This window comes from Glycomyces tritici (genome assembly GCF_030403505.1).
In genome coordinates this window covers 1-57,671 of record NZ_JAUEMJ010000014.1, presented here as the reverse complement: position 1 = coordinate 57,671, position 57,671 = coordinate 1, and the positions used below count along the sequence as shown (strand labels likewise).

Here is a 57,671-nt window from a genome sequence, read left to right as displayed (position 1 = left end):
ATGAGCATCGCGTGGGTCATGCGCATGCGCGACTGCAGCGGTTCGGGCGGCGCCTCCGAGAGCGCGGCGAAGGTCTCGTCGGACCAGCCGACGAAGCCCTCGGGGGGCTTCTTCTTCGCCATCTTCTTGCGCTTCTTGGGATCGAGGCCGAACTTCTGCATGGCCTTCTCGTTCTCGATCACGTGCTCGGGGGCTTCGCAGACGACGAAGCCCTCGGTGTCGAACCCGGCGCGGCCGGCGCGTCCGGCGATCTGGTGGAACTCGCGGGCGCGCAGGCGGCGGGTGCGGCGGCCGTCGTACTTGGTGAGGCCGGTGAACAGGACGGTGCGGATCGGGACGTTGATGCCGACGCCGAGCGTGTCCGTGCCGCAGATGACCTTCAAGAGGCCCTGCTGGGCGAGGCGCTCCACCAGGCGCCGGTACTTCGGGAGCATGCCGGCGTGGTGCACGCCGATGCCGGAGCGCACGAGCCGCGCGAGGGTCTGCCCGAACTTGGTGGTGAACCGGAACCCGCCCAGGGCCGCCCCGATGGCGGCCTTCGCGTCCTTGTCCACCAGGTGGAGGCTGGAGAGCGCCTGCGCGGTGTCCAGGGCCGAGGCCTGCGTGAAGTGCACGATGTACGCCGGGGCCCGGTTGTTGTCGACGAGGTTCTCGACGGTCTCGTGCAGCGGGGTCTTGCGGTACTCGTAGTGCAGCGGCACGGGCCGGGTCGCGGAGGCGATGAGCGCGGTCTCGCGGCCGGTGCGCCGGGTCAGGTCGGTCTGGAAGAACTCGGTGTCGCCGAGCGTGGCGGACATGAGCGTGAACTGGGCGCGGTGGAGCTCCAGGAGCGGGACCTGCCAGGCCCAGCCGCGGTCGGGCTCGGCGTAGAAGTGGAACTCGTCGGCCACGACCGAGTCGCAGTCCAGGGCGGCGCCCTCGCGCAGGGCGAGGTTCGCGAGGATCTCGGCGGTGCAGCAGATCAGCGGCGCGTCCGGGTTCACGGCGGCGTCGCCGGTGAGCATGCCGACGTTCTCGTGTCCGAACTGCTCGCACAGCTCGAAGAACTTCTCGCTCACCAGCGCCTTGATCGGCGCGGTGTAGAAGGAGGTGCGCTGGTTCGCGAGCGCGTTGAAGTGCGCTGCGGCGGCGATGAGGGACTTGCCGGACCCGGTGGGTGTGGCGATGACGGCGTTCTGGCCGGTGCAGATGGCCAGGAGGGCCTCTTCCTGGTGCTCGTAGAGGACGATCCCGGTGTCTTCGGCCCATTGCGCGAAGGCCGTGTAGACGTCGTCGGGTTCGGGCGTGTTCGAGGACGGCAGGTAGTCGATGAGGCTCACGGGGTTCTATGGTGCCCGCTCGCCTTGCCGGCCGGCGAGCCGGGTCGCTTAGTGGTCGTAGGTCACCAGGACGGGGGCGTGGTCGGACCAGCGCTGGTCGTGGGCGGCGGCGCGGTCGACCCAGGCTTTGGTGGCCTTGGCGGCGAGGGGGGTGGTGGCGACGTGGAGGTCGATGCGCCAGCCGGCGTCGTTGTCGAAGGCGCGGCCGCGGTAGGACCACCAGGAGTAGGGGCCTTCGACGCCGGGGTGGAGGGCGCGGACGACGTCGACGAAGGTGCCGGTGGCGTAGAGGTCGGTGAGCCAGGCGCGTTCGTTGGGGAGGAAGCCGGCGGTCTTCTTGTTGGATTTCCAGTTCTTGAGGTCGGCTTCGGCGTGGGCGATGTTCCAGTCGCCGCAGACGAGGAGTTCGCGGCCGGTGGCTTGGGCTTTCTTGGCGGCTTCGGTGAGGTATTCGGCGAAGGCGGTCATGAAGCGTTCTTTTTCGACCTGGCGAGGGGTGTCGGTTTCGCCGGAGGGGAGGTAGAGGCTGGCGACGGTGAGGCCGGGGAGGTCGACTTCGGCGTAGCGGCCGTGGTCGTCGAAGTCGGCGCCGAAGCCGATGCGGGCGGCTTCTGGGGGGGTGCGGGTGAGGACGGCGACGCCGGCGCGGCCTTTGGCGACGGTGGAGGGGGCGACGTGCCAGTGCCAGCCGGCGGCTTCGAGGACGTCGGTGGGGATCTGGTCGTGGGCGGCGCGGACTTCTTGGAGGAGCACCACGTCCGCTTGGGTCTGCTGGAGCCAGGGGATGATGCCCTTCTTGGCTGCGGCTCGGATTCCGTTGACGTTGGCGGTGGCGATGGTGCGCATCGGGCCAGCCTAACGCGGGCGGGGGTGGTCGTCCGGTCGCGGCGCGGCGGGGTGTGGCGAAGGTCGGGCGGCCATGGAGCCGGTGGTGGCGTGGGGACCCCATAGACTGCTGGCATGACTTGGGAGGCTGGCGTGCGGGTGCGCGGGGGCGGTGCGTGGGTGCGGGGTTTCGCGGCCGTGCTGGCGGTGGTCTGCGCGGTGCTGGCGGTGCCTCCGGTGGGTGCGGCGGCGGCTGAGGATGACGGGGCCGCGGGGATCATCGTGCTGGGTGTGCCGGGGTTGGCGTGGACTGATATCGATGCGTCGGTGACGCCGAACATGTGGGCGATGGCGGGTTCGGGTGCGTCGGCGTCGATGAGTGTGCGCACGATCGGGTCGTGGACGTGTCCTGAGGCGGGTTGGTTGAGCCTGGGTGCGGGTGAGCGTGCGGGTGGTGCGGCGCCGCGTGATGCGCAGTGTGCGGCGCAGTCGCGGTTGCCGGCGCCGGTGGAGGACGGCGAGGGGTGGTCGGTCGAGGGCTGGGATGCGCTCGTGGAGGCGAACGAGTCGTTCAATTACGGGGCGCGGTTGGGTTCGCTGGCGGATGCGGTGGCGTTGATGGCCGCTGAGCAGGAGGCGGCTGCGGCGGAGGCCGAGGCGGCGGGTGAGCCGGTGGTGGCGCCGGATCCGGGGGCGTGTGTGGCGGGCATCGGTGACGGTGCGGCGCTGGCGGCGGCGGATACGGCGGGTCGGATCTCGTTCTGGGGTCCTGATCTGGAGTCGCTGGGTGCGGCGATGGCGGTGTGCGATGTGGTGGTCGTGGATCCGGGTGTGGTGGTGGGTGATGCGGCGGATGCGGCGCCGGATGCGGGCACGGACTATGACCAGTTGGGTCAGGACGATGTCGGGGTGGGTTCGGATGAGCCGTCCGGTGCGTTGGACGAGGGTGTGATCGAGCCTGAGGCGGCGTCGGTGCGTGAGCGGGCGGCGGCGGAGGCCGATGCGGCGGTGGGTGCGGTGCAGGCGGCGTTGCCGGGGGATTGGCGGCTGCTGGTGGCGGGGGTGTCGGATGCGTCGGCGCCGTCGGCGCTGCATCCGGTGCTGTATGCGGGTGCGGGTGTGGAGCCTGGTGAGTTGACGTCGGCGACGACGGGTCGTGACGGGTATGTGCAGTTGGTGGATGTGACGGCGACGGCGTTGGGGGCGATCGGGGCGGAGGTGCCGGCGGCGGTGGCGGGGGCGCCGATTCAGGTGCTGCCCGATGCGGGTCATTCGAGTGCGTCGGCGGTGGCGCGGGGTATCGACGAGACGGCGGCGTCGCAGTCGGTGATCGCGGTGAGTTTCGTGTTCTATTCGGTGTTGTCGGGTCTCGGGGTGGTCGGTGTGGCGGCTGCGGTGTGGCTGTTGTGCGGTCCGGACCGGTTCCGGGGGTTGGCGCGGACGGTGTGCCTGGCGGTGGCGGCGATGCCGGTGGCCGGGGTTGCGGCGGGGATTCCGCACTGGTGGCGGGCGGAGCGGCCGACGCTGGTGTTCTGGGCGATCATCGTCGCGTGTGTGGTGGTGCTGACGGTGGCGGCGTCGCTGCCGTGGACGCGGCGGGGGGCGCGTCCGGTGTTGGTGATCGCCGGTGCTGCGGCGCTGTTGATCGCGGTCGACCAGGTGTCGGGTGCGACGTGGCCGCTGCATACGCCGATGGGGTACACGGCGCAGGCGGGGGCGCGGTTCACGGGCTTGGGGAATTACGCGTTCAGTGTGTTCGCGGCCGCGGTGATCCTGCTGGTCGCGTTCTTGCCGTGGCGGGGGCGGGCTCGCGTGTGGGGTCCGGTCGCGATCGGGGTGTGCGCGGTCGTCATCGTCGGCGCGCCGACCCTGGGGCGCGATATGGGCGGGACGCTGACGCTGGTGGCCGCGGGCATGCTGTGCTGCTGGAAGCTGTGGGGGCGCAAGCTCACCGTCAAGGCCGTGATCCTCGCCGGGGGTCTGGCGTTCGCGGTGTTCGCGATCGGCGGGTTCCTGGACTATCTGCGGCCGCAGGAGGATCAGACGCACTTGGGCCGGTTCGTGGGGTCGGTGCTGGACGGGACTGCTGCGAACATCCTCATCCGCAAGGGCGATGCGGCCATCGGGACGATCGGGCGGCCGCTGACGTGGATCTCGCTCGCGGCGCTCGTCGGCGCGATCGTGATCTGGCGCCGGAGGGCGCCGATCCGGACGAACGAGGTGGGTGCCGCCGTGATCGGTTTGACCGCGGTCGCCGTCGTCGGTGCGGTTGTCAACGACTCGGGGATCGCCGTCACCGGGTTCACCACCGCCATCGGGTTCGGGCTCCTGGCGGTGGCAGTCGGGCCCCGTACCGACCGTGCGCAACCGGCCACACCGGACGCTGTCGTAGCGGCTCCGACCAGCGGAAACTGACGCGCGCACCCCGGGTCCGCCCAGTGCGGGCCCGGCGGCGGGTAGGGTGAGGCCCATGCGCGTGGCCACGTGGAACATCAACTCGCTCAAAGCCCGCCTCGAGCGTCTCGTCGGTTGGCTCGAGACGGCCGAGCCGGACGTGGTCTGCCTGCAGGAGCTCAAGTGCGCCGACGCGGATGTGCCGATCGAGGCGATCAGCGAGGCCGGGTACGAGACCGCGTCGTGGGGCCTGGGCCGGTGGAACGGTGTCGCGATCCTCTCGCGGGTCGGCATCGCGGACGTGCGGCGCGGCATCGCCGATCAGCCGGTGTTCGGCGACGAGACCGAGCCGCGGGCGATCACCGCCACGTGCGGGCCCGTGCGCGTCCAGTCCCTGTACATCCCCAACGGCCGTGATGTGGCCGACCCGCACTTCCCGTACAAGCTCGCGTTCCTCAAGGCCCTCGCCGCCGACGTCAAAGCCGACGCCGCCGGTGATCTCCCGTTCGCCGCCCTGGGCGACTTCAACATCTGCCCGACCGATGACGACGTGTGGGACGTCGACGCGTGGCCGGGCACGACCCATGTCACGAAGGACGAGCGCGACGCGCTCGCCGCCGTGCGGGCCGCCGGTCTCGTCGACGTCTACCCGCGGGCGCTCAAGCACGCGCAGCCGTTCACGTTCTGGGACTACCGCAACCTCGACTTCCCGAAGAACCGCGGTCTGCGGATCGACCTGGCGCTGGCCAACCCCGCTTTCAAGGCGGCGGTGAGCGACGCGTACGTCGACCGCAACGAACGCAAAGGCAAAGGCGCCTCCGACCACGCCCCTCTCGTGGTCGACCTCGACCTGTAAACCCGGTGGCCGCCCCGCCAGGGCGGCGACCCGACCCTCTGGAAGTAGACCTCCACCCGTGCGCAGCAAGCAGATCCTCCCCGTAGTGCTCCTCGCCGCCTTCGTGGCGTTCTTCCCGGTGCCGGCCTCGGCCGATCCCGACGAGGAGACCCTTGAATCGGACTTGGCCGCGGCCATCGACAAGGTCGCCGACGCCGAGGACGCGGTCGACGCCGCCAATGCGCGCGCTGCCGAGCTGGAAGTGAAGATCACCGAGACGCAGGCGCTGTTCGACGAGCTCACGGTCGACCTCAACGAGTACGCGGTCTACCTGCACACCGAGGGCGAGTTGGAGACCACGAACGCGATCCTCTCCTCTGAGAACAGCAGCGACCTGGTCGACGCCATGACCTACACCGGTTTCCTCGGCAGTGAGCGGGCTGCGCTCATGAACGAGGCCGGGCAGCTGCTGGACGAGTTGGAGGCCCAGCGGGGCGCGCACGCCGACGAGGTCAAGACCGCCGAGGACGCGTTGAAGGACGCGGAGAAGGCCGCCGATGAGCTCGAGGAGCAGTTGGAGGAGTTGCGGGCTGAAGAGGCCGCCGGTCCGGGTTCGGACGGCGGCGCCCCGGCCGCGGAGGGCTACGGCGGTGACGGCGGCGGCTGCACCGAGGACGATCCGACCACCGACGGCTGCCTGACGCCGCGCACGCTCCACATGTACAACGAGACCAAGGAGGCCGGGTTCGACCACTACGTCTCCTGCTACCGGTCGGGCGGCAGCGGCGAGCACCCGCTGGGCCGGGCCTGCGACTGGGCCGCCGACGAGTCGGGGTTCCAGAACGAGGACGCCTCCGGTTCGGACAAGGAGTACGGGGACCGGCTCGCCGCCTGGTACGTCAACAACGCCGACAGCCTCGGCGTCGAGTACGTGATCTGGTACCACGAGTTCTGGTCCTCCTCCTCGGGCTGGCGCTCCTACACCGGGGGCAACGGCGACCCCGCCTCCGACCACACCAACCACGTCCACGTCTCCATGCGTTAGAAGGCGGCACCGATGACCAGCAGCATTCGCGACCAGTACCGCACCGCCGCCCGCACCGCCCTCGGCCTCGCCGAGGACGGCGCGGTCGCCAAGGCCTGGGCGGAGCCCTCGGCGCTCGCGGGCTTCACCGTCGGCGGCCTCGCGGCCCATCTCGTCCAGCAGATCACCTCGGTCACCGCCGGCCTGGCCGCCGACCACGCCGGGAAGGAGCGCGTGGGCCTGTTCGAGCATTACGGCCGCGCGGCCTGGCTCGCCGCCGACCTCGACAACGACTACAACACCGGGATCCGCGACGGCGGCGAGCGGGCCGCCGAAGCCGGACCGGCCGCCGTCACCGCGGAGGCCCGGGCCGCCCTGGAGGCGCTGGAGACGGCCCTGGCGGCCATGGACGGCACCGAGACCAGCGGCAACACGCGCTGGCCGTACGCGATGAGTCTGGACGACTTCCTGCGTACCCGCATCATGGAGCTCGTCGTCCACGGGGACGACCTGGCCTACTCCGTCGGTGTCGACACGCCCGTGTTCGACGAGGACGTGTTCGACACGGCCGCGTGGATGCTCGCGCGCCTGTCGGTGAAGCGCCACGGGCAGGCGAGCCTGGTGCGCGCCCTCGCCCGCGCCGAGCGCGCCCCGGAGTCCGTCAGCGGCCTGTGACACCGGGCCCAGGCCGTGGCCGGCGCCCCGGCCGTGTGCTACGGTTCGCCCCATGTCTACGGCAGTTCGTTGGTATCGGCGCTTTACGCCGGCTCCGGGTGGAGCCAGGCGGCGCACGCGCTGACCGTCGAACACACCCGGAGCCAGCAAGGCAGCGACACGAGTCGCTGCCTTTCGTCGTCAGGCGGGCCGGCACCGGGGAGACCTTGAGTGGACAGGACCCGCCTCGCCACAGAGATGGGATACCGCACCCGATGACCGCCGACCGCTCACCGCAGACCAACGACCTGCGCGTCACCGCCTTCCAGCCGCTCGTCGCACCCGCCGCCCTCCGCGCGGAGCTGCCGCTGGGCGACGCGCGCGCCGCCCTCGTCGAACGCACCCGCGCCGAAGTGAAGGACGTCCTCGACGGCACCGACGACCGCCTCCTCGTCGTCGTCGGCCCCTGCTCCGTGCACGACGCGGCCGCCGCGAAGGACTACGCGCAGCGCCTCGCCGCCGCCGCGGCCCCGCTGGGCGACGCGCTCATGGTCGTCATGCGCGTGTACTTCGAGAAGCCCCGCACCACCGTCGGCTGGAAGGGCCTCATCAACGACCCGCACCTGGACGGCACGCACGACGTCGAGCTCGGTCTGCGCCTGGCCCGGCAGGTGCTCCTGGACGTGCTGGACACGGGCCTTCCGGTGGGCTGCGAGTTCCTGGAGCCCACGAGCCCGCAGCACATCGCCGACGCCGTCTCCTGGGGTGCGATCGGCGCGCGCACCACCGAGTCGCAGGTGCACCGCCAGCTCGCCTCGGGCCTGTCGATGCCGGTGGGGTTCAAGAACACCACTGACGGCGACCTGGCCTCGGCGGTCGACGGGTGCCGGGCCGCGGCCGGCGACCACGTGTTCTTCGGCGTCGACGAGGACGGGCGCGCCTCCATCGTCTCCACCTCCGGCAACCCCGACTGCCACATCATCCTGCGCGGGGGCCGCACCGGCCCGAACTTCGGGCCCGAGGACGTGCGGGACGCGCTCGCGCTCCTGTCCAAGCACGGCATGCCGCAGCGCCTCGTGGTGGACGCGAGCCACGCCAACTCCGGGAAGGACCACGTCCGCCAGGCCGAGGTCGTGCGCGAGGTCGCCGCGCGCATCGGCGCGGGGGAGCAGGGCATCGCGGGGCTGATGATCGAGAGCTTCATCGAGCCCGGCCGCCAGGAGCCGGCCCCGCTGGAGACCCTGGTCTACGGCAAGTCGGTGACCGACGCGTGCGTCGGCTGGGACGAGACCGAGGCGCTCCTGGGCGAGCTGGCCGCGGCCGTCCGCGCCTCCCGCGCCTGACCGTACCGAAAAAGGGGGCCCGCAGCATCGGCTGCGGGCCCCCTTTCGCATTGTGCGCCTAGGCGATGCGGATGGTGTTCCAGCTCATCGCGGGCAGCTCCACATAGGCCACGCCGTCCTTGACGGTGATGTCGCCGTTGGCGACCGGGGCCACGCGGGTCTGGTCCTGCAGCGTGTTCTTGGCGTCCGGGTCGTCGTCGGTGAGCGTCGAGCACGTCACGTCCGACAGGCCCCCGAGCGAACCCAGGTCGATCTCCAGCGTCAGCGGCGTCTGGAGCTCGCGGTTGACGGCGAACACGGTGTAGGTGCCGTCCTCGTTCGCCACGGCCACCGAGTGGAGGGCGTCGACCTCGCCGTACGCCTTCGTGTCGAACTTGGGGGAGTCGGCGTTGACGCGCAGGACCTTCCCGCGCCCGAACTCGGAGGCCTCCGCGAACGGGAAGAACGTGGTCTGGCGCCACGCGGGCCCGTCGGGCTCGGTCATGATCGGGGCGATCACGTTCACCAGCTGCGCCAGGCAGGCGGCGGTGACGCGGTCGCAGCGGCGCAGCAGCGTGATCATCAGCGAGCCGAACACGACCGCGTCCATCGCCGAGTACACGTCCTCGAGCTGGCGCGGGGCGACCGACCACGGCTCCTCCCGCTCACCGGTGGGCGCGGTCTGGTACCAGACGTTCCACTCGTCGAAGGAGATGTTGATCTTCTTGTCGCTCTTGAGCTTCGCGCCCACGGCGTCCGCGGTGGCGGTGACGCCGTCGATGAACAGCTCCATGTCCTGCGCCGAGGCCATGAACGACTTGAAGTCGCCGTCGCGGGGCTGGTAGTAGGCGTGCGCGGAGATGTAGTCGACCGACTCGTAGGAGAGGGTGAGGACCTCGGCCTCCCAGGCGCCGAACTCGGGCATGCCGCGGGAGGAGGACCCGCACGCGACGAGGTCGAGCCCGGGGTCGATGTAGCGCATGGAGCGGGCGACCTGGTCGGCGGTGCGGCCGTACTCGCGGGCGGTCTTCTGGCCGATCTGCCAGGGGCCGTCCATCTCGTTGCCCAGGCACCACAGCTTGATGCCGTAGGGCTCCTCGTCGCCGTGGGAGCGGCGCAGGTCCGACCAGTAGGTGCCGCCGGGGTGGTTGGCGTACTCCAGGAGGTCGAGGGCCTCCTGGAGGCCGCGGGTGCCGAGGTTGACGGCCATGTTCGGCTCGACGCCGGTGGTGCGGCAGAACTTCATGAACTCCGAGAGGCCGAACTGGTTGGTCTCGGTGGTGCCCCAGGCGAGGTCGAGGCGGCGGGGCCGGTCCTCCTTGGGGCCGGTGCCGTCCTCCCAGCGGTAGCCGGAGACGAAGTTCCCGCCGGGGTAGCGGACCATCGTCGGGCCCAGTTCGCTGATGAGGTCGAGCACGTCCTGGCGCAGGCCGTCGGCGTTCGCGGTCGCGTGGCCGGGCTCGTAGATGCCGGTGTAGACGCACCGGCCCAGATGCTCGACGAAGGAGCCGAACAGCCGCTCGGGCACGTCGGCGACGGTGAAGCGCGGATCGAACTCGATGCGCGCGCGGTGGTGCTCGGCCATAATCGCCTCCTGGAAGGGTTCACTGTGGTGCGCCGGCGGCCCGCAGGGCGCGCGAGCGCTTGCCGGGCCGGTTTCGGTGACGCTACCAGACCCGAACTTTACCGTTACACGAACGCTCGGCGCACCGTCGTGACCCCGTCACAGCTCCTGCGACGTCGAGGCCCGGGCGACCAGTTCAGGCTGGAAGACCACGTTGCGGTGGGTGTGCCCGGCGCCCTCGTTGATCTCGTCGAACAGCAGCTGCGCGGCCGTGCGGCCCAGCTGCGAGCGCGGCTGGCGGATCGAGGAGAGCGGCACGGCCGCCGCGGCCGCGAAGTCGATGTCGTCGTAGCCGATGATCGCGCACTCCTGGGGGACCTTCACGCCGTGCATCGTCAACGCCTGCAGCGCACCCAGCGCCACGAGGTCGTTGGCGCAGAACATCGCGGTGGGGCGCTCGGCGAGGCCCAGCATCTGCTCCACCGCTTCGCGCCCGGCGGCGAAGTTCAGCCCGGCGGTCGTGAAGACCTCGAGCGCCACGCCGGCCTCCTCGCACACCTCGCGGCAGCCGGCGAGGCGGTCGGCGACCTGGGGGATCGAGGCCGGCCCGCCGACGAAGGCGATCCGGGCGTGCCCGCGGTCGGCCAGGTGCTGCGCGGCCAGGCGCCCGCCGTGGACGTCGTCGACGGCCACCGAGCAGTGGGGGTGGCGGCCGGCGCCGCGGTCGACGAGGACGACGGGGATGTCGTGGCCGGAGAGCCGTTCGATCCAGGAGGCGGAGGTGTCGTCGACGGGGGTGATGAGCAGGCCCAGGACCCGCTGCTCTTCGAGGATCTCGAGGTGGCGGCGCTCGCGGCGCACGTCCTCGCCGGAGTCGCAGACGGTGACGACGCCGCCGGCGGTCTCGATGAGCGGTTCGGCGCCGCGCACGACGTCGGTGAAGAACGGGTTGGCCACGTCCAGCACGACGACCGCGACGGTGCGCGAGCGGCCGGCCCGCAGCTGGCGGGCGGAGTCGTTGCGCACGTAGCCGAGTTCGGCGATCGCGGCCTGGACCCGTGAGCGGGTCTCCTCGGCCACGGCCTCGGGCCGGTTGAGCACGTTCGAGACCGTCCCGACCGACACGCCCGCGGCGCGTGCGACGTCCTTCATGCTGGTTGTGGTCATCGTCACCTCACGAATGCTATCGGGAGCCCAGGGTAGTGCAGGGGTGCGCATCGATGGATCGAAGGCCGTCGCTGCCGGGCGGTGCCCGGTCCCGCCGTTTGAAACGGTTCAACGGTAATCCCGGAGCTTGAGGAGCATATACCGAACCGTGTTCGAATTTCTTCCCGGTCTTGCCTTGACAACCTGAGGCCCGAGGGTTTTAACTTATCGAAATCCCTTCATGAATCGATTCAAAATGTGCGCGGCCCCGAACCGCCCACACCCAGAGGAGGAACCCCTTGGCAGCCCCGACCAACGGCTTGCAAGCGCCTTCACGGGCGCGCGTGTGCTTCACCCTCCGCGTCCGGCCCGACCGCCTGGCCGAGTACCGCGAACGCCACGCCGCCGTCTGGCCCGACATGCTCGCCGCACTCGCCGAGACCGGCTGGTCCAACTACTCGCTCTTCCTCGGCGACGACGGCCTCCTCGTGGGCTACCTGGAGACCGACGACTTCGACGCCGCCCGCTCCCAGATGGCCGCCCGCGAGGTCAACGCCCGCTGGCAGGCCGAGATGGCCCCCTTCTTCGAAGGCACCGGCGGCGCCAACGCCGACGACGCCTTCACCGTCCTCCCCGAAGTGTTCAACCTCGAGACCCAACTGGCCCAGGCCGCAGGTGAAGGAGCCGGCAAATGAGCGACCGCACTGAGAACGCCAAGCAGGTCCTCGCGGCCCAGACCATCGAACTGCCCTCCTGGGCCTTCGGCAACTCCGGCACCCGCTTCAAGGTCTTCGCCCAGCACGGCGTCCCCCGCGACCCCTTCGAGAAGCTCGCCGACGCCGCACAGGTCAACCAGTACACCGGCGCCGCCGGCTCCGTCGCCCTCCACATCCCCTGGGACAAGGTCGACGACTACCAGGCCCTCGCCGCCCACGCCGCCGACCTCGACATCCGGATCGGCACCATCAACTCCAACACCTTCCAAGACGACGACTACATGCTCGGCTCCGTCTGCCACCCCGACCCCGCCGTCCGCCGCAAGGCCACCGCGCACCTCCTCGAATGCGTCGACATCATGGACGCCACCGGCTCGCGCGACCTCAAGCTCTGGTTCGCCGACGGCACCAACTACCCCGGCCAGGACTCCATCGCCGACCGCCAGGACCGCCTCGCCGAAGTCCTCGCCGAGGTCTACGCCAGGCTCGGCGACGACCAGCGCCTCCTCCTCGAGTACAAGCTGTTCGAGCCCGCGTTCTACACCACCGACGTCCCCGACTGGGGCACCGCGTACGCGCACTGCCTCAAGCTCGGCCCCAAGGCGCAGGTCGTGATCGACACCGGCCACCACGCGCCGGGCACCAACATCGAGTTCATCGTCGCGCTGCTGCTGCGCGAAGGGAAGCTCGGCGGGTTCGACTTCAACTCGCGGTTCTACGCCGACGACGACCTCATGGTCGGCTCGGCCGACCCGTTCCAGCTGTTCCGGATCATGCACGAGCTGGCGCAGCGCGGCGCGGTGGGCCCGGACTCGGGGATCGCGTACATGCTCGACCAGTGCCACAACATCGAGCCGAAGATCCCCGGCCAGATCCGCTCCGTGATGAACGTGCAGGAGGCGACGGCCAAGGCGCTGCTGGTCGACACCGAGGCGCTCGCGAAGGCGCAGGCCGCCGGCGATGTGCTGGGCGCCAACGCGGTGCTCATGGACGCGTACAACACCGACGTGCGCCCGCTGCTGGCCGAACTGCGCCAGGAGCAGGGCCTCGCGGCCGACCCGATGGCCGCCTACGCCGCCTCGGGGTACGCCGACAAGATCAAGGCCGACCGCCAGGGCGGCCAGGCCGCCGGTTGGGGGGCGTAGTCGAATGGGCGCGGTACAGGACCTCATCGGCCGGTCGAACCGGCTGGGCGCGGACAAGCGCAACACGAACTTCGCCGGCGGCAACACGTCCGCGAAGGGCACCGAGACCGATCCGGTCACCGGCGAGCCGGTGGAGCTCTTGTGGGTCAAGGGCTCCGGCGGCGACCTCGGCACCTTGACCGAGTCCGGGCTGGCCGTGCTGCGCCTGGACCGGATGCGGGCCATGGCCGGCACCTACCCGGGTGTGGACGCCGAGGACGCGATGGTCGAGCGGTTCGACTACTGCCTGCACGGGCGCGGCGGCGCCGCGCCTTCTATCGACACGGCCATGCACGGCCTGGTCGACGCGAACCACGTCGACCACCTGCACCCCGACTCCGGGATCGCGTTCGCCACCGCCGCCGACGGACCGGCGCTGACCAAGGAGTGCTTCGGCGACACGGTCGTCTGGGTCGATTGGCGCCGCCCCGGATTCCAGCTGGGCCTGGACATCGCCGCGATCAAGGCCGCGAACCCGCAGGCCATCGGGTGCATCCTCGGCGGCCACGGCATCACCGCCTGGGGCGCGACCTCCGAAGCGTGCGAGGCGAACTCGCTGGCGATCATCCGCGGCTGCGAGGCGTTCATCGCCGAACGCGGCAAGGCCGACCCGTTCGGCAAGCGGATCGCCGAGCCCCTCGACGACCGCGCCCGCGCGAAGCGCGCCGCGGCCCTGGCCCCGGTGATCCGCGGCCTGGCCTCCCGCGACAAGCGCCAGGTCGGGCACTTCACCGACGACGCCGTCGTCCTCGACTTCCTCGCCTCCGAGCGGATGCCCGAACTCGCGGCCCTGGGCACCTCGTGCCCCGACCACTTCCTGCGCACCAAGGTCCGGCCCATGGTCCTCGACCTCCCGCCGACCGCCCCCCTCGAGGACGCGGTGGCGCGGCTGGAGGCGCTGCACGCGGCCTACCGCGAGGACTACGCCGCCTACTACGAGCGGTACGCCACCGCCGCATCGCCCGCGATGCGCGGCGCCGACCCCGCGATCGTGCTCGTCCCCGGCGTCGGCATGTTCTCCTTCGGACCGGACAAGAAGACCGCCCGCGTCGCCGGCGAGTTCTACATCAACGCCGTCAACGTCATGCGCGGCGCCGAAGCGATCTCCGCCTACGCGCCGATCGACGAGTCCGAGAAGTTCCGCATCGAGTACTGGGACCTCGAAGAGGCCAAACTCCAGCGCCTTCCCAAGCCCAAGCCGCTCGCCGGGCGCATCGCCCTGGTGACCGGCGCGGCCGGCGGCATCGGCAAGGCCACCGCCGAACGGCTCGCCGCCGAAGGCGCCTGCGTCGTCATCGCCGACCTCGACCTCGGCAAGGCCCAGGCGGCCGCCGCCGAGATCGGCGGCGCCGACACCGCGATCGGCATCGCCTGCAACGTGACCGACGAAGCGGCCGTCGCCAGTGCGATCGACGCCGCGGCGCTGGCGTTCGGCGGCGTCGACCTGGTCGTCAACAACGCCGGGCTCTCCCTCTCCAAGCCGCTCCTGGAGACCACCGCCGCCGACTGGGACCTCCAGCACGACGTGATGGCCAAGGGCTCGTTCCTCGTCTCCCGCGAAGCCGCCCGCCTCATGGTGGCGCAGCGGATGGGCGGCGACATCGTCTACATCGCCTCCAAGAACTCGGTGTTCGCCGGGCCCAACAACATCGCCTACTCCGCGACCAAGGCCGACCAGGCCCACCAGGTGCGCCTCCTCGCCGCCGAACTGGGCGGGCACGGCATCCGCGTCAACGGCGTCAACCCCGACGGCGTCGTCCGCGGCTCCGGGATCTTCGCCGGCGGCTGGGGCGCCGAACGCGCCGCCGTCTACGGCGTCGAAGAGGCCAGGCTCGGCGAGTACTACGCCGGGCGCACCCTCCTCAAGCGCGAGGTGCTGCCCTCCTCGGTCGCCGACGCCGTCTACGCGCTCGTCGGCCCCGACCTCGGCCTGACCACCGGCGTCCACATCCCCGTCGACTCGGGCAACCCGCAAGGATTCCTGCGGTGACGCTCCTGGCCGCCGTCGACCTCGGCGCGACCTCCGGCCGCGTCATGGCCGCGCGCCTCACGGGAGACCGGACCGCCCTCCGGATCGTTCTCAAGCAGGCCGCCCGGTTCCCCAACCGCGCCGTCAACGTGCGCGGACGCCTCTACTGGGACGTGCTCGGCCTCTGGTCGGGCATCCTCGAAGGCCTGCGGGCCGTCGGGGACGCCAGCGCGATCGGGGTGGACTCCTGGGCGGTCGACTACGGCCTCATCGGCGCGGACGGTCACCTGGTGGCCAATCCGGTCTGCTATCGGGACGCCCGCGGTGCCGCGGCGAAGGCGCGGGTCCTGGAGGAGGTCAGTGCCGCCGACCTGTTCGCGGCCACGGGTGTCCAGCCGCAGCCGTTCAACACGGTCTTCCAGCTCGCCGCGGAGACCGCGGCCGCCCAGCAGGCGCTGCTGATCCCTGATCTCATCGGGTTCTGGTTGTCGGGGGTGCGCGCGTGGGAGGCGACGAACGCCTCGACGACCGGGCTCCTGGACCTGGCGACCGGTGAGTGGTCGGTCGCGCTGGCCGATCGGATCGGGATCGACTTGGGGCTGCTGGGTCCGGTGACGGCGACCGGGTCGGTGCTGGGGCCGGTGCTGGCGGAGGTCGCGGAGGCGACCGGGCTCGCCGCGTCCACGCAGGTGGTGGCGACGGCCAGCCATGACACGGCGGCGGCGGTCGCGGCGGTGCCGTTCGACGGGGGCCGGGCCGCGTACATCTCGTGCGGGACGTGGTCGCTGGTCGGCGTCGAGCGCGAGCAGCCGGTCACGAGTGCGGCGGCGCTGGAGGCAGGTTTCACGAACGAGCGTGGTGCGGACGGTTCGGTCCGGTTCCTGCGCAATGTCGCGGGGTTGTGGCTGCTGAACGAGTCGGTCAACGCCTGGCGGGCGCAGGGTCTGGCGGTCGATCTCGGTGGCCTGCTCGCCGAGGCGGCGGCGGTGGAGCGGCTGCGGTCGGTCGTCGATCCCGATGACGCGCGGTTCGCCGATCCGGGGGACATGCCGGCGCGGATTCGCGCGTATTGCGCTGAGACCGGCCAGCCGGTGCCCCGGACCCCGGCGGAGGTCGCGGCGTGCGTGATGGACTCGCTCGCGGTGGCGCACCGTCGTGCGGTCGGGGCGCTCGAGGCGCTCACCGGGGATCCGGTCGAGACGATTCACATCGTCGGGGGCGGTGCGAACAACGCGCTGCTGTGCCAGTTGACGGCCGATGCCACCGGTCGCATCGTGCTGGCCGGCCCTGACGAGGCCACCGCCTTGGGCAATGCCCTTGTGCAGGCTCAGGCGCTGGGGCTCATCGCGCCCGGCGCCGCGGCGCGGCGGACGGTCGCCCGCGCTTCTGCCCGTCCGCGCCGCTATGAACCTCGGGGCGCCCAGGCGCCCTGGGGGAGTGCGGTGGCGCGGCTTCAGCCCGCCCGTGTCGCCTGAGGCGGCGCGGCGCAAGCGAACTCAATAGATCCCGAAGGCCCGCCTCTGGGCGGGACCCCTCTTATAAGAAGGAGCAATCAACGATGATGCGCAACCCTCACGGCCTCCGGCGCCGTTCGATTCTCACCGGCGCTTCGGCGGCCGCGGTTCTCGCCGCGGCGGCCGCGTGCGGTGACGACGGTCCGGCCGGCACTGCCGACGACCCGATCGAGATCAACTTCGAGTGGTGGGGCGACGAGACCCGCGCCGAGCTCACGCAGCAGGCGGTCGACCTGTTCCAGGAGAAGAACGCCGGCATCAAGGTGCAGACGAACTTCGCGGACTTCCCGACGTACTGGGAGGGCATGACCGGCCGCATGGCCTCGCGCGACCTGCCCGACGTGTTCCAGATGGACTACTCGCGGCTGCGTCAGTTCGGCACCAGCGGACTGCTCCTGCCCTTGGAGGGCGTCGTCAAGACCGACGACTTCCGGGCGGGCTTCCTGGACACCGCCACGCTCGACGGGCAGCTGCTCGCGGTTCCGGTCGCGGGCAACACCCTCGGCCTGATCTACCGTGCCGACTGGTTCGAGGCCAACGGCATCGCCGCGCCGGCTCCCGGTTACAGCTGGGACCAGTACGCGGCCGACATCACCAAGCTCACTCCCGCCCTCGGCGGCGGCAAGTGGGGCGGGGGCGACTGGTCGGGGCAGTACCACTTCATGGAGTTGTGGCTGCGCCAGCAGGGCGGCAGCTTCTACACCGAGGACGGCAAGGCCCTCAACTTCGAGGCCGCGCAGTTGGCCGAGTGGTGGACCACCACCGCCGAGCTGTACGCGGCCGGGATGGTCCCGCCGGTGGAGACCACCATCGAGTGGGTCGAGGGCGGCCTCGTCCAGGACGTGCTCGGTTCCGAGATCGGGTGGGACAACTTCATGCCCGGGTTCACGCCGACGGTGGAGGCCAACGGCGGGACGCTCGCGCTGGCGGCGCCGCCGTCGCTGGACCCGGCGAACCTGGGGCTGTACCTCAAGCCGTCGATGCAGTTCGTGATCTCCGGTGCCACCGAGCAGGCCGAGGCGTCGGCGAAGCTCATCGACTTCCTGCTCGGGGACGCCGAGGCGATCAAGATCCTCGGCACCAGCCGCGGCGTGCCGGCGACCAACGCCGGTCTCGCGGGTGTGGAGATCGACGCGGCCACCCAGGCCGTGCTCGATTACGAGGAGTCCGTCGCGCAGTACCTGACCACGCCGCCGCCGGCGCCGCCGGCCGCGACCGGTGCGATCGAGGTCAAGTTCGGCGAGATCTACCAGCAGGTCCAGTACGGCGAGATGACCGCGCCGGAGGCCGCGGACCTGTTCTTCACCGAGGCCGAGACGCTGCTCGCCGCCGAGCAGTAAACCGATTTAAGGATCCTTCACCGTGTCAGCTTCACCCTCCACGACCGCGCCTCCCGCGGCGAAAGGGGCCGGAGCGCCGACCGCAGGCGGGGGACGGGGGGCGGCCAAGCGCCGCACCCCGGTCTCCCGCCGCGGGGAGCGGCTCGTCGGCTATACCTTCATGACTCCCTGGATCATCGGGTCGCTCGTCTTCACCGTCGGGCCGATGCTGTGGTCGCTGTACCTGTCGTTCACCGACTACCACCTCATCCTCGGCGGTGACTTCATCGGCCTGGAGAACTACCGGGCGATGTTCGACGACCCGATGTTCGGCCGGGCCGTGAAGGTGACGCTGCTGTACGTGCTGCTGGCCGTGCCGTTGAAGCTCATCGCGTCACTGGCGGTGGCGATGCTCCTGACGCAGTCGCGGCGGGGCATCGGGTTCTACCGGGCGGCGTTCTACATGCCTTCGCTGATCGCCATGAGCGTGGGCATCGCGATCGTGTGGAAGGCGCTGTTCGCCGGCGGCGGCCCGCAGGACCAGTTCATGTCCTGGTTCGGGTGGGAAGGCGGCGGGTTCATCGGGAACCCGTCGGTGTCGATCCTGATGCTGGTGCTGCTGAGCGTGTGGACGTTCGGGGCGCCGATGGTGATCTTCATGGCCGGGCTCCTGCAGGTGCCGTCCGAGCTGCATGAGGCGGCCGAAGTGGACGGGGCGGGGAAGTGGCACCGGTTCGTGCACATCACCATTCCGATGCTGTCGCCGGTGATCTTCTTCAACGTGCTCATGGAGACGGTGCACGCGTTCCAGTTGTTCGGTCCGGCGTTCATCATCGGCGGGACCGCCGGCGGGCCGGCCTGGTCGACGCTGTTCTACACCGTCCGCATCTACGCGCTGGCGTTCGTGGACCTGCGCATGGGCTACGCCTCGGCGTGGGCGTGGATGCTGGTGCTGGCGGTCGGGGTGGTCACGCTGATCATGTTCCGGGCGGCGAAGAACCTGGTGTACTACGCAGGGGAGGACAACAAATGAGCGCCGCGACCGAAGCGCCGCGGGTGATCGTGCGCAAGAAGCGGACCGGGGCCGACCGGGTGAAGTCCGCGGCCTGGCATGTGGCCCTGCTGGCCGTGCTCGTGGTGGTGCTGTACCCGGCGTTCTGGGTGCTGACCGCGTCGGTCCGGGAGACCTCGGACATCCTCACGAACATCTCGCCGATCCCGACGTCGATCACGTGGGAGAACTTCGCGTCGGCCTTCGACGGGCTGGCGGGGATCCCGCTGTGGCGGTTCTTCTGGAACTCGTTCGTGATCGCGGCCTTGTCGGTGATCGGCATCCTCGCGTCCTGCTCGATCACGGCGTACGCGCTGGGGCGTCTGGAGTTCCCCGGGCGCAAGGCGATGTTCGCGGTGGTCATCGCGACGCTGCTGCTGCCGGGCCAGGTCATGCTCATCCCGCAGTACCTGATCTTCGCCGAGATGGACGTGGTCAACACGATCTTCCCGCTCGTGATCGGGAAGTTCCTGGGCTTGGACGCGTTCTTCGTGTTCATGTACGTGCAGTTCCTGCGCGGCATCCCGCGCGAGCTGGACCAGGCGGCGACGATCGACGGGGCCGGGCACTTCCGGATCTTCTTCTCGATCATGCTGCCGCTGCTGCGTCCGGCGATCGTGACCTCCTCGATCTTCACGTTCATCTGGTCGTGGAACGACTTCATGGGGCCCTTGATCTACCTGCACGAGATCGAGAAGTTCCCGCTGCCGCGCCTGCTGCAGTCGTACAACAACACCGAGGCGGTCTCCAACTACGGGGGGATGATGGCGATGACGCTGCTGTCCCTGGTGCCGGTGGTGCTGTTCTTCCTGGTGTTCCAGAAGTTCCTCATCAAGGGCATCGCGACCTCGGGTGTGAAGGGCTAGCGTGGCGGTCGTGGCTCGCAGCAGGCAGGCGTTCGGCGAGGGGTTCGCGCTCCTGGCCGAGTGCCTGCTGACCGGCGTGTGGCTGCTCCTGGCGGCGCTGCCGGTGGTGACGATCCCGGCGGCGCTGGCGGCGGCGTCGCGGCACGTGGCGGCCTATGTCGACGGCGAGTCGACCGGCTGGGGCGGCTTCTGGGCGGATTTTCGGACCGCGTGGGGCGCCTCGTGGCGCACGGGCCTGGCGCTGGTCGGCGCCGGTCTGCTCGTGACGCTGAACCTCCTCGTCCTGGCCCAGGAGGGCGTCCCGGGCCGCCCGGGGTTCGCGCTGGCGACGTTCATCGTGGCGGGCCTGGCGGCGACCGTGCTGCTGCGCGCCGCGGCCGCATGGGCGCCGGGGACGCGGTGGCGGTCGCTGCTGGCCGCCTCGCTGGCGGAGACGCGCGGTGACGCGTCCGGTACGGCGATCCTGCTCGGCGGCCTGGCCGTGTTGGTCGCGTGCGCGTGGGCGCTGTGGCTGCTGGTCGTCCCGATGAGCGGGTGCCTGGTCGGTGCGGCGGTCGCGGTGCGGCGGCGGCGGATCGCGCGTGAAGCGGAGGAGCGCCGGGTCTGATTCCTGGGCGGTGAGGCCCCGGGACGGTCCGTTGCGACCGCCTCGGGGTTGTTTCCTGTCACGTTTTCCAGGCCGCCCCGCCGTCCCTTACCTCCCCAGTGGACGGTGTGTCCGGCGTCCCAGCTCGACCGCTCCCGCCCGGCCGGGCCCGGAGGCCGCCGCAGCGGTGCGCAAATTCCGCGGTACAGGTGTCGGAGCCTCCGGTTAGAATCCAGATACACCCACCGAACCGGACTTTGACGAACCGCCCGCCGCACCGTCGGGCGAGAGGAGACCGACCCAGGGCACGCGGTCGCGCAGCGTCAGCGGGCCCCGCCGAGAGGACCGCCTTGAGCAAACCAGCAGCAGCGCCGCTCCCCGGATGGGGCGTATGGACGTGGCCCAACCTGGTCACCGCCGTGCGCCTCCTCGGCATTCCGCTGGTGTGCTACCTCCTCCTGGCCACCCAGTACTACTGGCAGGCCGCGATCATCCTCGCCGTCGGCGGCGGCACCGACTGGGTCGACGGCCAGCTGGCGCGCCGCCTCAACCAGGTCTCCAAGCTCGGCCGGCTCCTCGACCCGTTCGTCGACCGGCTGTACATCCTCTCCTCCCTGCTCATGCTCACCTTCCTGGGACTCCTGCCGTGGCTGTTCGCCATCGTGGTGCTCCTGCGCGACGCCGTCATGGTCTCGATGGTGATCGTCCTGCGCTGGCACGGCTACGCGCCCCCGCAAGTGCACTTCCTCGGCAAATGCGCCACGGCCATGGTGTTCATGTCGTTCCCGGTGCTCGTCATCGCCGGCCTCGTGGCCGACGCCGACGCCTGGGCCGCCCCGCTCGGCTGGGCCCTGGCCTGGTGGGGGCTGGGCCTGTACTGGCTCGCCGCGGTCGTGTACCTGCGCCAGGCCGCCGGCCTGCTGCGGGCGGGCCGCCCGCAGCCGAGCGTCGCCGCCTGAGCGCCGCGCGCCCATGATCACGAGCCGCGGCCCCGCCGCATGCCGCCCGCGCCCGGGCGATACCGTCATGATCGTCCGACCCGCCATTGACGGCGGGGTTTCCAAGAAGGGAGCGCCAGGTGATTCCGGAGCAGTTGCGTTACACCGCGGAGCACGAGTGGGTCGAAGCGCGAGAGGGCAAGGTCGTGCGCATCGGCATCACCGAGTTCGCTCAGAACGCGCTCGGCGACGTGGTATTCGTCCAGCTCCCGGAGGCAGGCACCGAGGTTCGGGCAGGAGAGGTGGTCGGCGAAGTCGAGTCGACCAAGAGCGTCTCCGACGTGTACGCTCCGTTGACCGGTAAGATTCTTTCGTGCAATGACGAATTGTCGGAATCCCCGGAATTGGTGAACAGCGACCCCTATGCGGCGGGCTGGATGTTCGACATCGAGGTCGAGGATGCCGGCTCGCTCACTGCTTTGCTCGACGCCGGAGCGTATGCGAAGCTTACGGAGTGACCAGAGGGTCCAGACTTGTAGAAGGTGGCAATCCATGACGCGTTCGAATGACGAGTTCCCTCCGCCGGATGTGACGGCCACGATGAACCTGTCCGCTCTCCAGGAGAGCGGCGAGGTCGACGCGGAGACGAACGCCGCGAATCTGGCGAGCTCGCTTCCCGCGGGAACCGCGCTGCTGCTCGTCCGCCGCGGACCGAACGCGGGCGCTCGCTTCCTGCTCAACCAGGAAGTGACCACCTCCGGGCGGCACCCCGACTCCGACATCTTCCTCGATGACGTGACCGTTTCGCGGCGCCACGCCGAGTTCCACCGCGACGCGGCCGGATTCACCGTCCGCGACGTCGGCAGCCTCAACGGCACCTACGTCAACCGCGAGCGCGTGGAGACCGCGGGCCTGGGCAACGGCGACGAGGTCCAGATCGGCAAGTTCCGCCTCGTGTTCGTCAGCGGCCCCAAACTGGCCGCGGCCTGACAAGCCCCCGGCGACCGCCCCGCGGACGCCGACCGCGAGTAGGCTGACAGTCTCGAGGACCCGCCCGGGGCCACCCCGGTGCGGGTCCGTTCACGAACACGGCGACCCGTTGGAGGCGAACCGGTGCGGATGATGACCGTAGTCGGGGTCCGCGTGGAACTCCCGAGCAACCAGCCCGTGGTCCTGCTCAAAGAGACCGAAGGCCACCGGTACCTCCCGATCTGGATCGGGACCGTCGAGGCCGCCGCCATCGCCTACCAGCAGCAGGACGTGCAGCTCTCCCGTCCGCTCACCCACGACCTCCTGCGCGACGTTCTCGGGGCCCTCGACGTCACCCTCACCGCCGTCGAGATCACCGAACTGCGCGACACCGTCTACTTCGCCGAACTCGTCCTCGACGGCCGCACCCGCGTCTCCTCCCGCTCCTCCGACGCGATCGCGCTCGCCCTGCGGGCCGAGGCCCCGATCTGGTGCGCCGACGCCGTCCTCGACGAAGCCGGCGTCGTCCTCCCCGACACCCAAGAGGACGAAGTGGAGAAGTTCCGCGAGTTCCTCGAAGAGGTCACGCCCGAGGACTTCGGCGAGAGCCAATAACCCCCGCGACCTGCCCGAGCTTTTCTCTCGTTCAGCCCATGGTGGAGTATCCGGAAGCTTACGCTCACCTCGATACCACCAAGGGGAGGAAAGCCATGGACGCGCACAGTGAACCCGCAGGCCGCACGGCCGTCCCCCCCAACCAGATCCGCGGCTGGAGGGGCTCCGCCGCCTGCCGCGTCGTCGGCATCTCCTACCGCCAGCTCGACTACTGGGCCCGCACCGGCCTCGTCGAGCCCTCCATCCGCCGCGCCTCCGGATCGGGCTCCAACCGCCTCTACTCCTTCCGCGACATCATCGTCCTCAAAGTCATCAAGCGCCTCCTGGACGCCGGCGTCTCCCTCCAGAACATCCGCAAGGCCGTCGAGGCCCTGCGCTCGCGCGGCGTGAAGGACCTCGCCGAGATCACCCTCATGTCCGACGGCACCACGGTCTACGAATGCCGCTCCGCCGGCGAGGTCATCGACCTCCTGCGCGGCGGCCAGGGCGTCTTCGGCATCGCCGTGCGCACCACCGTCACCGAGGTCATGGGCCGCCTCGCCACCCTCCCGGGCGAAGCCCCCGTCAAGGCCCCGACCCGCCTGCACCCGCCCGAGCAGACCCAAGGGCGCCACACCGGGGCCGTGCCCGGTCGACGACGCACCGCCTCCTGACCTACCATGGCCGCAGAGCCGCAAAACCGGGCGGGAGAGATCGTGGGCCACACGCGCTACACGGCACCGAAGGGGCAAGTCCCTCGCTTCAAACTCTCAGGTACCAGGACCGCCCGGCACAGGCCGCTCTGGAGCTAGCAAGGCGCTGGTGACAGACGGGGGAGACCGCAACCGCCGTCGACCTGTCACCGGAGAGCCCTCATGACCGACCGCTCGTTCGCCGCCCGCCACATCGGCACCAGCCACGCCGACCAGGACGCCATGCTCAAGACCGTCGGGCAGCCCAGCCTCGACGCGCTCATGGACGCCTGCATGCCCGCCCTCATCCGCTCAAGCGACGGCCTCGCCCTCCCCGCCGCGGTCTCCGAGACCCAGGCCCAGGCCGAACTCGCGGACCTCGCCGCCCAGAACCGGCCCGCCCGCTCCATGATCGGCCAGGGCTACTACGGCACCCACACCCCCGCCGTCATCCGCCGCAACGTCCTGGAGAACCCCTCCTGGTACACCGCGTACACGCCCTACCAGGCCGAGATCTCCCAAGGCCGCCTCGAAGCGCTCCTGAACTTCCAGACCATGTGCGCCGACCTCACCGGCCTGCCCGTCGCCGGCGCCAGCCTCCTCGACGAGTCCACCGCCGCCGCCGAAGCCATGCTCCTTGCCCGCCGGGCCGCCAAGAAGACCGCCGGTGACGTCTTCGCCGTCGACCACCGCGTCCTCCCGCAGACCCTCGCGGTCCTCAAGACCCGCGCCGAACCGGTCGGCATCACCTTCCGCACCGCCGACCTCACCGACCCCGCCGCGATCCCCGACGGCACCTTCGGCATCCTCCTGCAGTACCCCGCCGCCGACGGCACCGTCCACGACTGGACCCCCGCGATCGACGCCGCCCACGAGGCCGGCGCCCTCGTCACCGTCGCCGCCGACCTCCTGGCCCTCACCCTCCTGACCGCGCCCGGCGAACTCGGCGCCGACATCGCCGTCGGCTCCACCCAGCGCCTGGGCATGCCCATCGGCTTCGGCGGCCCCCACGCCGGATACATGGCCGTCCGCGACGCACTCCAGCGCCAACTGCCCGGCCGGCTCGTCGGCGTCTCCCGCGACTCCTCCGGCGCCCCCGCCCTGCGCCTCGCACTCCAAGCCCGCGAACAGCACATCCGCCGTGAGAAGGCCACCAGCAACATCTGCACCGCCCAGGTGCTCCCCGCCGTCATCGCCGCCTCCTACGCCGTCTGGCACGGCCCCGAGGGCCTGCGCGGCATCGCCGAGCACGCCGCCCGCTCCGCCGCGCGCCTCGCCGCCTCCCTCGAAACCGCCGGCGTCCGACTCGCCGGCGACGCCTGCTTCGACACCGTCACCGCCACGGTCCCCGGCCGGGCCGACGCGATCGTCGCCGCCGCGGCCGCCGCAGGCGTCAACCTCCACCGCGCCGACGCCGACACCGTCACGATCGCCTGCGACGAGACCACCACCGACACCGACCTGCGCACCGTCTGCGACGCCTTCGGCGCCGCCCTCGCCGAACACGCCGAGACCCGCATCCCCGCCGGCCTGCGGCGCGCATCCGCGTACCTGACGCACCCGGTGTTCACCGCCCACCACTCCGAGACCGCCATGATGCGCTACCTGAAGCGCCTGGCGGACAAGGACTACGGGCTCGACCGCGGCATGATCCCGCTCGGCTCCTGCACCATGAAGCTCAACGCCGCCGCCGAGATGGAACCCATCACCTGGCCCGAGTTCGCCGACGTCCACCCCCTCGCTCCCGCCGACCAGACCCGCGGCTGGCAGACCCTCATCGAGCAGCTCGAGACCTGGCTCGCCGAAGTCTGCGGCTACGCCGCCGTCTCCGTCCAGCCCAACGCCGGCTCCCAAGGCGAACTCGCCGGCCTCCTCGCCATCCGCGCCTGGCAGCACGCCCGCGGCGAGACCGACCGCGACCTCTGCCTCATCCCCGCCAGCGCCCACGGCACCAACGCCGCCTCCGCGATCCTCGCGGGCATGCGGGTCGTCGTCGTGGCGTGCGACGAGGCCGGGAACGTCGACCTGGCCGACCTGGACGCCAAGATCGAGCAGCACGCCGACCGGCTCGCCGCCATCATGGTCACCTACCCGTCCACGCACGGCGTGTACGAGGAGACGATCGTGGAGGTGTGCGGACGCGTCCACGACGCCGGCGGGCAGGTGTACGTCGACGGGGCGAACCTCAACGCGCTGCTGGGGTGGGCCAAGCCCGGCCGGTTCGGCGCCGACGTGTCGCACCTGAACCTGCACAAGACGTTCTGCATCCCCCACGGCGGCGGCGGGCCCGGGGTGGGCCCGGTGGCCGTGGCCGAGCACCTGGTGCCGTTCCTGCCCTCGGACCCGACGGCCGAGACGGCCGGTCCGGTGGGGCCGGTGTCGCAGGCGCGGTGGGGTTCGGCGGGGATCCTGCAGATCCCGTGGATGTACCTGCGGATGATGGGCGCCGAGGGCGTCACCGCGGCGACCGCGTCGGCGGTGCTGGCGGCGAACTACATCGCGGCGCGGCTGCGGGACCACTACCCGGTGCTGTACACCGGCAAGCACGGGCTCGTGGCGCACGAGTGCATCCTGGACCTGCGCGAGCTGTCGCGGAGCTCGGGCGTGACCGTGGAGGACGTGGCGAAGCGCCTCATCGACTACGGGTTCCACGCGCCGACGATGTCGTTCCCGGTGGCCGGGACGCTCATGGTGGAGCCGACCGAGTCCGAGGACCTGGCCGAGCTGGACCGGTTCTGCGAGGCGATGATCGCCATCCGCGCGGAGATCGACGCCGTCGCGTCCGGGCAGGTCGCGGTGGAGGCGTCGGCGCTGCGCGCCGCCCCGCACACCGCAGCCGTGGCCACCGGTGACGAGTGGGACCGGGCGTACACGCGGTCGGCGGCGGCCTGGCCCGCCGGGGTCGGGGCGGCGTACGCGTCGCAGGGCTCGACGAGCGCGGGCAAGTACTGGCCGCCGGTCGGGCGCATCGACAATGCGTGGGGGGACCGGAACCTGGCGTGCACGTGCCCGCCGATCGAGGCCTTCGGGGAGTAGTCGAACGCGGGCCCCGCTCACCACAGTGGGCGGGGCCTGAGGCAGGGGCTTTACACTGGGCGCCGACGATTCCCCCAGGAGTGAAGCTGATGGTTTTCGGTACCACGCACAAGGTGAGGTCGCACCGGCTCGGGCGGCGACGCAAAAAGGGCGGCAACCGCATGGTGGTGGCCCCCTGGATCGTGATCACCTTGGTCTGCGTGGTCATCGCCTCGGGCCTGACCTGGGGTTTCGTGGCGCTGCTGCGGTCGGGGTGCGACGGGCCGATCTACCGGGTGAGCGTCGCGGCCGCGCCGAGCCTGGCCGGGTCGCTGCAGGACGCCGCGCAGGCCTGGGAGGCGACCTCGCCCGAGGCGAGCACGGGGCAGTGCATCGGCGCCGAGATCCGCGAGGTGCCCGCCGCCGAGGCGTCGCGGGCCATCAGCGGCGACTGGGACGTCAAGACGCTGGGGAAGCGCCCGATCGCGTGGGTCCCCGACTCGCAGGCGTGGGCGTCCTGGCTGGCGTCGAACGAGACCACCGCCGGGTACGTCACCTCCGATCCGCTCGTGCTCGGCCAGGCCGCGTCCGTGCTCGCCGTGCCGGCGTCGAAAGCCGCCGAACTGGGGTGGGAGACCGCACCGCCCACCTGGTCCGAGGTGCTGACGGCCGCGCAGGACGGCACGATCACGCTCGCCGCGGCCAACCCGCGCACCTCCACCGAGGGCCTGGTCGCGATGCTCAACGCCACCGGCGACGGCTCGGGCACGTTCTCGGCCGAGACCATGGACACCTGGAAGGCCGCGATCGGCGCCACCGCGCTGGCCGACGGCGCCGGCGAGCACCTCGCGGCCTACATCGACGCCCCCGATCCCTCCCGGGTGGTGACCGCCCTGGACTACCAGGTCGAGGACTTCAACCTCGACAACGCCCCGGCCGACCCGCTGGTGGCCGTCACCCCGTCCGACTCCAGGGTCAGCGCCGTCGCCACGTACCTGGTGCTCGGCGGCGGCTGGGTCTCGGATTCCGACGCGGCGATCGCCGAGGCGTTCGGCGACTACCTCAAGGGCGAGGTCGGCTCCGGGGGGTTCGAGGACTCCGAGCTCGCGCCGGTCGACGACCCTGAGGCGGCGCTGGCCCAGACCACGCCCGAGGTCGTTGGCGAGGCGGTCCGCACCTGGCAGGTCGGGCGCGAGGACCTGCACGTGCTGTTCCTGGTCGACCGGTCCTCGACCACCGACGAGGAGACGGTCGCGTACGACGGGAAGGACCTCACCGCCGGGGACGCGGCGGCGCAGACGGCGATCGCGACCGTGCAGGCCATGGAGTCGACCTACCGGGTCGGCGTGTGGGAGTACGGGGTCGGCGCGGGGGAGGACGAGCCGTACCGGGAGGTCTCGGGCCTGACCGAGCTCTCCGCGGACGGGCGCGGGAACCTCGAGACCGACCTGTACGACGTCTCCGAGAACCACTACGACGGCGGCTCGCCGCTGTACGACACGCTGGTCGCCGCGAGCGAGTACATGAACGGCCAGGCCGCCGACGGCGCCCTGCCGGTCATCGTGGTGCTGACCAACGCGAGCAAGGACGAGGTCAGCGAGGGCAGCGCGGAGGCCACCGCGGAGCAGCTCGCGGGCCCCGCGGTGGTGTACACGGTCGGGTTCGGCCAGATCGACCCGGTGAACCTCACGACCCTCGCCGAGGCCACCGGCGGCGCCTACATCGACGCGCCGGACGAGGGCGACCTCCTCGCCTCCATCGGCGGCTGACCCGGCCCGGTGAGGTGAGCCACACGGCTCGGGCCGCGGGGCCCGGGCGCGGTGATACTGGATCCATGCCGAACTTCCGCGCCGTCCGCCCCGCCCCGCCGGGCGTGCCCGCGGCGTGCCGGGACCGGCTCGTCGAAGTCGACCGGCTCGAATGGCGCCTGGGCGACGGCGGCGACCCGGCCGCGCTGGCCGCCGCCTTCCGCGCCCGCCACCTCGGCGGCACCGGCGGGCACGCCGATGCGGACGGGTCGGTCTGCGGTGTCGCGGTGCTCGTGTCGGCCGCCGCCGGCGCGTTCATGATCGGCGGCGCGACCGGCGCCCCCAGTCCGGTCCCGGCGGTGCCGGACCTCGCGCTCGTGGCCTATGCGCACGGGCCCGTCCGCGAGGGCGACGCCCCCGGCCAGTTCACCGTCGGTGCGTGGGAGGCGTCCTGGTCGGGGGCCGACCACGCCAAGGCCGTCACCGTCGTGCAGGACGCGATCGCCCGCGGCGACGTCTACGTGGCCAACATCGTGGGGCACCGGCGCGCCCGGTGGCGCGGGGACCCCGCCGCCCTGGCCGAAGCGGCCTCCACAGTGACCGGTGCGACCTGGGGCGGCGTCCTCGCCGGCGACGACTGGCTCGTGGCCTCCGGGTCACCGGAGTGCTTCCTCACCGCCGACGACGCGACCGCGGCCACGTACCCCATCAAAGGCACCGCACCGGCCACAGAGGACGGACGGGCCGCGCTCCTGGCCTCGGTCAAGGAACGCGCCGAGCACGTCATGATCGTCGACCTCGAACGCAACGACCTCGCCCAGGTGGCCGCCCCCGGCACCGTCACGGTCAAAGACCTCTTCCACATCGGCCGCTGGGCCGACCTGTGGCAGGCCGAGTCCACCGTCACCGCCGACCTCGCCCCCGGCACCGGCTTCACCGACCTGCTGCGCGCCATGTGCCCGCCCGGATCGGTCACCGGCGCGCCCAAACTCGCCGTCCTCGACCTCGTCGGCGGCCTCGAACCGGTGGGCCGCGGCCCCGCCATGGGCGCCTTCGGCTACCTCACCGGGGACCAGTCCCGCCTGGGCGTCACCATCCGCACCGTCGCCCTCGACGCCGAGCACGCCCACATCTGGTCCGGCGGCGGCATCACCTGGCGCTCCGACCCCGGAGCCGAAGTGGCCGAAGCCGATGCGAAGGCCGCCGGCGTCGCCGCCGCCCTCGGCCAGACGCCCTCGGACCGGTCCGGCGGCTAAGCCCGCGCCGAACGCCAGATCGCGAGTGTCTGCTCCTTCGCCTGGTCCCGCAGCGCATCGGGCCACTCCGCCCGGTACAGGCGCAGCCGCGGCGTCGAGGAGTCGAGCTCGACCACGCACCCCAGCGCCATCGGCGGATCGGGGTGGACGCGCCGCAGCCACACGGTCCCGGTATTGCCGTCGTCGCCGCTCACTTGAATAGTGCGATGCTCCAATTGGAACTGCCCTAGGATTTTCGGCTCGCTCATGCCCGAGTCCTCACCGTTTGTGTCCCACCGTTAGAAGGAACCGCGGCGGAGTCGTGTCAGCGAAGCGCCCGCGCGGGCCCGACTCAATCTTTGCCACCCCCGCGCAGCCGTGTCAATACCCGGCCGGGCACCTGCGAGGGTGAACTCCACTGGGAGCGGTCCATTGCGGAGGCCGCGCACGAACCCGTACGTTCACCCGTCCGGGTGTGAAAAACTGTGGGACGTGAGCGATGACGAGGATTTCAACGACATAGCCGAAGCCGCCTTCGACCTGGCCCGCACCGGCGAGGCCGAGCGACTGATCCGCTTCGTCGAGACCGGCCTCCCGGTCGACCTGGTGAACGGCTCGGGCGACTCCCTGCTGATGCTGGCCGCCTACCACGGCCACGCCGACACCGTCCGCGCCCTGATCAAGGCCGGCGCCGACATCGAACGGCGCAACGACCGCGACCAGTCCCCGCTCGCCGGAGCCGTCTTCAAGGACTACCGCGACGTCGCCGCCGTCCTCCTCGACGCCGGGGCCGACCCCGACGCCGGCACCCCCTCCGCCCGCCAGATCGCCGCCATGTTCGCCAGGGACACCTTCACGTAGTCAGAGGGCCTGCATGCCCTGCGGCAACCGCCCCCAGGCGTGCAGGTCCGTCAGATGCGCCTCCAGCGACGCCGCGAACGCCCCCGCCGCCTTCGTCAGCGGCGCCTCCCGCCGCGCGGCGAGGGCGATCGTGCGGCTCGCCCCCGGCGGCGCCAGCGGCGTCGCCCGCAGCCCCGGCCGCCCGGCCGCGATCATCGCCGGCAGCAGCGCGATCCCCAGCCCCGCCTCCACCAGCGACGCCACCGCGTCCGTCGCACCCCCGTCCACGCCCGTGCGCGGCGTGAACCCTGCCGCCTCGCACGTCGTGATCGTCAGGTCCCGCAGGTCGTACCCGTGCGCGGGCAGCACGAACGCCTGCTCCCGCAGCTGCGGCAGCCCGATGAACCCCTGCCGCGTCAACGGCGGCAGATGCGCCGCCGAAGCCACCACCAGGGCCTCCGACAGGAGCGGCTGCACGCTCAGCCCGGCCACCTCGGCCATGTCGCCCACCGTGAACGCCAGGTCCAGGTCCCCGGCCGACAAGTGGTCGGTCAGCGGCCCCGAACCGTCCTCGGTCAAGGTCACCGTCACCCCCGGATGCGCCTCCAGGTACCGGGTCAGCAGCGGCGCGATCAGCCACGAGCACAGCGACGGCGTCGCGCCCAGCCGCAGGTGGCCCGCGCGCACGGCCAGTACGTCGTCGATGTCCGAGCGCGCCGCCGTCACCGCCGCGGTGATCCGCCGCGCGTGCGGCAGCAGCGTCTGGCCCGCGTCGGTCAACTCGATCCGGCCCCGCGCGCGCGTGAACAGCGGCGCGCCCAGCTCCGATTCGAGCGCCTGGATCTGCTTGCTCAATGACGGTTGTGTCACACCGAGTTCTTCGGCCGCATGGGTGAAATGCCGGGTTTGTGCGACAGCGAGGAAGGCCTGAAGTTGCTGCGGACGCATGTGCATAACCTAACGGCATGAAAGAGCGCCACGCCATGAATTGGACCCGTGACCCGCATCGCGTCTAGCCTCTGGACGTGTCTACGGATTTGCAGAAACGCCCCGCCGCGAGGCCGGCCAGGCGCCCCCGGGCGCCCCAGGCGCCATGGCGCTCCAACATCGGCCTGAAGATCGCCATGGCGGTCTCCGGCATCCTCCTCGTGCTGTTCCTCGCCGCCCACATGGCCGGGAACCTCCACGTCTTCGAGGGCCGCGAGGCGATGAACGAGTACGCCCACGGCCTGCGCACCATCGGCGAACCGCTCCTGCCCCACGAGAGCCTCCTGTGGATCCTGCGCATCGGCCTCATCGCCTGCGCCGTCGTCCACATCTGGTCCGCGGTCGTCCTCACCCGCCGCGCCCTCCGGGCCCGCCCGGTCCGGTACGCGTCCAAGAAGCCCGCCAAGGGCGAGTCGCGCCACGCCGTCGCCACCATGCGCTGGGGCGCGATCGTCGTCTTCCTCTTCATCATCTGGCACCTGCTGGACCTGACCTTCCGCAGCGTGAACCCGGTCAAGGACGTCCCCGACGCCTACGGCGCCGTCATCGCCACGTTCAGCCCCGAGCGCTGGCCGGTCACCGTGTTCTACCTGCTGGCGCTCTTCGCGCTGTTCTTCCACCTGCGCCACGGCGTCTGGTCGGCCGTGCAGACCATCGCCGGCCCGGACACGAAGTGGCGGGGGCGCACCCAGGCGATCGGCCTCGCGGTCGCCCTCATCATCGTCTTGGGGTTCGCCATCGTCCCCATCTCGGTCACGTTCGGACTGGTGAACTGATATGAGCACTGACTTCTACCGGGAGGGCGCACCCGCCCTCGACACGAAGGCCCCCGCCGGGCCCATCAGCGAGCGCTGGGAGAAGCGGCGCTTCTCCGGGCGGCTGGTGAACCCGGCCAACCGCCGCAAGCTGCGCGTCATCGTCGTCGGCACCGGCCTGGCCGGCGCCTCCGCCGCCGCCACGCTCGGCGAGCTGGGCTACCGGGTCGCCAACTACTGCTTCCAGGACTCCTCGCGCCGGGCGCACTCGATCGCCGCGCAGGGCGGCATCAACGCCGCGAAGAACTACCGCAACGACGGCGACAGCGTGCACCGCCTGTTCTACGACACCGTCAAGGGCGGCGACTTCCGCTCCCGCGAGTCCAACGTGCACCGCCTGGCCGAGGTCTCCACCGAGATCATCGACCAGTGCGTCGCCCAGGGCGTCCCGTTCGCCCGCGAGTACGGCGGCCTGCTCGACAACCGCTCCTTCGGCGGCGCGCAGGTCTCCCGCACGTTCTACGCCCGCGGCCAGACCGGCCAGCAGCTGCTCCTGGGCGCCTACCAGGCCCTGCAGCGCCAGGTCGCCGCCGGCACCGTGGACCTGCACACCCGCCACGAGATGCTCGAGCTCATCATCGTCGAAGGCAAGGCCCGCGGCATCGTCGTGCGCGACCTGGTCACCGGCGAGATCTCCACCGAGCTCGCCGACGCGGTCGTCCTCGCCACCGGCGGGTACGGCAACGTGTACTTCCTGTCGACGAACGCCATGGGCTGCAACGTCACCGCGGGCTGGCGCGCGCACCGCAAGGGCGCCTACTTCGCCAACCCCTGCTACACGCAGATCCACCCGACCTGCATCCCGCAGTCCGGCGAGCACCAGTCGAAGCTCACGCTCATGTCCGAGTCGCTGCGCAACGACGGGCGCGTGTGGGTGCCCAAGAAGAAGGGCGACGACCGCCACCCGGCCGACATCCCCGAGGCCGAGCGCGACTACTACCTCGAGCGCCGCTACCCGGCGTTCGGCAACCTCGTGCCCCGCGACATCGCCTCCCGCGCGGCCAAAGTGGTGTGCGACGAGGGCCACGGGGTCGGCCCCGGCGGGCTCGGCGTCTACCTCGACTTCGCCGGCGCGATCGAGCGCCTGGGCAAGAAGGCCGTGGAAGCCAAGTACGGCAACCTGTTCGACATGTACGAGCGGATCACCGGCGAGAACCCGTACGAGCGCCCCATGCGCATCTACCCGGCCGTGCACTACACGATGGGCGGGCTGTGGGTCGACTACGACCTCTCCTCGAACATCCCCGGCCTGTTCGTGGCCGGCGAGGCGAACTTCTCCGACCACGGCGCCAACCGCCTGGGCGCCTCGGCGCTCATGCAGGGCCTCTCGGACGGCTACTTCGTCCTGCCGAACACCATCTCGGACTACCTCGCCGACGGGCCGTTCGACGCCCTCGACGAGAGCCACGAGGAGGTCGCCGCCGCCCGCAAGGCCGTGGACGACCGCATCGCGTTCTTCCTCAACAACGACGGCGACCGCACCGTCGACTCCTTCCACCGTGAACTGGGCAAGATCATGTGGGAGTACTGCGGGATGGAGCGCACCGACGAGGGCCTGCGCAAGGCCATCGGCCTCATCCGAAGCCTCAAGGACGAGTTCTACCGCCGCGTCAAGGTCACCGGCAAGGCCGAGGCCCTCAACCAGGAGCTGGAGAAGGCCGGCCGCGTCGCCGACTTCCTCGAACTCGGCGAGCTCATGTGCATCGACGCCCTGCACCGCACCGAGTCCTGCGGCGGGCACTTCCGCGCCGAGTCCCAGACCGAGGACGGCGAGGCCAAGCGCGACGACGACAACTTCTCGTACGTCGCGGCCTGGGAGTTCGGGGAGGACGCGCCCGTCCTCCACAAGGAAGCCCTCGAGTTCGAATACGTCAAGCCCACCCAACGGAGCTACAAGTGAAGCTGTCCCTGCGCATCTGGCGCCAGCCCGACGCCCAAGCCCCGGGCAAGATGGTCTCCTACGAGATCGACGAGGTCTCCGAGGACGCCTCGTTCCTGGAGATGCTCGACGTCCTCAACGAACGACTCATCAGCGAAGGCGACGACCCGATCGCGTTCGACCACGACTGCCGTGAGGGCATCTGCGGCGCCTGCTCGCTCGTCATCGACGGCCAGGCGCACGGCCCGCAGGCCGCCACCACGACCTGCCAGCTGCACATGCGCAAGTTCAAGGACGGCGACTCGATCGACGTCGAGCCCTGGCGCGCCGGCGCGTTCCCGGTCATCAAGGACCTCGTCGTCGACCGCTCGGCGTTCGACCGGATCATCCAGGCCGGCGGGTACATCTCCGCGCCGACCGGGACCGCCCCGGACGCGCACGCCGTGCCGATCCCCAAGCAGGACGCCGACGCCGCGTTCAGCGCCGCCGCGTGCATCGGCTGCGGCGCCTGCGTCGCGGCCTGCCCCAACGGCTCGGGCATGCTCTTCATGGGCGCCAAGGTCACCCACCTGAGCCTCATGCCGCAGGGCCAGCCCGAGCGGGCCACGCGCGTGCTCGGCATGGTCGCCGCCCACGACGAGGCCGGCTTCGGCGGGTGCACCAACACCGGCGAATGCGCCGCCGCGTGCCCCAAGGAGATCGGACTCGACGTCATCGGCCGGCTCAACCGCGACTTCCGCAAGGCCGCGATCCGCGCCGCCTAGCGCACCTGACGTGGAAGAAGCCCCCCGGCGAAAGCCGGGGGGCTTCTCGTTTCACCTGCCCCGCGTGAGCGGGGAGACCCCAAGGGCATGTACGCCCCACGTGAGTGGGTAATGCCGCCCCATGTGAACAACGACCCGGGCGCGGTCAGGTCGCGGCGGCGGGCCGTGACCCGTGTCTCTCTCCAGGAACCTTGCAGTTGACGCTGCGTCAGCCCCTACCGTCGTAACCGCACCGCGAACGAAGGAGCGCCATCGATGGACGACTGGACGACCGCAGAGGTCGCCCGCCTGGCCGGCGTCTCGGCGCGCACCCTGCGCCACTACGACGCCATCGGCCTCCTGGAACCGGCCTCCCACGACCGCGGCGGCCAGCGCCGCTACGGTCGGCCCGAACTGCTGCGGCTGCAGCAGATCCTCCTGCTCAAACGCCTCGGTCTGCGGCTCGACGTCGTGGCCGAGATCCTCGCGGGCGACCTCGAGCCCGTCGACGCCCTGAAGCGGCACGCCGCCGAGCTCGACACCGAGCGCTCCCGCCTCGACCGCCTCGCGGCCACCGTCGAGGCGACCATCCGACAACTCGAAGGAGGCCAGCCCATGGCGCCTGAAACCTGGTTCGGCGGACTCGACCCCGCCACCGAGGCCCACTACCGCGACGAGGCCCGCAGGCGGTGGGGCCAGGCCGTCGTCGACCGCGCCTGGAGCGTCCTGCAGGAGCTCACCCCTGAGGAGCGCCGGGCGATCCCCGACGCGTTCCACGCGATCAACGCCCGCCTGGCCGAGCTGCGCGGGGCCGGGAGGGCGGCGGACGACCAGGAGGTGCAGGAGGTCGTCGTCGACCACTACTGGCTCATCGCCAAGCACTGGGGCTCGGAGCCGACCGCCGAGGCCTATCGGGGCCTGGGCGCGCTCTACACGGACGAGCCGCGCTTTCGGGAGACCTACGAGCAGGTGGGGGAGGGCTTCGCCGCGTACATGCGCGAGGCCATGAACGCCTACGCCGCCGCGAACCTGTAGCGAACGGGGGCGGCCCGGTCGGGCCGCCCCCGTAGTACGCTTTGTAGGTACTCACTGTGGGTACATGCTGGGGAGGACGTCGATGCGAGAGATCACGGTACGGGAGTTCTCGCACAACCCGAGCGCGATACTCGCGCAGGCGGAGAAGGGGGAGCCGGTGACGGTCACCAAGCGCGGCAAGCCGATTGCGATCCTGGTTCCGGCTTCGGGGCATCTGGGGCGGTATTCCCAGCTGGTGGCCGAGGGCAGGGTCCGGCTGACCTCGTTCACGACCGACGACCTCGATCGAAGGCCGCGCTACCGCAGCGACCGGCCCGGGAACCCGATCCAGACGATCCTCGACATGAAGGACGAGGACGCCGGCCGGGAAGCGGACATGCACCGGATCCTGGGCGGGGAACCCGAGCGTGATTTACCTCGACGCCTGCGCGCTGCTGGCCTTGAGCGTGCAGCGGGACCCGGTCGACGACCTGGTCGACTTTTTGAGGAAGCATCCTGAGACGCCGCTCGGCTCGAGCGCCATCGGGTTCATGGAGACCGTGCGCGGCGCCGCCGAGTACGGCCAGTACCCGAACATGCTGTCCGAACTGCAGTCGCAGTACGCCGAGCTCACGGTCACCGCCGAGGTCATCGAGATCGCCTCGACCCTGCCGCGGCGCATCCGCTCGCTCGACGCGCTGCATCTGGCCACCGCGTTGAGCATCGCCGACTACCTGACGGCGTTCGTCAGCTACGACCGGCGCCTGATCGAGGCCGCCCGCGACCACGGGCTTCCTGCCGCCTCCCCCGGAATGAACCTGTAAGCGCAACGGCCGCTTTCGGGTTCGCCCCGATAGGCTGTGCGGCATGCGCGCACCCCGAGTCCTCTACCGCTGGTATGCGAGGCGCCTGCGCCGCAGGCTGAACGGTGCGTCGCTGCCGCGGCATGTGGCCGTGGCGATGGACGGGAACCGGCGCTGGGCCCGGCAGCAGGGCTTCGACGATCCCGGTGTCGGCCACCGCTACGGGGCCGAGCACTTGGAGGACCTCCTGGAGTGGTGCGCCGGGATCGGCATCGGGCACGTCACCGTGTACGTGGCCTCGCAGGACAACCTCACCAAGCGCGACGGCGGCGAGGTCGCGCACTTGATGGCGATGATCGAGGAGATCGTCGCCGAGCGGCTCATGCGCCCGGGGAACCGGTGGCGGCTCCACCTCGCGGGGCGATCGGACCACCTGCCCGATTCGACCGCGCACGCGCTCAAGGCCGCCGTCGAGGCGACCGGCGAGCGCACGGGCGGGCACCTGACGATCGCGATCGGCTACGACGGCCAGGTCGAGATCGTCGACGCCGTCCGGTCCCTGCTGGAGGCCGAGGCGGCCCGGGGCACCGCCGTCGGGGACCTCGCCGAGCGGTTGACGGCGGCCGACATCGGCGCCCACCGGTACACGCCGGAGCTGCCGGGCGCCGACCTCATCATCCGCACCAGCGGCGAGCGGCGGCTCTCGAGCTTCCTGCTGTGGCAGTCGGCGGGCGCCGAGCTGTACTTCTGCGACGTCTACTGGCCCGGGTTCCGGGAGGTCGACTTCCTGCGGGCGCTGCGCGACTTCGCCCGGCGCCGCGCCGCTTAAGCGGTCCAGGGCGGTGTCATCTTCGCGTCCTCCTTGCCGGGCATGTACGCCTGCATGCCGGCCGGGCCGGTGCAGATCGCGGTGAAGCCCTCGGCCCCGGGAGTGAGCTGGCGGGAGGCGTCGGCGGCGATCACGATTGTGTCGCCGGCCGCGAGGTAGGCCGCTTCGGCCTCGACGGTCACGGTGACGGTGCCGGCCAGGACGGTCCAGACCTGCTCGGCGTCGATGTGGTGCACGGGGCCGGCGGTCCCGGGGGCGGCCTCGACCTTCCACAGCGGCGCGGCCGCGCCGCCGAGGCCGGGGGAGGCGAGGGTGGTCATGACCGCTGCGGGGGTCTCGGCGCGGCGGGATTCGGTGCTGCGGACGATGCGCAAGAGGTGTACTCCTAAGATGGACAACATGGTTACCCATATAGTAAACCAGGTTGTCGAACATGGCTGAGGCGACCCCCGGGTACGAGCTCCCGCTGCGGCTCTTCGCCGCCTTCCGGTCCATCATCGACGAGGTCCACGCCGAACTCGCCCGCGAAGGCCACCCCGACATCCGGCCCATGCACGGCTTCGTCTTCCAGGCCATCGGCATCGACGGCACCACCGCCGTCGAACTCGGCGCCCGCCTGGGCGTCAGCAAGCAGGCCGCCGGCAAGACCATCGCGAACCTCGAGAAGGGCGGCTACGTCGAACGCGGCACCGACGCCCGCGACGCCCGCCGCAAGATCGTGCGCCTCACCGGCAAAGGCGTCGAGGTCCTCGACCGCTCCGCCCGCCTCTTCGAGACCATCCAGACCCGCTGGGCCGAAGCCATCGGCGAGGACCGGCTCGCCGCACTCCACGCCGACCTGCGCACCCTCACCCCCGGCGAGCTCTTCCAGCTCGACACACCCGGCTGGTTCGGCGCCGACCGCTAACCGCGGCCCCTCGCCGTGGGCCGCGATGAACCGGTTCGCCGCCAGCACCAGCGGCTCGTGCTCGGCCGCCGCATGACGCGTGCGCAACCGGTCGCACAACTCCGCCAGCGCCGCCGCGAGGTCGTGGAGGATCGGCCCCTGCTTCCCGGTGGCCGTGAGCGCCATGAGCATCGCCAGCCACGCCGGGCCGTGGTCGCGGAAGTTCAGGTGCAGGTTCCGCTCCCCGAGCCGGTCCGCGGCGGTGAGCAGGTAGTGGACCTCGGTGGCGATGCGCCACGCCAGATTCGGGTGCGTCGGGGCGAGCACGTCGACCGCCGGCTCGACCGTATGCAGCGCCACCGCCGCGAGCCCGGGGTCGCAGCGGGCGCTGATCGTCGCCGGGGCGTCCCGTCCGGCCGGATCGGGGCACAGGCGCTCGATCAGGCGCGGGTCCAGGAACGCGCCCATGCGCATCGCCGTCTCCAAGGCCGCGCGCAGCGTCAACGGGATCGGCGCCGACGGCGGCTCCACACCCGGGAAATGCCGCTTGAGCAGATCCGCCGCGCCCTTCGCGTGCGCCGGCCGCCCGGCCGCCGCATGCAGCGCCGCCGCCAACCGCAGGCTGTCGCGCAGCAGCCCCGCCGTACCGTCCAGGCCGATCCCCTCGGCGCCGAACCCGCCCGGGGCGGCCTGGCGGGCCGCGATGAGCATCCGGGTCGCCTGATCGGCCGCCCCCACGGCCAGGTCCGGGTCCGCCGCGCGGGCGAACACCCGCGCGGCCCTGGCGATCGCATCGGCCAGGATCGTGAACCCCGGACTCACCGGATCGGCCGGGTCCACGTCGTCGAGCAGCCCCAGCGCCGCGTCCGCCTCCGTCGCCGCCGTCAAGAGCCGGCCGGCGCCGACCGCGGCCTCGGCCAGGTCCAGGCGCGCCGCGGCCCGCTCCACCGGACCGGCCTCCAGGCCCGCGGTGATCGACACCCGCTCCCGCTGCGCCGCATACGCCTGCGCGACCTCGCCCACCGCCGAATGCGACGCCGCCAGGTCCGCCAGAAGCTCCGCGAAGTCGCTGCGCGTGCCCCGGTCCTCCGGGTGCACGGCCAGGCAGCCGCGGAACTCGCCCACCGCATGCGCGTAGACCGCAAGGGCGCCTTGATGGTTCCCCGCAGCCGCCAGCTTCACGGCATCGCGGTGCGTCCGCCGGGCATGGCGCCGATTGGGCATACGGACTCCTCAGCGAGGGATCGAGGCGGTCGCTCGCGCCGTCGGGACGGACGACGCGTCGGCTTCGGGCCCTTCATCGTAGACGCACCCCGCCGGTGCGCGGATCCGCCGATCAGCCGATGACGACCTGCTCGGGCCCCGGGTGCCCCAGGAACCGGTCATGCGAGATCTCCCACCCGTACGCACCGGCATTGGCGAACACCAGGCGATCCCCGACGGCCAGCGACGACACGAACTGGCCGCCGTTGAGCACATCCCGCGGCGTGCACAGCTCACCGCACACCCGCACCTCCACATCGGACCACACCGGGCCCGTGCGCGGACCCGGCACCACCGCGAAGGGATGCGAGTACCCCCACGCCGCCGGCAGCCGGAAATGATGCGTCCCACCCCGCACCACCGCGAACGCCTGCCCCCGCACCGTCTTCAGATCCAGGACCTCGGCCACGTACCAGCCCGCCGGCGCCGCCGCGTACCGGCCCGGCTCGAACACCAGCTCCGCCCCGCCCGCATCCAACCCGCGCAAACCCGCCGCCAGCGCGCCCAGATCGATCCGCGCCCCGCGCGGGTCGGCCCCGAGCCCCCCGCCAACGTTCACGTACCGCAGCGCGAACCGGCCCCGGGACGCCGCCTGCGACCACGCCAGCGCATCGCGCACATGCCACGCGTACGCCTCGGCCTCAAGGCAGTTCGACACCGCGTGCAGATGGAACCCCGCCACGTCCAGGCCCAGGCCCAGCGCCCGCTCGAGCGCCGCCGGCACCTGCGCCTCGTCGATCCCGAACGGCGTGGGCACCCCCGTCATCTGATGCGTCCCCGGCAGCGCCCGCCCCCGGTTCACCCGCAGTGCGACCGGCCCGGCGAACCCGGCCGCCGCCAGCCCCTCGAGCTCGCGCACGCTCTCGGCGTGCATCCACAGCGGCACCGCGCACGCCGCCGCCGCGGCCAGATCCGCCGGGGTCTTCGCCGGCCCCGAGAACGCCAGCCGCTGCGCACCCGCGGCCCGCGCCGCGGCCAGCTCCCCGCCGGAGGCGCACTCGACCCCGTCCGCGGCGGCCGCCGCGGCGGCCAGCACCGCCGGGTTCGCGCAGGCCTTCATCGCGTACAGCACCGTGTGCCCCAGCGTCTCCCGCACCGAGTCCAGGTACGCGCTGACCCCGGCCGGGTCGTAGATCCACGCGCTGGCGGGCGAGGCCAGGGCCCGGACGTGCCGGTCGAGCGTCGGGTGGGCGTGGACGCGGGCGGTGGCGAGCGGGTTGTCCACGGGGGCCTCGATCTCCCCGCCGGGGTGCAGGCGCATGGTCAGCAGGGCCTTGGTGGCCTGCTGCGGCGCGAGGTAGGCCTCGCGTGCCTCGCCCGAGAGGCGGTCGCCGAGTTCGTCGGCGAGCTCGGCCCAGAACGCGGTCCCGTCCAGGCCGAGGTCGCGTTCGAGGACGGCGACGAGGGCCGCGAAGTGGTTCTGGAACAGCGTGTAGGCCACTTTGGACCGGACTTGGCCCATGCTCGCGGCGTTCACCGGGCTGTCGGGCGGCAGTTCGAGGTCCCACGGGAGCGTCGGCAGGTGGATGCGGGCGCCGCCGAGGTCGCGGGAGACGGGGAAGACCGGGTCGGGGCCGCGCATCGCGATGATGCTGTTCTGCAGGTGCGCCTCCAGGCCGATGCCGGCCTCGGCCTTGGTGAGCACCGGGTGGGCGAACAGCCGCGTGTACCTGCGCAGCCACGCGTCGGGGTCGCCGGACCAGCGGGCGTACTCGGCGGCGAGGCTCAGACCGGTCACCGGCGAGGTCGCGGTGAGCGCCGTCGCCGGCACGTACACGAGGTCGCCCGGCTCGGTCGAGGTGAGCGGGGACCGGGCCAGCGCGGTGAGCTCCCGCGACCCCGGCAGCCACGCGCCCGCGGTGTCGGCGAGGATGCGGTGCTCGGATTCGAGCCCGTTGTGGCTGATGCGGTTGATCGCCAGCAGCAGCGCGGACAGGCGCGGGCCCAGGAGCGCGGTCGCGGGGGAGATGTCGCGCCGGGTGGAGGTGACGTGGATGCCCAGGGCCAGTTTCAGGAACCCGGGGGCGCCGTGCCCGGCAAGGGTGCGGATCGCGGCGGTCGGCCAGGCCGGGACGGTCGCCTCCATGACCTCGAGCCGCCCGGAGGCGAACAGGTCCCGGTACCCGGGCAGCACCCGGTGCTCCAGCTGCCACGGGTGGACCGGCAGCACCGGGTCGGGCAGGTCGAGCCCGCGCAGCATCGGGTGGTCGCGGAAGTCGCCGCCGGACCGCTCCAGGACGCCGGCGCGGTCGGCGACGAGGCGGAGGTGGACCGGGCGGGTCGCCTCCAGGTCGTACCGCTCGCGGTCGCGGCGGTCCCAGCCCAGGCGGGTGCGCGCGCACGGGTGCAGTTGGTGCCCTTCGGTCGCGAGGGTCTCCAGCAGCCGCGCCGTGGTGTGCACGTCCCGCCCGCAGGCGGCGACGAGCTCGGCGAGGGTCCCGGCCCCGGCCCGCGCCGCCAGTGCCGCGAGGTGGCGGTTGCGCCGCTCGGCCCTGGACCTGGCCTGCGCGAGGCCCGCGTGCGCCGAGTGCAGCTCGGCCGCCAGGTGCTCGGGCACGGCCGCGCCGATGATCGCCTGGAGGGTCTGCACCGGGTCCTCGTCGGGGCCGGTGACCTCGAGCTGGTTGAAGGCGCGCTCGCGGGCGCCTTCGGGCCGGGGCCGGTCGCGGAAGCCGCCCAGGTTCTCGCGCCATGCGGCGGCCTTGATCTGCGAGGCGAGGTTCACGCCGCCGCCACGGGGTTCTCGACGCGCGCCCAGATGTCCTGGGTCGGCTTGGCGGCCAGGCGCATCGCGGTGGTGGCTTTGATCGGCCACGGGCGTCGCAGGACCGCGTCGGCGATCCACGGGTCGAGGTCGAGGTCGCGGATCGCGCCGGCGACCGTGGACCACCATTTCCCCGGATCGGTGTCGGACCATGCGGCGAGCGCCGCGACGATCGCGGTGAGCGTCGTGGGGAAGAGCGCCGCGAGGAGTTTCGTCAGGCGCGCTTCGGGATCGGCCTGGACGAGGTCGCCTCGGACCTCCGCCCACCGGTCTTGCGCGGGGACCCGGACGCCGCCGAAGTCCCGGTAGACCAGGCTGACCGGTCGGTCCCCGGTGAAGGACGCGAGCGTGTTCTGCCCGTGCGCTTCGAGGGCGACGCCGGTCGCGGCGAACAGTCGCAGTGGCGCCAGCGCGACGCGCGCGAACTCGGCCCACCAGGCCTCCGGGTCGTTCCCGGTCAAGGCGACGGCGATCGGGCGGCCGTCGGACGGGCACGGCTCCGCGAGGGCCGCGATCGGGACCGCGCGGGGGTGGCCGAGCGTGTGCGGGGCGGGGCGCACGATCGCGGCCAGCCGCCGGTCGCGCTCGCCGTCGGCGGTCACCGCGCTGACGGCGGCTTCGGGCACGAGCGTGATGCCGCAGCGGCGGGCTTCCGGGGCCAGCAGCTGCGCGATCCTCGGGCCGTTGTGCATGGAGGCGGGCGAGACGTGCCGGACGGCAGAGGTCAGCTGAAGGTCGACGGCGGTCTTGAGGTGCGTGTCGCCGAGCGAGACGGTCCGCAGGCTCATCAGCGGCGCGGCGCCTGCATGGACGCGGACCGGGGCGTCGAGTCCGCATCTGCGTGCCTGCCATGGGTGCACGGGCACACCGGGCGCTTCGGATCCCTCGGCAGGCCGGTGTCGCCGCAGGTCCGCGCCGTTGCGCCGGACCGTGTCGAAAGCGTACTCACCGAGCGCGAACCTGGCCCGGTGCTCGGGTGCGTAGGAGCGGATCTCGTCGTCGGTGAGCTCGCCGCGCGAGCGGGCGAGCGGGTGGGTGGGATGCCCGAGCAGGACCGCCTGCTCGAACCACACCGACGGGTCCGGGTGCGCCGCGCCGGCGGCGGCCCACAAGTCGGTCGGGTGCGGCCGTGCCGCTTCGAGCGCGAGCGCGGTGCCGCGCACGGCGGCGGCGATCTCGGCGGTAAACCGCTCGGCGTGCGGCGATCCGGCGCTGAGCGACGCGGCGATCTCCACCGCGGTGGCCCCGGTCGCCGGGCCCGGCAGCGACTCGACGGCGGCGGCGGCCCTGAGCCGTTCGGCGACGATCGCGTCCGCGCGTCGGGCGAGGTCCGGGCCGATGCCGACAGTCGCCGCAGTGCGCGCGGCCCCGGGCGAGCCTGCGGCTTCCGCCGCGTCCGCGCGCTCGGCGGCGGCCGGGTCGGCGCGGCGCGCTGGCGAGGCGGCGGTCCGCACCGGGCCGTTCGCGCCGGCACGGTCATCGACGGGCCCGACGGCGCCGTACACGGCGGGTCCGTCGGCGCTTCGGGCGGTGCGCCCGCTGGCGTCGTCGGCTCGGTCGGTGGCGTTCACAGCCTGCACTGTACTGGCGGAACTCGCCGGTGTGGAGGGTGCGATTGCTCACGGAGCGTGCGGTTACCGTGCGGCAGAGCGAGTCTGGGCGGTTGCGGCGATCAACCCGGAGTGCCGGTCCTAGGTGCGCACGGCGGGCGTCCGGTCGCCGGTGCGCGGGGTCGGGATCGCGGCGAGGCGCATGCGCAGCGACTGGAGCACCGGCAGGTCGTAGACGGAGCCGGCGGCGGCGAGCCACAGTCCGATGTCGGTGGCGGCCTGGCCCACGGCGACGTCGTGGACGGCCGCGGTCTCGCCTGCGCGGGCGGTCTCGGGGAGGGTCGGCCACAGCACCCAGCCCTGCACGTTCGCGTCCGGCAGCGCCGCGTCGAGGGCCTTGACGGCTTCGGCGAGGTTGACCGAGTCCACATCGGCGCTGTCGCGTCCGACCGGCGCGCACAAGAGGGCGATCCGGTCGCCGCAGACGATCGCGTGCGGCACGCGCGTCTCCGTGTCCACCGGCAGCGCCACGAACAGCCGGGCCGCGGGCAGGTTGGTGAGGACCTCCCGCAGGAGCTTCCCGGTGGACCGGTCGGCCTTGGGGCGGGTGCCGACGGGCCCGAACGCGTTGAACTGGCGCAGCGCCCCGCCCACGGAGCGGCGCAGTGCGAGCGTGTACCGCAGGCGCTTCACCGTCCACGCCAAGGCGGTGCCGGTGAGCACGTACAGGCCCAGGGCCCAGCCCCAGGGCGTGGAGAGCCCGGCGAGCCAGATGACGGCGGTGGCGAACAGGAACGCGATGACCAGGCGCCCGGTGGGCGGGTTCGGCGCGGTGTCGGGCCGGCGCCGGAGCGCCCGGCTGGTCTGGACGAGCACGATGATGGCGATGGCGATCGTGACGGGGATGGCGAGGGCGAGGAACAGCCAGCCGTCGGCGGCGAACGCCTGCCCGAGGTAGCCGAGTCCGCAGAAGGCCCATACGGCGGTGACGGCCGCCGTGAACGCGGCCGCGGCCCAGCTGGAGGGACGGTGCACGGGCCTGGTGAGGCGCAGGCGGGCGTGCCAGGGGACGGCGACGAGGGCGCCTTCGGTGGGGAAGCCCTGCGCGGCCGACTGCGGTGCGGGAGCGACGTTCCAGCCGCGGACTTTGCGGTGGGTGGGCTTGGCGGCGGCCTTGCCGTAGCGGCGGGCGGCGCGGCGGCCGAAGCGCAGCAGGTCGTATTCGCGGCGCAGCCCCGGGTGGGAGAGGGTCTCCCAGGCGCCTTGGACGAGGTGGAACTCGTCTTCGTCGCCGCCGCGGTCGGGGTGGGTCTCGCGCAGGCGGCGGCGGTAGGCGGCTTGGATGTCGGCCTTCGGGGCCTGCGGGCTCACCCCGAGGACGCGGTAGTGGTCTGGTTCGTTCACCACGCGGCTCCCGGTCGTTCGTGCGGGGACGGGCCGGTGCCCGAGAGGGGAGGCGGGCGTCGGTCTCGACGGTAATGGAGTCAATCTACCGCCGTATTGCCGCTTCGGGTGTCGCCAGGTCAGACATTTTCATACGGATGCGTCTCATTCGGTGCCGCGCGCGAGGACCGCAGTGACACAGTGGAGTCACATTGCTCCGCCGAGTGGGACTGCCCGCACTCCGTTCGCACGCCGCATCCCTTACGCGTCAATGTCTTTGAAGCCGAACGTGCGCTCGCCGGGGCCGGCGTCCCATTCGGCGCCCCATTGCCGCCGAGTCCAACGGAGGCGACATCGGACAGTGCGCACTCGCATCGGCCGCCATTGCGGAAGCCAGTCCCACAGTGCCGTGCCGGTCCCGTGCGACCCGTGGCGAGCGCATCGGCTCGCGAGCGCCGTCGAGGCGCGGTGACCGCTGCGGCGGGCGGCGTGCCGGGGCCGGCCCGCGCGTGCAGCCGGTCAGCCCTGCCAGAACCGGGCGAGTGCGGTCGCGGCGGGGTCGTCGACGTCGGCGATCGCGTACTCGGAGGCCTCGACCGAGCTGCCGGAGTTCACCCACGGCTCGGACTCGGCCGAGCCGAGCACGTCCAGGTCGACCCACGGGTAGCCGTCGACCGGCTCGGGGACGTCCAGGTCCAGCTCGGGCGGGAAGCTCGGCGGGTTGTCGGCCTCGTCGACGAGCATGTCCTCGTACGTCGCGGCGTAGGCCGTCTCGTCGCCGGCGGGCTCGTCCTCGGCCTCGTCGTCGTATTCGGCGTCGACGGTGAAGTCCTCTTCGAGCGCGTCGTCGCTCTCGAAGTCGGTGTCGGCCCCTTCGAACGCGAACGCGTCGAGGTCCTCGTCGCCGGGAACCTCCCCGTCGTCGAACTCGTCCAATGCGGGGGCGTCCGCGTCGTCGTCGAGGCCGTCGGCGTCGAAGTCCGCGTTGCCTTCGGGCTCGAAGGCGTCGAACTCATCCATCACGCATCCTCCTCGCCTGGGACGAGGGTGCGGGCCTTGGCCAGCACCTCGTCGAGCTGTTTGACCTTGGCGGCCATGGAGTCGCGGCGCTGCTTGAGCGCCGCCTGCTTCTTCGCCCGGGCGGCCTGGTCGGCCTTCTGGGCGTTCTCGGCGGCCGAGATCCGCGCGTCGAACTCGGCGGCGCGGCGCTCGAGGGCGTCGTCCAGGGTGGAGTTGAACACGAACTCGACCTCGGTGAACCGGAAGCTGATCTCCTCGTTGAGATTGGCCCGGGCCTCGGCGATGACCCGCTGGATCCACTGCTTCGCGGCGGCGCGGTTGCCTTGGATCTTGCGGCGGTAGAGCAGATACCCGGCGGCGGCGATGCCGATGCCGACACCGGAGGCGGTCAGGGCGATCGCCCCGATCCCGGCGACGGCGCCGAGGCCGATCGCACCGGCGCCCATGGTGACCGCGCGTCCGGCCATCATCGCGACACCCGCCGAGGACGCCACGAGGAGCGCGCCGTCGGAATTGTCGCCGCGGCGGGCCCGCCCGGAGGCGGCCGTGCGCAGCCCGGCGGAGATCGAGTTGGTGGCCTGGCGCAGCTCGTCGTCGTTGAACACCTGCCGCAGCACGCGCTCGGCCAGGAGCACGAACCGCTGGTGCAGTTCGCCCGAGAGCCGGGCGGCGATGCCCTGCAGGGCGATGTCCACGCGCTCAGGCAGGGATTCGAGCGTGGCCTTGTTGGCCTTCTCGACCTCGTCGAGCAGCGCCTCCTCGAGCTCCTGCAGGTGGGTGCGCAGGCGGCCCTGGACCTCGATCTTGGCCCGCTGGGTCTCCACGCGGAGCGCGAGGTTCGCCTTCTTCGTCTCGGTGCGCCGCAGCGCGAGGGCCTGCTTCTTCTCCTCCTTGAGCCGGTTGGCCGCCTCAGGGTCGGGGTCGTAGGCCTTCATGTCGGCCGCCGCCGAGACCGACAGCCGCTGGAACTCGGTGCGCACCGCGCGCACCACGTTCGCCGCCACGAGCGCCTTGCCGGCGGTGGCGACCTTGACCAGGGCCCGCTGCATCTTCCCGATCCCGGACTCCTTGGCCAGGGCCTGGCGGGTGGGGCCCTGCGAGTTGAGGGCGTGCTCGGCGAGCATCGCCGACACCGGGTAGTGCGGGGCGTTGCGGAAGCGCGGGGCGTGCGCCTCGATGAGCGACCGGTTCTCCTCCATGACCGTGCGCCACCCGGGGTAGGTGTCGGTCTTGGTCAGGGCGAACACCACGAAGTTGACGCGCTTGGAGGCCTCGGTCAGGAAGTCCAGCTCGGTCTTGGCCATCGGCGAGGACGCGTCGGTGACCATGATCAGGCACGTGGCCCGGCCGACCGCTTCGAGCGCGATCTGCGCGTGGTCGGGGTCGAGCCCGCCCGTGCCGGGCGTGTCCACCACGGACATGTGCTTGAGCAGCGCCGACGGGTGGCCCACGAGCATGCGCCGCGGCGGCACCATGCCCGGGGGCATCGTGCCCAGCCGGGTGGCCCAGTTGCGCAGGTCGCCCACGCCCAGGAGCATCGGGTCGGCCGCGCCCGGCTGCCAGGCGCGCACCGACGCCTGCTCGGCCCACGCGAACTCCAGGTACGCCGTGGTCGCCACCTGGGCGTCCACAGGAGACAGGCCGGGCATGCCGAGGAGGGCGTTCACCAGCGACGACTTGCCGCGCTTGGTCTCACCGACGACGACGGCGACCGGCTTGTCAGGCTGCCAGCGCGACACCTCGTCCACTTCGGCCGCGGCCTTGGCGTCCACGGTCCGCAGACTCGCGTTGCCGGCCTTGGCCGCGCGCACGCACAGCTTGTGGATCTGCTGGGCCGGGTTCGGCTTGGCGGGGGCGGCGGCCTTCTTCGCCGGGGCCGGCTTCGCGGCCGGTGGCGGCGGGGTGGCGGTGTCGGTCATGCCCGCACCTGGCCGCGGTAGACGGTGACGATGGGGTGGCGCAGGAGGCGGCCGCGGTCGGTGTACCCGATCTGCTCGGTGCGGGCGATGATGCCGTCCTCGGCCGGGGACCCGGCGGCGATCGTGCCGCCGGCCTCGTGCACCGACGGGTCGAACCGCTGCCCGGTCGCGTCGACCTGGGCCACGCCGACCTTCGCGAACGCGCCGTCCAAGTGCTGGGCGAGCGCGGGGGAGGTGGCGCGGTCGCGCATCCAGATGCACGCCTCGACCAGCGCGTTGCGGTCCGACATGGCCTGGGCGGCCTGGGCGGGCCCCTGCAGCTGCTGCACCGGGATCGGACCCGAGGGGGCGGGCGCGAACGGCGCACCGGAGACCGGCGGCGCCGGCGGCGAGACCGGACCCGGGCCGGCCGGAGCGGACGCGATCGACCGTCCGGTGAGGACGGCCACGATCGCGGCGACGAGCACCGACCCGGCCCCTACGGCCAAAGTCACCGGATCGAACCCGCCGGTGAGGAACACCGCGCCAAGGGCGGCGGCGGCGAAGCCCACGAGGGCTCCCACCAGCGGTCCGCCGAGTCGATTCGTCACAATGCTCTCCTTAGGTCGTGCAGGCGTCCCGCGCTGGGGCCGAGTTCCGGGGCTCATCCGAGCCGCTGGGCGAGTAGATGGAAACCACGATGCACCACGTTCGCCACCCGCGCCTGGGACGGCGTCGCGCCGCCGTTGGCGAACGCCCGCCAGCGCGCGGCGGCCTCGATGGCGGCGCGCCGCAGCTGCGGGCGCGCCTCACCGGGCAGGCCGAGGACGACGCTCGCGTCGTCGGTCAGCGCCAGACGCGCGACCTCGGCCTCCATGGCCTCGGGCAGGGCGACCTGCCCGGTGGTGACCTGAGCGGCGGCCTCAAGCAGCGGCAGCCGGTGGTACTCGGGGCGGGCGACGATCGACTCGACCGCGCCCCGCAGCAGGTCGCGGTCGGCGGCCGGCCCGGACGCCGCGGCGGCGTCCAACCGGGCCAGCGCCCAACCGGCCTTGATCACGTCGGCGCGGACCCCGAAGATCTGGTGCAGCGTCGTGCGCAGCCGCGGGAACCCCGACGCCGCGAACAGCAGCCGCACCAGCTCGCCGGTCGCCAAGTGCGGGTTCGCGCCCAGATGCGCGATCGCGAAGTGGATGCCGTACAGGTCGAGCCGCTCCAGCAGGCGCTGGCGCTGGTTGCGGTCCACCGGGCCCTCGGTCGACAGGAACAGGCCCGCCGAGGCGAGCATCAGCGCCCGCTTGTCCTCGTCCAGCCCGGCGAGGGTTCGCAGCGCCTCGCAGTCGGCGGCGGTCAGCAGGCCCGCTTCGGCGGTCTCGGCCAGCAGCCCCACCACCGGGACCACGTCGCACACCGAGCGGCGCAGCACCGCGGCCTGGTCCCCGGCGATCGGACCGGCGACCGGCCACGGGTCCTGGCCCGGGCCCGGCGCGAGCTTGTCGGCCTTGTTGTACAGGCCCAACGCGTTCATGGGGGAGGACGACAGCTGCTGCGAGGCCTTCGCGAACGCCTGCAGCGCTTCGACGTCGTCGGCGCGGACCTGCTGCGTGAACACGTAGATGATCGCCTCGGCGGACTCGACCGCGGCGCGGGAGTCGTCGTCGACGTCGTCGGCGATCGGCGCGGCGAACAGCATCTCGCGCGCCGCATCCGAGATGTCGGTGTTGACCGACTGCAGACCCGGCGTGTCCACCACCGTCAAGTCCCGCAACCGGTCCGAGGACAGCTGCACGTCGATCATCGCGGCCTCGTCGGCCGGGATCGGCAGCGTGGTCGGGATCATCCCGTTCGCGTCCAGGGGCACCGCGTGCTTGGTCCCGTTGCGCGCCACCACATCCACCCGGTCGGCCGGGCCGTACCGGAACTGGGTCACCACCCGCGTGCACTCGCCGGCCGCCGTCGGCGCCACCCGGCGCCCGATCAACGCGTTGACCAGTGTCGACTTTCCTGCCTTCAACCGCCCGGCGACCGCGACGCGCAACGGCTGACCGAGCCTGGAGGCCACCTCCTCGACCACGGGACGAGACGCGCTGCTGACCTTGCCGGCCAGCTCTTCGCACATGCCCGCCACACTCGTGGTGAGTTGCCCTGCCACCATGCTCCTGCGTCCGCCCTCTCATCGTTCACTTGGCACCTCGCCGCCGACGCCGGTCTGCGGCATCGAAGGTTCCGCAATATCATGAGAGGCGTCGGCGCTCCGTCGACAAGGACGACGATACAAACCGCAGCCGCCCGGCCGCCTCCCCCATTCGTGCCACAGCGTAAGGAGCCCTCTTTTGGCCGCCCCGCCGCCCACCCCCGGTCTGGCCCGACCACGCGTCGACACCGTGCCCGCCGACCCCGGCCGCGGCGACCGCGACGAAGCGCTCCACGCCATGGCCGCGGCGCTGGCCGGCCCGGGCCTGGTGGTCGTCACCGGCCCGCCCGGCTGCGGCCGCACCCGCCTGCTCGAGCGGCTCGCCCAGGCCTCCAAACGCCCCGTGCACGCCGGCGGCGGCCTCGCCATGCTCTCCGGCGCCCCCGCGCTCGCCCTGGAACGGGCCACGCGGGCGCGCATGCCCGCCGACGACCTCCCGCTGCTGGCCGAGGCCGTGTACTCCCGCACCCGCGGGGGCCTGCTCGTCATCGACGACCTCCAGTGGTGCGACGCCGCGACCCTCGCCGTCCTCCCCGTCCTCGCCGAGCGCCTCCCCGTCGCCGCCGCCCTGCGCACCCCCAACCGCCTCACCGAGGCCGCGCTCGCGCGACTGCTCGCAGGCGCCACCGTCATCCCCGTCCCCGACCTGACCGACGCCGAAGCCGCCCGCCTCGTCGCCGAGGCCGCACCCGCACTGCCGCCCGCCCGCGCCGCGGCCCTCACCGTCCGCGCCGGCGGCAACCCGCTCGCCCTGACCGCGCTCGCCAAACGCGCCGCGCACCTGGACGCGGGCGAGACCGACCTGGACCTGGAGAACCCCGGCGACCCCGCCGCCGCCGCGGCGGCCGCGATCGCCGACCTGCCCCGCGCCGGCCGCACCGCGCTCGCCGCCCTGGGACTGCTGGGCCGCCCGGCGCACCCGAGCCTGCTCGGCGACGGCGCCGCCGTCCTCCAAGAGGCCGGCCTGGCCGTCCCCGACGGCGTCCACCTGCGCGCGGCCAGCCCGTGGATGGCCGAGGTCGCCGCCGGCATCCTCGACCACGAGGCCCGCCTGCAGATGCACGAGCACCTCGCCGACGCCACCATGGGCGTCGAATCGGCCCGGCACGCCCACGCCGCCGGCCTCCCCGACCGCGCCCTCGCCACCGCCCTCGCCGCGGCCGAGACCGCCGGTCCCCAGGCCCGCGCCGAAGCGCTCCTGCTGGCCGCCGACCTGGACCCGTCCCACGCCGTCCCCGCCGCCCGCGCCGCACTCGCGGCCGGCCGCACCCGCGCGGCCCTGGCCGTCCTCGACAGCGCCGCCAACGGCAACACCGCCCTCGACCACGCCGCGAACGACGGCGAGACCGCCCTGGCGCGCGCCTGGGCCCTCCTGGCCCTCGGCGAATCAGCGCAGGCCCGCGCGGCCCTCGCGCACGCCCCCGCCGGACCCGAGACCGACCAGCTGCGGCTCCTGTGCGCCCCGCCCTCGGAGAAGGCCGCCCTCGCCGAGGCCCTGCGCGAGGCCCACCCCGACCTCGCCCACCCGGGCCTGGCCGCCGCCCTCGCCGGGGACGACCCGGACGCGCTGGCGTTCGCCGAAGCGCTCGCGCGCGACGCCGGGGACGCGACGACCGCGTTCTGGTGCGCCTGGTCGCGGGTGATCGCCCTCGCCGACGCCGCCCGCCTGGTCGAGGCCGAAGCGGTCGCCCACGAGGCGGCCGACCGGGCCGGGGCCGCGGGCGCCTACTCGTGGCAGACCCGGTTCCTCGCCGCCGCCGCCTGGTGCCTGGTCCTGTCCGGCACCGGCCTGGACAACGTCATCGCCGCCGCCCAGTCCCTGGCCGACCACGCCCTGCCGGCGGTCGCGGACACCCTCATCGACGCCGCGATCGCCCTCGCCGAGGCCGACACCGGCGCCCTCGGCGCCGCCCGCGCCCGCCTGGCGCGCCTCAAAGACGCCCCGGCCGCCCTCGAAGGGCTCGTCTCCTGGCTCGAGCACGAGACCGCCTGGCTCGACGGCCAGCCCGGACCCGAAGCGCCCGAAGCACGACCGGGCCTGGTCGGCGGACTCGCGCACATCACCGGCCGGTGGATCGCCTACGACACCGGCACCGAACCGGTCGCCGCCGAAATGACGCCGTGGCCCGTCCCGGTCGCCTCGACCCTCTCGGCGTGGGACAAGGCCGCGCCCGGCCCGTTCGCGCAGGCCGCGACCGCCTGGGACGGCCTGGCCGCCCGCGAGCAGGTCCGCTGCCTCCTGGCGCTGGCCGCGCACGCCGGGGACGCGAAGGCGGCCGTCACGGCCTTGGAAGCGGCGGAGCGGATCGCCGACGAGCACGGCCTGATCGTCCTGGCCGGGCGCGCCCGCCGGGGCCTGCGCAAGCACGACGTGCGCCGCGACCGCCGCTCGGCGCGCGGCGGCGGGGGACTGACCGACCGCGAGAGCGAGGTGCTGCGCCACGTCGCCTCCGGGCACCCGTCGCGGCGGATCGCCGAGATCCTCGGCATCACCGCCGAGACCGTGGAGACCCACATCCGTTCGGGCATGCGCAAACTCGGCGCGAAGACCCGCACCGAGGCGGCCGTGATCCTCACGGCCGCCGACGGCGGTGAGGCGTGATGGGCGAGCAGGTGCCGCTGCACGTGGTCGGCGCGTCCGGCGACGCGGACGCGATCGTGCGCCGCTGCGCGGCCGCGGGCTGGGCGGCGCACCGCGGGTTCGCCCTCCTCGAACCGGCCTGGGACCTGGCCGAGCGGCACCTGGTGTGCCACGGGCAGGTCGGCGACGACCACACCGCCTCGCAAGCGGTCCTCGCCGCCGCCCGCGGGGCCGGGATCGTCGCGGTGGCGACCGGGGCCCTGGCCCTGAGCCTCGCGGCGGACCTGCGCCGCATCGGGCCCCTCGGGCTCACCCCCGGGAAGGCCGAAGCCGCCGACGGCCTCGACCTCGACGCCGAGCAGCGGGCCCTGCTGGGGCGCCTGGCGGCCGGGTCGACGATCGCCGCCGCCGCCGAAGCCGAGTTCGTGTCCCTGCGCACCGCCAACCGGCGCATCGCCGCCGCCCGCCAGTCCCTAGGCGTCAAGACCACCCGCGAAGCGGTCATGATCTACATCAAGCACGCCAGAGACTGAACCACCCGGGGGAACCCCCCACATCGGACGCATCGGCCCCTCCGGCGCCCGCGGCTTCCCGGCGGCCTCCAGCCCCAGACGCATCGGCAGAATCTTCGGCGCCCGCGACCGAACCACCCGAACATCAGCCCTGACCTGTGATAACGCTCGAGTGTCGGACCCGTGTGGGAGGGTGGTCCTTTTCGGTTGGTCGGAGGCGGATGCGGGTGGGAAGGGGCATGCCCTACGCGGCGAAGCCCGTTCCGAGCACACCCCCGACCACCGTCGACCACTGTCGAGCACCGTCGACCGCCGGCCCCGATGACCGCGAAGGCCGCATCCCGGACCTCCCGGAACACCGCCACGACAGCCGCACCCCACCGCACACCTCGCCGCACGGCGGGGGACCGGCCCCGCATACCCCGGCAGCGACGAGCCCCCGAAGACCGCCACGGAACCCTTCACGCGCACACAGCCGGGCCCGGTGCACCATCGCACCGGGCCCGTCGGCATTCCGTCTTCGCTTGCGCTACTTCAATTCGGCGAGGCGCGCCTCGGCCTCCTCCAGCTGGCGGCGCAGCCGCGACGCCTCCTCGGCGGCCTCGGAGCGGATCTTCTCGACCACCTCGTCAACGACCTCGGCGACCTCGTCCGAACCCGCCGCCTGGCACATCGCCAGCGCGTTCGAGTGCGCGACCTTGGCGCCCTTGACGACCGTGCGGGCGCCGCGCGTGGCCGCGACCGACCACTCGCCGTCCTCATAGGTCAACGTGATCGAGAGCTCCGGGTGCTTCGCCGCGGCGGCGCGCGGCCGGGCGACCTTCTTCTTCGGGGCCGCCGCAGCCTCAGCGGCGACGGCGGGCTGAGACACCTCAGGTGCGGTCACGGGTTTCCTCTCACTCACAGCAGGTTTCGGTTTCGGCGCGGGCTCCTCCGGGAGCAGGCCCGGACCCGAAGGCGCGACCGGCTCACTGGGCTCGCTCGCACGCTGGCGCGGCGCGCGCCGCGCGCCCTCACCGGGCGCGGGCAGGCGCAGTTCGGCGGCGGAGAACGACAGCTCGTCGGACCCGAACGCGACATGGACGAAGTCGTCCACCCCGGCCGGATCGAGGGCGACGACCTTCCCGGCGCGCCCGGCGACCTGCCCGGCGGCGTCGGTGAACACCACCTTCGGCTTCTTTCCTTGCGCCAGCACCGCTTCGAGATGAGCGATGTCGGCACTCGACAGTGACATCGGGGGCTCCTTCACAAGGTTGCGGCGGACACCGTCCTGGCGAACGGCACCCGCGGGCCGGCCCTGGGCCAGCCGGTTGCTGCATCCTCCAATACGTACCCCGCGGGTACGACACCACCCCGCATCGAAGTCGCCCACGCCCGCCCCGCACCCCCGGAACCCCACCGCCCCACCACCACCCGCCGCCCTGCCCCGCCACCGGCCCGGGCACCCCGCCGCACCCGCCCGGCCCGGAATATCGGCTGCGGTTCAGTCCCGGGCCATGTCGGGTTCCCCCACCCGCCCACCCGCCCCCCTACGCTCTGTCCATGAGAGTCGCACTGGTCACCGAGTCATTCCCGCCCCAGGTCAACGGCGTCGCCCGCTCCGTGGCCCGGGCCGCCGCCCACCTCGCCGCCCGCGGCATCGAACCGGTCGTCATCGCCCCCGCCCCCGGGCCCGGACCCCGCCCCTCCTTCGACTGGCCCGTCGTCCACGTGCCCTCCATCCAGATCCCCGCCTACAAGCACTTCCGCGCCGGACTCGCCACCCGCGCCCTCGACGACGCCCTCGACGCCCACCGCCCCGACGTCGTCCACCTCGCCAGCCCCTTCGGGTACACCGCCCGCGCCGCCGCCTGGGCCGAACGCCGAGGCATCCCCACCGTCGCCGTCTGGCAGACCGACCTGCCCGCCTACACCCGCGCCTACCACCTCACCGCCTTCGAGCAGCTCGTCTGGCACCGCCTGCGCTCCATCCACTCCCGCGCCCGCGTCAACCTCGCCCTCTCCGAATGCACCGCCAAAGCCCTCGCCGCCCAAGGCATCGGCGGCCTCGCCGTCCTCCCGCACGGCGTCGACACCGAACGCTTCCACCCCCGCTACCGCGACCAGACCCTCCACGACGCCCTCACCCCCGACCGGGAACTCCTCGTCGGCTACGTCGGCCGCCTCGCCCGCGAGAAGCAGCTCCACTGGCTCACCGACCTCGCCGCCACCCCCGGCCTCCGCCTCGTCATCGCCGGCGACGGACCCCGGCGCCGCGCCCTCGAACGCCTCCTCCCGCAAGCGACCTTCCTCGGCGCCCTCCACGGCACCGACCTCTCCCGCCTCTACGCCTCCCTCGACCTCTTCGTCCACACCGGACCCTTCGAGACGTTCGGCCAGACCATCCAAGAAGCCCACGCCTCCGCCGTCCCCGTCATCGCCGTCGACGCCGGCGGCGCCGCCGAACTCGTCGACCCCGGCGTCGACGGCACCCACTTCCCGCCCGGCGACGCCCCCGCGCTGGCCGCCACCGCCCACGCCCTCGCCGGCCGCCGCGACCTCCTGCGCCAATGGGGCGAACGCGGCCGCCGCAAAGTCCAGAACCGCACCTGGGAGGCCGAAGGCGACGCCCTCATCGCCCACTACGAGCGGGCACTGGCACTCGGCCCGGCACGCGCGCCGCGCCTCGCCGTCCCCACGGCTTGACGTACGACAGCACCACCGCACCCAGGTACACCGACGACGACACGATCGGCGCCGCCAACACCTGATCGTCAAGCACCTGCAACCGCTCAGGATCCAGCGACGCCGCCATCGCCGCCAGGCCCGGCCGCAGCAAGAGCACCGTCAACGCGAACGTGATCGCCGTGGCCACCAGCTTCACCAGCACCCACGTGTACGCGACCGTCCACTTCGTGCCCAGCATCAGCACCACCCCCGACACCAGCGCCGTAGCCCCCAACGGCACCGCCAGCGCCCCCGCCAGCACCGACATCGCCGTACCCGCCGCATACTGCCCGGCCGGATCACCCGCCCCCACGGCCCACACCCCCAGCACCAGCAGGCACAGGCTCAACCCGAGCCAGGCGACGGACGAGACCACATGGACGATGACGAAAGCCCGGTACGCGGGGCGGCGAAGCTTGAACATGACACCACCATCGCCGCCTCAGGCGCGACCGCGCATCCGCGCACGAACGTATCCGCGCCTACGCCACGACGCTGACCCCCGCGACACCCGAAACCCCCGTTAGGCCGCCGAGCAGGACCGCGAACGCCCCAAACGAGCCCCCGCTAGGCCGTGTTTGGTAAGTCGCGGAGCCAGTTGATGATGATGGCGATCTGGACTGTGGCCAGGTAGCGGACCGCGAGTTTGTCGTACCTGGTGGCGACGGCGCGGTGTTGTTTGAGGCGGGCGATGGCGCGCTCGATGCCGGAGCGGTCCTTGTACCGGTCAGCGTCGAACGCTGGTGGCCTGCCGCCTCGGGCCCCGCGCCGTTGCCGGTTCGCGATCTGGTCGGCCGGTTCGGGGATGGTGGCCTTGATCTGCTTGCGGCGCAGCCACTCACGGTTGGACCGGCATGAGTAGGCGCGGTCGGCCAGGACCCGGTCGGGGTGCCGGCGGGCCCGGCCGCCGCCGATCCTGGCGACGCTGACGGCCTCCAGTAGCGGGATCATCTGCGGGCTGTCGTTGGCTTGACCTGCGGTTACGAGCGCGGCGAGTGGGTGTCCGCTGGTATCGACCACGAGGTGGAGCTTGGTCGACCAGCCGCCGCGTGAGCGGCCCAGAGCGTGATCGGCTGGTTCGCCGGCGAGGGTTCGACGGCGGGCTCCGGCGGCGGCGAGGTGGGCCCTGGCAGTGGTCGAGTCGATGCCGACCTCCCAGGTCAGGTGCCGCTGGTCGCGGGCGAGGGCTTGGAGCGCTCGCCAGATCAGCAGCCAGGTGCCGGAGCGCTGCCAGGCGCAGAACAGCCAGTACACCGTGGCCCAGGGCCCGTATTGGGCCGGGAGGTCCCGCCAGGGCGAGCCGGTCCGAACCCGCCAGGCGATCCCGTTGACCAGGGTTCGGCGGCTGCGGGCGATCGGTCGGCCGAGCCTGGAGGGTTCGGGTAGCCAGCGTCGAAGCCGTTCCCACTGGTTATTGGTCAGGTCCCTGCGTGCTGTTACGCTCGACAATTGAAGCCTCCGGCGGATCTTGTTGCAGCACAACAGATTCAACCGGAGGCTTCCTCAATTCTCAAACACGGCCTAG

The 57,671-nt window shown here is 72.2% G+C and carries 51 protein-coding genes and 1 riboswitch (1 of these 52 running past the window's edge); of the genes, 34 read left to right on the top strand and 17 right to left on the bottom strand.

The genetic code is table 11. The features are described 5' to 3' along the window. Together QWI33_RS27825 and QWI33_RS27820 are read right to left on the bottom strand one after the other, a co-directional pair. Positions 1-1,319, bottom strand: partial view of a DEAD/DEAH box helicase gene (locus QWI33_RS27825; RefSeq protein ID WP_289959956.1) — the 5' portion only. 1,165 nt of this gene lie to the left of the window's left edge; 1,319 of the gene's 2,484 nt are visible here — the first part of the coding sequence; it begins with the start codon at positions 1,317-1,319; its stop codon lies off the left edge, out of view. Between the two features lie 48 nt (positions 1,320-1,367). Beyond that, positions 1,368-2,165, bottom strand: a complete 798-nt coding sequence (locus tag QWI33_RS27820; RefSeq protein WP_289959955.1) for an exodeoxyribonuclease III — start codon at positions 2,163-2,165, stop codon at positions 1,368-1,370. 114 nt (positions 2,166-2,279) lie between these two features. On the opposite strand from QWI33_RS27820, the gene QWI33_RS27815 reads away from it, so the two are divergent. From QWI33_RS27815 to QWI33_RS27795, 5 genes are all read left to right on the top strand, one after another. Continuing rightward, positions 2,280-4,559, top strand: a complete 2,280-nt coding sequence (locus QWI33_RS27815) for a hypothetical protein (RefSeq protein WP_289959954.1) — start codon at positions 2,280-2,282, stop codon at positions 4,557-4,559. 55 nt (positions 4,560-4,614) lie between these two features. Continuing rightward, positions 4,615-5,394: an exodeoxyribonuclease III gene (locus QWI33_RS27810; protein ID WP_289959953.1), complete on the top strand. Its 780-nt coding sequence runs from the start codon at positions 4,615-4,617 to the stop codon at positions 5,392-5,394. A 58-nt stretch (positions 5,395-5,452) separates the two neighbouring features. Beyond that, positions 5,453-6,418: a coiled-coil domain-containing protein gene (locus QWI33_RS27805; RefSeq protein ID WP_289959952.1), complete on the top strand. Its 966-nt coding sequence runs from the start codon at positions 5,453-5,455 to the stop codon at positions 6,416-6,418. Positions 6,419-6,430: 12 nt separating this feature from the next. Beyond that, positions 6,431-7,072, top strand: a complete 642-nt coding sequence (locus QWI33_RS27800) for a maleylpyruvate isomerase N-terminal domain-containing protein (protein WP_289959951.1) — start codon at positions 6,431-6,433, stop codon at positions 7,070-7,072. Between the two features lie 254 nt (positions 7,073-7,326). Continuing rightward, on the top strand, positions 7,327-8,394 hold the full coding sequence (locus QWI33_RS27795) for a 3-deoxy-7-phosphoheptulonate synthase (protein WP_289959950.1): 1,068 nt from the start codon (positions 7,327-7,329) through the stop codon (positions 8,392-8,394). A gap of 58 nt (positions 8,395-8,452) precedes the next feature. Here QWI33_RS27795 and arfA read toward each other — a convergent pair whose 3' ends face one another. Then, a complete protein-coding gene (arfA, locus tag QWI33_RS27790) occupies positions 8,453-9,958 on the bottom strand; it encodes an arabinosylfuranosidase ArfA (protein WP_289959949.1) in 1,506 nt (501 codons plus the stop codon). Positions 9,959-10,096: 138 nt separating this feature from the next. After that, positions 10,097-11,104, bottom strand: coding sequence for a LacI family DNA-binding transcriptional regulator (locus tag QWI33_RS27785; protein WP_289959948.1), 1,008 nt, complete (start codon positions 11,102-11,104; stop codon positions 10,097-10,099). A gap of 278 nt (positions 11,105-11,382) precedes the next feature. On the opposite strand from QWI33_RS27785, the gene QWI33_RS27780 reads away from it, so the two are divergent. The 16 genes from QWI33_RS27780 (at position 11,383) to QWI33_RS27705 (ending at position 29,500) form a co-directional block, all read left to right on the top strand. After that, complete coding sequence (locus QWI33_RS27780; RefSeq protein WP_289959947.1) at positions 11,383-11,778, top strand: L-rhamnose mutarotase; 396 nt, start codon at positions 11,383-11,385, stop codon at positions 11,776-11,778. After that, positions 11,775-12,944, top strand: a complete 1,170-nt coding sequence (gene rhaI / locus QWI33_RS27775; RefSeq protein WP_289959946.1) for an L-rhamnose isomerase — start codon at positions 11,775-11,777, stop codon at positions 12,942-12,944. The genes QWI33_RS27780 and rhaI overlap by 4 nt, the downstream gene beginning before the upstream one ends. Before the next feature lie 4 nt (positions 12,945-12,948). After that, positions 12,949-14,973, top strand: coding sequence for a bifunctional aldolase/short-chain dehydrogenase (locus QWI33_RS27770; RefSeq protein WP_289959945.1), 2,025 nt, complete (start codon positions 12,949-12,951; stop codon positions 14,971-14,973). Then, positions 14,970-16,427: a rhamnulokinase gene (locus QWI33_RS27765; RefSeq protein ID WP_289959944.1), complete on the top strand. Its 1,458-nt coding sequence runs from the start codon at positions 14,970-14,972 to the stop codon at positions 16,425-16,427. The genes QWI33_RS27770 and QWI33_RS27765 overlap by 4 nt, the downstream gene beginning before the upstream one ends. An 83-nt stretch (positions 16,428-16,510) precedes the next feature. Beyond that, complete coding sequence (locus tag QWI33_RS27760; protein ID WP_289959943.1) at positions 16,511-17,806, top strand: ABC transporter substrate-binding protein; 1,296 nt, start codon at positions 16,511-16,513, stop codon at positions 17,804-17,806. Positions 17,807-17,966: 160 nt separating this feature from the next. Beyond that, the gene (locus QWI33_RS27755; protein WP_289959942.1) at positions 17,967-18,818 is read left to right on the top strand and encodes a carbohydrate ABC transporter permease; all 852 of its coding nucleotides are present in this window, start codon (positions 17,967-17,969) and stop codon (positions 18,816-18,818) included. Continuing rightward, on the top strand, positions 18,815-19,702 hold the full coding sequence (locus tag QWI33_RS27750) for a carbohydrate ABC transporter permease (protein ID WP_289959941.1): 888 nt from the start codon (positions 18,815-18,817) through the stop codon (positions 19,700-19,702). The genes QWI33_RS27755 and QWI33_RS27750 overlap by 4 nt, the downstream gene beginning before the upstream one ends. A gap of 10 nt (positions 19,703-19,712) precedes the next feature. Continuing rightward, on the top strand, positions 19,713-20,309 hold the full coding sequence (locus QWI33_RS27745) for a DUF624 domain-containing protein (protein WP_289959940.1): 597 nt from the start codon (positions 19,713-19,715) through the stop codon (positions 20,307-20,309). Positions 20,310-20,638: 329 nt separating this feature from the next. Then, positions 20,639-21,247, top strand: coding sequence for a CDP-alcohol phosphatidyltransferase family protein (locus QWI33_RS27740; protein WP_289959939.1), 609 nt, complete (start codon positions 20,639-20,641; stop codon positions 21,245-21,247). A gap of 119 nt (positions 21,248-21,366) precedes the next feature. Continuing rightward, positions 21,367-21,744, top strand: a complete 378-nt coding sequence (gene gcvH / locus QWI33_RS27735) for a glycine cleavage system protein GcvH (RefSeq protein WP_289959938.1) — start codon at positions 21,367-21,369, stop codon at positions 21,742-21,744. Positions 21,745-21,778: 34 nt separating this feature from the next. Beyond that, entirely contained in the window at positions 21,779-22,216 is a 438-nt protein-coding gene (locus QWI33_RS27730; RefSeq protein WP_289959937.1) for an FHA domain-containing protein, read from the top strand. A gap of 123 nt (positions 22,217-22,339) precedes the next feature. Further along, complete coding sequence (locus tag QWI33_RS27725) at positions 22,340-22,810, top strand: bifunctional nuclease family protein (RefSeq protein ID WP_353895572.1); 471 nt, start codon at positions 22,340-22,342, stop codon at positions 22,808-22,810. Between the two features lie 95 nt (positions 22,811-22,905). Further along, positions 22,906-23,463 carry a MerR family transcriptional regulator gene (locus QWI33_RS27720; RefSeq protein WP_289959935.1) on the top strand — a complete coding sequence of 186 codons (558 nt, stop codon included), beginning with the start codon at positions 22,906-22,908 and terminating at the stop codon, positions 23,461-23,463. A gap of 21 nt (positions 23,464-23,484) precedes the next feature. After that, a riboswitch (glycine riboswitch) is annotated at positions 23,485-23,585 on the top strand. 79 nt (positions 23,586-23,664) lie between these two features. Next, on the top strand, positions 23,665-26,517 hold the full coding sequence (gene gcvP / locus QWI33_RS27715) for an aminomethyl-transferring glycine dehydrogenase (RefSeq protein WP_289959934.1): 2,853 nt from the start codon (positions 23,665-23,667) through the stop codon (positions 26,515-26,517). 89 nt (positions 26,518-26,606) lie between these two features. Continuing rightward, positions 26,607-28,265, top strand: a complete 1,659-nt coding sequence (locus tag QWI33_RS27710) for a vWA domain-containing protein (RefSeq protein WP_289959933.1) — start codon at positions 26,607-26,609, stop codon at positions 28,263-28,265. Between the two features lie 65 nt (positions 28,266-28,330). Then, positions 28,331-29,500 carry a chorismate-binding protein gene (locus QWI33_RS27705; protein ID WP_289959932.1) on the top strand — a complete coding sequence of 390 codons (1,170 nt, stop codon included), beginning with the start codon at positions 28,331-28,333 and terminating at the stop codon, positions 29,498-29,500. Here the strand turns inward: QWI33_RS27705 and QWI33_RS27700 are convergent. Continuing rightward, positions 29,497-29,748 (bottom strand): hypothetical protein, encoded by a 252-nt coding sequence (locus QWI33_RS27700; RefSeq protein WP_289959931.1) that lies wholly within the window; start codon positions 29,746-29,748, stop codon positions 29,497-29,499. The two genes, QWI33_RS27705 and QWI33_RS27700, sit on opposite strands and share 4 nt — an antisense overlap. Positions 29,749-29,971: 223 nt before the next feature. Between QWI33_RS27700 and QWI33_RS27695 the strand changes: the two genes are divergently transcribed. Beyond that, on the top strand, positions 29,972-30,340 hold the full coding sequence (locus QWI33_RS27695; protein WP_289959930.1) for an ankyrin repeat domain-containing protein: 369 nt from the start codon (positions 29,972-29,974) through the stop codon (positions 30,338-30,340). On the opposite strand, the gene QWI33_RS27690 is transcribed toward QWI33_RS27695, so the two are convergent. After that, a complete protein-coding gene (locus QWI33_RS27690) occupies positions 30,341-31,267 on the bottom strand; it encodes a LysR family transcriptional regulator (RefSeq protein WP_289959929.1) in 927 nt (308 codons plus the stop codon). A 77-nt stretch (positions 31,268-31,344) separates the two neighbouring features. Here QWI33_RS27690 and QWI33_RS27685 point away from each other — a divergent pair, with 77 nt between their 5' ends. The 7 genes from QWI33_RS27685 to uppS all read left to right on the top strand — a co-directional run bounded on the left by QWI33_RS27685 (position 31,345) and on the right by uppS (position 37,389). Continuing rightward, a complete protein-coding gene (locus QWI33_RS27685) occupies positions 31,345-32,082 on the top strand; it encodes a succinate dehydrogenase cytochrome b subunit (protein ID WP_289959928.1) in 738 nt (245 codons plus the stop codon). A 1-nt stretch (position 32,083) separates the two neighbouring features. Further along, entirely contained in the window at positions 32,084-34,021 is a 1,938-nt protein-coding gene (locus QWI33_RS27680; protein ID WP_289959927.1) for a fumarate reductase/succinate dehydrogenase flavoprotein subunit, read from the top strand. Beyond that, complete coding sequence (locus QWI33_RS27675) at positions 34,018-34,764, top strand: succinate dehydrogenase/fumarate reductase iron-sulfur subunit (RefSeq protein ID WP_289959926.1); 747 nt, start codon at positions 34,018-34,020, stop codon at positions 34,762-34,764. The genes QWI33_RS27680 and QWI33_RS27675 overlap by 4 nt, the downstream gene beginning before the upstream one ends. A 255-nt stretch (positions 34,765-35,019) precedes the next feature. After that, positions 35,020-35,778 (top strand): MerR family transcriptional regulator, encoded by a 759-nt coding sequence (locus tag QWI33_RS27670; RefSeq protein ID WP_289959925.1) that lies wholly within the window; start codon positions 35,020-35,022, stop codon positions 35,776-35,778. Positions 35,779-35,860: 82 nt separating this feature from the next. Next, positions 35,861-36,277: a type II toxin-antitoxin system Phd/YefM family antitoxin gene (locus tag QWI33_RS27665; protein WP_289959924.1), complete on the top strand. Its 417-nt coding sequence runs from the start codon at positions 35,861-35,863 to the stop codon at positions 36,275-36,277. Next, entirely contained in the window at positions 36,186-36,581 is a 396-nt protein-coding gene (locus QWI33_RS27660) for a type II toxin-antitoxin system VapC family toxin (RefSeq protein WP_353895571.1), read from the top strand. Before QWI33_RS27665 ends, QWI33_RS27660 begins: the two co-directional genes overlap by 92 nt. A 43-nt stretch (positions 36,582-36,624) precedes the next feature. Next, positions 36,625-37,389, top strand: a complete 765-nt coding sequence (uppS, locus tag QWI33_RS27655) for a polyprenyl diphosphate synthase (protein ID WP_289959923.1) — start codon at positions 36,625-36,627, stop codon at positions 37,387-37,389. Here the strand turns inward: uppS and QWI33_RS27650 are convergent. Continuing rightward, on the bottom strand, positions 37,386-37,763 hold the full coding sequence (locus QWI33_RS27650) for a cupin domain-containing protein (protein ID WP_289959922.1): 378 nt from the start codon (positions 37,761-37,763) through the stop codon (positions 37,386-37,388). The two genes, uppS and QWI33_RS27650, sit on opposite strands and share 4 nt — an antisense overlap. A gap of 59 nt (positions 37,764-37,822) precedes the next feature. On the opposite strand from QWI33_RS27650, the gene QWI33_RS29540 reads away from it, so the two are divergent. Together QWI33_RS29540 and QWI33_RS29535 are read left to right on the top strand one after the other, a co-directional pair. After that, on the top strand, positions 37,823-38,296 hold the full coding sequence (locus QWI33_RS29540) for a MarR family winged helix-turn-helix transcriptional regulator (protein ID WP_353895570.1): 474 nt from the start codon (positions 37,823-37,825) through the stop codon (positions 38,294-38,296). A 445-nt stretch (positions 38,297-38,741) separates the two neighbouring features. Next, positions 38,742-38,999 (top strand): hypothetical protein, encoded by a 258-nt coding sequence (locus tag QWI33_RS29535; RefSeq protein ID WP_353895569.1) that lies wholly within the window; start codon positions 38,742-38,744, stop codon positions 38,997-38,999. A 612-nt stretch (positions 39,000-39,611) separates the two neighbouring features. Here the strand turns inward: QWI33_RS29535 and QWI33_RS27640 are convergent. From QWI33_RS27640 to QWI33_RS27610, 7 genes are all read right to left on the bottom strand, one after another. Then, entirely contained in the window at positions 39,612-42,263 is a 2,652-nt protein-coding gene (locus QWI33_RS27640) for an IucA/IucC family protein (protein ID WP_289959920.1), read from the bottom strand. Further along, positions 42,260-43,873 carry an IucA/IucC family protein gene (locus QWI33_RS27635; RefSeq protein WP_289959919.1) on the bottom strand — a complete coding sequence of 538 codons (1,614 nt, stop codon included), beginning with the start codon at positions 43,871-43,873 and terminating at the stop codon, positions 42,260-42,262. The genes QWI33_RS27640 and QWI33_RS27635 overlap by 4 nt, the downstream gene beginning before the upstream one ends. 120 nt (positions 43,874-43,993) lie before the next feature. Beyond that, positions 43,994-45,256, bottom strand: coding sequence for a J domain-containing protein (locus tag QWI33_RS27630; protein ID WP_289959918.1), 1,263 nt, complete (start codon positions 45,254-45,256; stop codon positions 43,994-43,996). A 498-nt stretch (positions 45,257-45,754) separates the two neighbouring features. Continuing rightward, the gene (locus QWI33_RS27625) at positions 45,755-46,255 is read right to left on the bottom strand and encodes a hypothetical protein (RefSeq protein WP_289959917.1); all 501 of its coding nucleotides are present in this window, start codon (positions 46,253-46,255) and stop codon (positions 45,755-45,757) included. Further along, on the bottom strand, positions 46,255-48,174 hold the full coding sequence (locus tag QWI33_RS27620) for a dynamin family protein (protein WP_289959916.1): 1,920 nt from the start codon (positions 48,172-48,174) through the stop codon (positions 46,255-46,257). The genes QWI33_RS27625 and QWI33_RS27620 overlap by 1 nt, the downstream gene beginning before the upstream one ends. Then, a complete protein-coding gene (locus QWI33_RS27615; protein ID WP_289959915.1) occupies positions 48,171-48,764 on the bottom strand; it encodes a nucleotide exchange factor GrpE in 594 nt (197 codons plus the stop codon). The genes QWI33_RS27620 and QWI33_RS27615 overlap by 4 nt, the downstream gene beginning before the upstream one ends. Before the next feature lie 53 nt (positions 48,765-48,817). Beyond that, entirely contained in the window at positions 48,818-50,308 is a 1,491-nt protein-coding gene (locus QWI33_RS27610; RefSeq protein WP_289959914.1) for a dynamin family protein, read from the bottom strand. A gap of 178 nt (positions 50,309-50,486) precedes the next feature. Here QWI33_RS27610 and QWI33_RS27605 point away from each other — a divergent pair, with 178 nt between their 5' ends. Continuing rightward, positions 50,487-52,949, top strand: a complete 2,463-nt coding sequence (locus QWI33_RS27605; protein WP_289959913.1) for a LuxR C-terminal-related transcriptional regulator — start codon at positions 50,487-50,489, stop codon at positions 52,947-52,949. Continuing rightward, complete coding sequence (locus tag QWI33_RS27600) at positions 52,949-53,461, top strand: LuxR family transcriptional regulator (protein ID WP_289959912.1); 513 nt, start codon at positions 52,949-52,951, stop codon at positions 53,459-53,461. The genes QWI33_RS27605 and QWI33_RS27600 overlap by 1 nt, the downstream gene beginning before the upstream one ends. 508 nt (positions 53,462-53,969) lie before the next feature. On the opposite strand, the gene QWI33_RS27595 is transcribed toward QWI33_RS27600, so the two are convergent. Continuing rightward, positions 53,970-54,674 carry a hypothetical protein gene (locus tag QWI33_RS27595; protein ID WP_289959911.1) on the bottom strand — a complete coding sequence of 235 codons (705 nt, stop codon included), beginning with the start codon at positions 54,672-54,674 and terminating at the stop codon, positions 53,970-53,972. Between the two features lie 308 nt (positions 54,675-54,982). On the opposite strand from QWI33_RS27595, the gene QWI33_RS27590 reads away from it, so the two are divergent. Continuing rightward, positions 54,983-56,125, top strand: a complete 1,143-nt coding sequence (locus QWI33_RS27590) for a glycosyltransferase (RefSeq protein ID WP_289959910.1) — start codon at positions 54,983-54,985, stop codon at positions 56,123-56,125. Here the strand turns inward: QWI33_RS27590 and QWI33_RS27585 are convergent. Together QWI33_RS27585 and QWI33_RS27580 are read right to left on the bottom strand one after the other, a co-directional pair. Continuing rightward, positions 56,052-56,570 carry a hypothetical protein gene (locus QWI33_RS27585; RefSeq protein WP_289959909.1) on the bottom strand — a complete coding sequence of 173 codons (519 nt, stop codon included), beginning with the start codon at positions 56,568-56,570 and terminating at the stop codon, positions 56,052-56,054. The genes QWI33_RS27590 and QWI33_RS27585 overlap by 74 nt on opposite strands. A gap of 143 nt (positions 56,571-56,713) precedes the next feature. Next, on the bottom strand, positions 56,714-57,595 hold the full coding sequence (locus tag QWI33_RS27580) for an IS5 family transposase (RefSeq protein ID WP_289958707.1): 882 nt from the start codon (positions 57,593-57,595) through the stop codon (positions 56,714-56,716). Positions 57,596-57,671 lie beyond the last annotated feature (76 nt).

Excerpts from the sequence above, each read along its gene's own strand:
- QWI33_RS27750 (WP_289959941.1), top strand. The coding sequence starts at position 18,815 with ATGAGCGCCGCGACCGAAGCGCCGCGGGTGATCGTGCGCAAGAAGCGG.
- QWI33_RS27625 (WP_289959917.1), bottom strand. The coding sequence starts at position 46,255 with ATGGATGAGTTCGACGCCTTCGAGCCCGAAGGCAACGCGGACTTCGAC.
- QWI33_RS27585 (WP_289959909.1), bottom strand. The coding sequence starts at position 56,570 with ATGTTCAAGCTTCGCCGCCCCGCGTACCGGGCTTTCGTCATCGTCCAT.
- QWI33_RS27665 (WP_289959924.1), top strand. The coding sequence starts at position 35,861 with ATGCGAGAGATCACGGTACGGGAGTTCTCGCACAACCCGAGCGCGATA.
- QWI33_RS27730 (WP_289959937.1), top strand. The coding sequence starts at position 21,779 with ATGACGCGTTCGAATGACGAGTTCCCTCCGCCGGATGTGACGGCCACG.
- QWI33_RS27755 (WP_289959942.1), top strand. The coding sequence starts at position 17,967 with ATGACTCCCTGGATCATCGGGTCGCTCGTCTTCACCGTCGGGCCGATG.
- QWI33_RS27810 (WP_289959953.1), top strand. The coding sequence starts at position 4,615 with ATGCGCGTGGCCACGTGGAACATCAACTCGCTCAAAGCCCGCCTCGAG.
- QWI33_RS27595 (WP_289959911.1), bottom strand. The coding sequence starts at position 54,674 with ATGTCACTGTCGAGTGCCGACATCGCTCATCTCGAAGCGGTGCTGGCG.
- arfA (WP_289959949.1), bottom strand. The coding sequence starts at position 9,958 with ATGGCCGAGCACCACCGCGCGCGCATCGAGTTCGATCCGCGCTTCACC.
- QWI33_RS27760 (WP_289959943.1), top strand. The coding sequence starts at position 16,511 with ATGATGCGCAACCCTCACGGCCTCCGGCGCCGTTCGATTCTCACCGGC.
- QWI33_RS27800 (WP_289959951.1), top strand. The coding sequence starts at position 6,431 with ATGACCAGCAGCATTCGCGACCAGTACCGCACCGCCGCCCGCACCGCC.
- QWI33_RS27795 (WP_289959950.1), top strand. The coding sequence starts at position 7,327 with ATGACCGCCGACCGCTCACCGCAGACCAACGACCTGCGCGTCACCGCC.
- QWI33_RS27785 (WP_289959948.1), bottom strand. The coding sequence starts at position 11,104 with ATGACCACAACCAGCATGAAGGACGTCGCACGCGCCGCGGGCGTGTCG.
- QWI33_RS27610 (WP_289959914.1), bottom strand. The coding sequence starts at position 50,308 with ATGGTGGCAGGGCAACTCACCACGAGTGTGGCGGGCATGTGCGAAGAG.
- QWI33_RS29540 (WP_353895570.1), top strand. The coding sequence starts at position 37,823 with ATGGCTGAGGCGACCCCCGGGTACGAGCTCCCGCTGCGGCTCTTCGCC.
- QWI33_RS27705 (WP_289959932.1), top strand. The coding sequence starts at position 28,331 with ATGCCGAACTTCCGCGCCGTCCGCCCCGCCCCGCCGGGCGTGCCCGCG.
- uppS (WP_289959923.1), top strand. The coding sequence starts at position 36,625 with ATGCGCGCACCCCGAGTCCTCTACCGCTGGTATGCGAGGCGCCTGCGC.
- QWI33_RS27710 (WP_289959933.1), top strand. The coding sequence starts at position 26,607 with ATGGTTTTCGGTACCACGCACAAGGTGAGGTCGCACCGGCTCGGGCGG.
- rhaI (WP_289959946.1), top strand. The coding sequence starts at position 11,775 with ATGAGCGACCGCACTGAGAACGCCAAGCAGGTCCTCGCGGCCCAGACC.
- QWI33_RS27690 (WP_289959929.1), bottom strand. The coding sequence starts at position 31,267 with ATGCGTCCGCAGCAACTTCAGGCCTTCCTCGCTGTCGCACAAACCCGG.
- QWI33_RS27620 (WP_289959916.1), bottom strand. The coding sequence starts at position 48,174 with ATGACCGACACCGCCACCCCGCCGCCACCGGCCGCGAAGCCGGCCCCG.
- QWI33_RS27720 (WP_289959935.1), top strand. The coding sequence starts at position 22,906 with ATGGACGCGCACAGTGAACCCGCAGGCCGCACGGCCGTCCCCCCCAAC.
- QWI33_RS27600 (WP_289959912.1), top strand. The coding sequence starts at position 52,949 with ATGGGCGAGCAGGTGCCGCTGCACGTGGTCGGCGCGTCCGGCGACGCG.
- QWI33_RS27590 (WP_289959910.1), top strand. The coding sequence starts at position 54,983 with ATGAGAGTCGCACTGGTCACCGAGTCATTCCCGCCCCAGGTCAACGGC.
- QWI33_RS27700 (WP_289959931.1), bottom strand. The coding sequence starts at position 29,748 with ATGAGCGAGCCGAAAATCCTAGGGCAGTTCCAATTGGAGCATCGCACT.
- QWI33_RS27820 (WP_289959955.1), bottom strand. The coding sequence starts at position 2,165 with ATGCGCACCATCGCCACCGCCAACGTCAACGGAATCCGAGCCGCAGCC.
- QWI33_RS29535 (WP_353895569.1), top strand. The coding sequence starts at position 38,742 with ATGCGCATCGCCGTCTCCAAGGCCGCGCGCAGCGTCAACGGGATCGGC.
- QWI33_RS27770 (WP_289959945.1), top strand. The coding sequence starts at position 12,949 with ATGGGCGCGGTACAGGACCTCATCGGCCGGTCGAACCGGCTGGGCGCG.
- QWI33_RS27815 (WP_289959954.1), top strand. The coding sequence starts at position 2,280 with ATGACTTGGGAGGCTGGCGTGCGGGTGCGCGGGGGCGGTGCGTGGGTG.
- gcvP (WP_289959934.1), top strand. The coding sequence starts at position 23,665 with ATGACCGACCGCTCGTTCGCCGCCCGCCACATCGGCACCAGCCACGCC.
- QWI33_RS27670 (WP_289959925.1), top strand. The coding sequence starts at position 35,020 with ATGGACGACTGGACGACCGCAGAGGTCGCCCGCCTGGCCGGCGTCTCG.
- QWI33_RS27680 (WP_289959927.1), top strand. The coding sequence starts at position 32,084 with ATGAGCACTGACTTCTACCGGGAGGGCGCACCCGCCCTCGACACGAAG.